A 53,712-nucleotide genomic window follows, 5' to 3' on the forward strand; every position below is an offset into this window, starting at 1 on the left:
CGCCCGGTTACATTCCGAACCCGGAAGCTAAGCCTTTCAGCGCCGATGGTACTGCAGGGGGGACCCTGTGGGAGAGTAGGACACCGCCGAACAATCATTGTGGGAAAGCCCCGCACCTCATGGTGCGGGGCTTTTCTGCGTTCACCCGCCTTTTCAGGCCGGCGCGACGAGCTGGGTGTCGTACGCCAGGATGACCGCCTGGACGCGGTCGCGGGCGCCCGTCTTGGCGAGGATGCGGCTCACGTGGGTCTTCACCGTGGATTCCGCGAGGTGGAGACGGGTGGCGATCTCGGTGTTCGTCCAGCCCCGGCCGATGACCGTGAGGATCTCGCGTTCCCGCTCGGTCAGGGCGGCGAGGCGGGGGTCCTCCGGGCCGCCGGGCGCCTCCGCGGGGGCCTCCCGCGGCAGGTGGTGGATGTAGGCGTCCAGGAGGCGGCGGGTGAGGCTCGGGGCGACGACCGCGTCGCCGGCGGCCACCGCGCGGATGCCGGCGAGGAGCTCCTCCGGCTGGGCGTCCTTCACCAGGAAGCCGCTGGCGCCGGCGCGCAGGCCGTCGTACGCGTACGCGTCCAGGTCGAAGGTGGTGACGATCAGGACGCGGGAGCGGGCTCCCGTGGCGATGATGCGGCGGGTCGCCTCGATGCCGTCCAGACCCGGCATCCTGATGTCCATCAGGACGACGTCGGGGCGGAGGGAGTCGACCAGGCGGATCGCCTCGGCGCCGTTCGACGCCTCGCCGACGACCGTCATGTCGTCCTGGCTCTCCAGCAGGATGCGGAAGCCGAAGCGCTGCATCGGCTGGTCGTCCGCGATGAGAACGGTCGTCACGAGGGGGATCTCCCGGGAGGCGGTGGGCGGTTGGGTCAGAGGGCGGTGCGCAGGGGGATGCGGAGCCGGACGGCCCAGCCGCCGGCCGGCAGCGGGCCGCAGTCGAGTGTGCCGTCGTAGAGGGCCGCGCGCTCGCGCATTCCGGTGAGGCCCTGGCCCTGGCCCCGGCCCCCGGGGGCGCGGGCGGCGCCCGTGCCCGTGTCCGTGACCTCCACCCGCACCTCCCCGGCGGCGTACGCGAGGAGCACGGTCGCCCTCGCTTCGGGGCCCGCGTGCCTGAGGGTGTTCGTCAGGGCCTCCTGCACCACCCGGTAGACCGTCAGCTGGACGCCCGGGGACAGGGCTCGGGCGGGTGGTTCGGCCCGGGTGTCGCACAGGACCGGCAGGCCCGCCTCGCGTACGCCGGTGAGCAGGGCGTCCAGGTCCGCCAGGGTCGGCTGGGGGTCCCGTACCGCCTCCTGCTCGTCGTCGCGCAGGACCCCCAGGAGACGGCGCAGGTCGGCGAGGGCCTCGCGGCTCGTCGTGCCGATCGCGTCGAGGGCCTGGGCGGCGCGCTCGGGGTTCTTGGCCGCCGCGTACCGGCCGCCGTCCGCGAGACCGGTGATGACCGAGAGGTTGTGGCCGATGATGTCGTGCATCTCGCGGGCGATGCGGGTCCGTTCGGCCGCCGCGGCGAGCCGGACCTCCTGGTCGCGCTCGGTCTCCAGGCGGCGGGCCCGGTCGACGAGGCCCGCCGTGTGGTCCCTGCGGGAGCGGACCGTGACGCCGAGGAGGGCGACGAGCGCGTACGCCCACAGGGCGGGGACGACCCGCTGGTCCCAGCTGCCCGGGGCGAAGCGGACGGCTCCCGTCACCAGCGGCGGCAGGAGCAGGGCGAGGGCCCACAGGAGCGCGCGGGGCGGGCGGAGCAGCGCGATGTGGAAGACCGGGAGCAGCTGGAGGTAGGAGGCCTGGAGGAAGGCGCCCGAGGCGTCGCTGACGAACGCCGCGCCCGCCATCGCGGCCAGGGCGGCCACGGGGTGGCGGCGGCGCCAGTACAGCGGCACGGTCAGGGCCAGGCCGAGGGCGGTCACGAACCAGGCCGGAAGGGTCGGGTCCGGGGCGGTGTTCCGCCAGCCGCCCGCCGCGTCCACGAGCGAGGCCACCGCCCAGCAGGACGTCACCGCCGTGTCCCACGGCCAGGGGTGGCGGGCGTCGAAGGCCCGCACGCGCGTGAGGAGGCGGTGGACGTGGCGGCTGAGGACCGTGTCCGTGGCTCCGCCCGGGCGTTCTTCCGTCTCCGTCGTCACGTCGTCATCTTCCTCGTACGTCCCGGCACTTGGGCAACGGGGCGGCGGTCCTTCCCTCGTACCGCTGGGTGGGTGCTCTGCCCGGGGCACGGCTTCGACGCTAGGAGGCGGGGAGGGGCGGGGCGTCGGACCGGGGTGGTGTGCGGGGGCCGGGCGTAGTACCGGGGTACGACGCGGGGGCGGGGCGTGCGGCTTCGGAAATGCCTTGCCGGACGCGTGCGTCCGTCGTCAGGATCGGGGCCATGGACTGTCTGATACGTGTCATCCGCGCCGACGAGTGGGAGAAGGCCCGCGAGATCCGTCTCGCCGCCCTCCGCGATCCGGTCGCGCACCTGGCGTTCCTCGATACGTACGGGGCGGCCGTCGAGCGGCCGGACTCCTTCTGGCGGGAGCGGGCGGAGGACTCGTCCGAGAGCGGTGCCGGGAAGGTGCGGCAGTTCGTGGCCGAGCGGCCGGACGGCTCCTGGGCGGGCACGATCACGCTGCTCGTGGAGCGGCCCTCGGACGAGGTGCGGTTCGGCGAGGCGGCGAAGGTCGACCAGACGCACGTCGTGGGGGTGTACGTGCGTCCCGAGGCGCGCGGGACCGGCGTGATCGACGCGCTGTTCCGGGCGGGCGTGGAGTGGTCCTGGTCGCTGGCGGATCCGGTGGTCGAGCGGGTGCGGCTGTACGTGCACGAGGAGAACGCGCGGGCGGCTGCCTTCTACCGGCGGTTCGGGTTCGCGCCGACGGGCGAGCGGGTGGCGGTGCCGGGGAGCGACTCGGCGGAAGAGGTGGAGTACGCGGTGGAGCGGCCCGTCTCCTGAACCGGCTCCCACCCCGCGGACCGGCTCTCGCCCCGTGGACCGGCTCTCATCTCGTGGACCGGCTCTCGCCCCGTGGACCGGTTCTCGCCCCGTGGGGAGCCGGCCTAACCCCGTGGCGTCAGGGCGTCGTTCGGCCAGCGGGACCTGGCCTGTTCGCGGGAGCGCATCAGGGCCAGGGTGGGCAGGCCCCGGACTTCGCCGTCGGCCAGGAGGGCCGGGAGCGCGGGGAACGGGGCGACGGCGGCGACGTCGTCGAGCACCAGGGTGAGTGGTGGGTCGAGCCGACCGTCGGATGACCGTGCGGCCATGCGGCGGCCGTGCTCGACCACGCTTGCGGCGAGCGCCGTCAGGAGCGGCATCGCGCCGGGGCGGGTGCGGGGGTCCTCGATCGATTCACCCACCACGTAGAGGGTGCCCCCTTCGGGGAGGAAAGATGCCAGGGCCAGCGAATCCGTTCGATTCGGTGTGCAGGCCTCCCTGATGTGGACCGTGGAGAACGCCGAGAACGCACGGGCCGTCAGCTCCTGTGCCAGGCGGCGGCTTTCGGGGTGCGCGGTCAGGGCGGATTCGAGCAGTCCGGCCAGACCGGACACGGCCCTGGGATGGCTGCGGAGGACCCGTACGGGCTCGTGGGCGTCGGAGCCCTGGGCCCAGCGGTGCACCTGCCGGAAGGGGCGCCCGCCGACGGCCGCCGCGTGCAGCCAGCAGCGCAGGAGCGTTTCCGCGGTGTCGGCGGTCGCCGCGTCGAGCCGGGAGTGCGGGCGGACCGGGGCGAGCAGGGCGGCGGCCCTGACCTGGGCGGTCTCCGCGTCCTCGCAGCCCTCGACGGGCGACCAGTGGAGCCGGCCCGGGGTGTCGCAGAGGTGGCCGGGGTCGTAGACGAGGACCGGGCCGAGCTTGCCGCGCGCGTCCTTGGTCTCCGACCAGACGGCGGGGTCGGAGGTGACGACGAGGACCGGGCCCTCGGCGTCCCGCACCGCCCGGACGGCGGCGGGCCGGCGGACCTCGGGCGGGCCGAAGAGCGTGCCGGACCCCGCGGGGGCCGCGTGGGCGGTCATGGGGTCGAGGGCGGGGCGGGGCTGCGGGGGGATCTGCGGTTCGGCCGGGGCGAGGAGCGGCCTCGGGGTCTCCCGTACGGGGCCCAGGGGTGTGGGGGCGGGTTCTCGGGTGTGCGGCTCGGGCGGGGCTGCGGGGGCCGCGCCTGCGGCGGCGGGGGTCCGGAAGGACGCCTCGACGGCTGTCGTGTCCGTGGGGGCCGGTGCGGCGAAGTGCGGTGCGGCGGGGGCCGGGTCGCTCGCCGGGCGGGAGTGGTCGTGGTGCCGCACGGGAGGGGGCGGGCCTTCGTCCCGTACGGGATGCGGGTGTTCGTCCCGTACCGGATGCGGTTCTCCGTTCCGTACGGCCCCGGGAGCGTCCCCCACCGGCTTCCGGAGGGTCCGTGCCGGCTTCCGTACGGGAGCGGCTGTCGGCGGCCCGTACGCGCCCGCCTTCCGGTGGGCGCGGACCGCGCGCCAGCGGGTCACCGTGCCCAGGACGAAGACCGCGAGGACGAGGAGGACCATCGCCTCGCCGATCAGGAGGCCCCAGAAGAGGCCGTACCCCGAGAGCTGGTCCGGCGGGGCGGCCGGCCAGGCCGCCGGGAGGTCCGTCGGGGCCGTCACCAGGGAGCGCAGGGCCGGCGGCGTGCCGGTGAGGGCGACGCCGTCGGGCCAGGACCCGTGGGCGAACAGGCCCGCCAGGCCGGTCGCCGTCCACACCAGGACCGTGAGGCAGAGGAGGAGGGGGAACAGGCTGAGCAGCAGCCCGTCCGAGATCCCCCCGCCGCCCTTCCGCGCCGCGTCCGTCCGACTCATCCGTCCCACCTGCCTCGTGCTTCGCCTCGCCGGGCCCCGCCCGTCCCGCCTACGCCACCGTCGACTGCGAGGAGCCGTTCATCTGCTGCTCGACGAGCAGGGCCCGCTGCTCCGTCTCCCACTCCAGTTCCGGGTCGGTGACCGAGGACTCGGTCATGGCGCGGTCGGTGTAGACGAGCGGGCGTTCCTTCTCGGTGATGAGGTGTTTGACCACCTGCACGTTGCCGTTGACGTCCCAGACCGCGATGCCGGGGGTGAGGGTCGGGATGATCTCGACCGCCCAGCGGGGCAGGCCGAGGACCCGTCCGGTGTTGCGGGCCTCGTCGGCCTTCTGGGCGTAGATGGTCCTGGTCGAGGCCATCTTGAGGATCGCCGCCGCCTCCTTCGCCGCCGCTCCGTCGACGACGTCGGAGAGGTGGTGGACGACCGCGACGAAGGACAGGCCGAGGCGTCGGCCGAACTTGAGGAGGCGCTGGAAGAGCTGGGCCACGAACGGGCTGTTGATGATGTGCCAGGCCTCCTCGACCAGGAAGATGCGCTTCTTCCGGTCGGGGCGGATCCAGGTGTGCTCCAGCCAGACGCCGACGATCGCCATGAGGATCGGCATGGCGATGGAGTTGCGGTCGATGTGGGAGAGGTCGAAGACGATCAGGGGCGCGTCGAGGTCGATGCCGACGGTCGTCGGGCCGTCGAACATGCCGCGCAGGTCGCCGTCGACCAGGCGGTCCAGGACGAGGGCGACGTCCAGGCCCCAGGCCCGTACGTCGTCTATGGCGACGTTCATCGCCTCGGCGGACTCGGCCTTGGGGTGGCGGAGCTGCTCGACGATGTCGGTGAGGATCGGCTGCCGGTCGGTGACGTGGTTGTTCACGTACGCGTGGGCGACCTTGAGGGCGAAGCCGGAGCGCTCGTCGAGGCCGTGGCCCATCGCCACCTCGATGATGGTGCGCAGCAGTGCGAGCTGGCCCGTGGTGGTGATCGACGGATCGAGCGGGTTGAGGCGGATCCCGGCGTCGTTGGCGACCATCGGGTCCAGGCGGATGGGGGTTATCCCCAGCTCCTGGGCGATCAGGTTCCACTCGCCGACGCCGTCCTCGCCCTGGGCGTCGAGGACGACGACCTGCCGGTCCCGGAAGCGGAGCTGGCGGAGCACGTACGTCTTCTCCAGGGCCGACTTGCCGTTGCCGGACTCGCCGAGCACCAGCCAGTGGGGGGCGGGGAGCTGCTGCCCGTAGAGCTGGAAGGGGTCGTAGATGTAGCCCTTACCGCTGTAGACCTCGCGGCCGATGATGACGCCGGAGTCGCCGAGGCCGGGGGCCGCGGTCGGCAGGTAGACGGCCTGGGCCTGTCCGGTGGAGGTGCGGACGGGCAGGCGGGTCGTCTCCACCTTCCCGAAGAGGAAGGAGGTGAAGGCGTCGGTGAGGACGGACAGCGGATCTCGCATGGGTCTGTGCCCCTTCGGCCCTAGCGGCGGATGCCGGTCGCGAACGGCAAGGTGTTCACAAAGGCCCGGTGGTGCTCGCGGTCGCACCACTCCAGCTTCAGGTACGACTTGCCGGCGGAGGCCCTGATCGTGCGCTTGTCCCGGGCGAGTGCCTCGGGGGAACGCGACGACACCGTGATGTACCCGACGAGGTTCACCCCGGCAGCGCCGCTGGCGAGATCTTCACCCCGCTGGTCGAGCCGGCCGTGGGCGGCGATGTCGCGCGGGTCGACCGTGCGGTTCATCTTGGCGGCGCGGCTGGCGTCGGCCTCGTCGTTGGTCTTCTCGGTGAGCATGCGCTCGATGGCGACCTCGGTGGGCTCCAGGTCCATGGTGACGGCGACCGTGCGGATGACGTCGGGGGTGTGGACGAGGAGCGGGGCGAGGAAGTTGACGCCGACGGGGGTCATCGGCCACTCCTTGACCCAGGCGGTGGCGTGGCACCAGGGGGCGCGGGTGGAGGACTCGCGGGTCTTGGCCTGGAGGTACGTCGGTTCCACCGCGTCCAGCTCGGCCGGCCAGGCGTTTCGTTTCGTCATGGCCTGGATGTGGTCGATGGGGTGGTCCGGGTCGTACATGGAGTGCACGAGGGACGCGAGCCGGGACTGGCCGAGGGGCTGGCGGACGCGGATGTCGGCCTCGGCGAGGCGGGCGCAGATGTCGGTGAGCTCGCGGGCCATGACGACGGCGAGGCCGGCGTCGCGGTCGAGGCGGCGGGCGCCGGAGGCGTGGCGGGCGGCGCGGGCCATGGCGTTGGCCTCGGCGGCGAGCTCGCGGGTGTAGTGCATGCAGGCGACGAGGTAGGCGCGGTGCTGCTCGCTGGAGGTGGAGACCATGGACTGGAGCTGGTCGTAGGACTCCATGAGCCACGCGGGCGCGTGCGGGTCGCCGCGCTGGCCGACGTCCTTGGCGTGCGCGTCGGGGTCGGCGGGGAGGGTGCGGGCCAGCATCTGGAGGCGGGTGACGAAGCCGTCGCCGTTGGCGACGTGCTTGAGGAGGGTGCCGAAGCGGTCGACCAGGGCCTCCTGGTCCTCGCTGTCGCGCAGGCCGACGCCGGGGCCCTCGATCTCGATGGCGGCGGTGACGGTGCGGCGGTCGGCGTGGAGGAGGACGGCGATCTCGTCGGGTCCGAAGGGGGCGGAGAGCCAGCCGACGCGGCCGATGCCGGGGGGCGGGCCGATCTCGACCTCGCGCCCGTCGAGGCGGGTGCCGGCCTCGACGACGGAGGAGCGGTAGGCGGTGCCGCGCTTGAGCATGCGCTTGTAGCTGCGGTTGATCTCGAACCACTTGTAGAACGTGCGGCCCTTGTACGGGAGGTACACGGCGGCGATCGCGAGCATGGGCAGGCCCGCGAGGAGCGCGATCCGCAGGGGGAGGAGGGGGACGAGGAGTCCGCTCATCATGCCGAGGAAGGCGCCGACGATGATCAGGGCGATCTCGCCGGTCTCGCGGTTCTTGCCGACGATCGCGTTGGGCCGGGCGCGGCCGACGAGATACGTGCGGCGGGGCGCGACCGGCTGGGACTGGGTCGTCAACGCCCTGCACCTCCAGAGTTCTTGCGGTTGCTGTGCGGGGTTCCGGCGGTGGGGCTGCTGCTGCGGGGGGCCGGGGGCGGCGTCGCGCCCCCGCCGCCGCGGCCGCTGTGGGCGGCCATGCCGCCGGAGAGCTGGTTGGCGGGGCGGGGGGCCGCGGAGGACTGGCCGCCGCCGTCGCCGCGGCTGCTGTGGGTCTTGATGCCCTGGGAGACGAGGGAGGCGGGGGAGGAGATGACGGCGGCGGCGGTGTTCTCGCCCGCGCGGTGGAGGCGGTTGTTGCGGGAGGCGGCGATCTCGTCGCCGAAGCCGGGGACGAAGCGGTAGATCATCGCGGAGGCGAAGATGGCCAGCAGGATGATCGCGAGGCCGGAGACGACGGCGGAGAAGGAGTCCGGGCCGGTGCCGGAGGAGAGGGCGCCGGCGAGGCCGAGGACGATGACGATGACCGGCTTGACCATGATGACCGCGATCATGATGCCGGCCCAGCGGCGGACGTGGCCCCACATGTTCTTGTCGACGAGGCCGGAGTAGACGACGACGCCGAGGAGGGCGCCGACGTACAGCATGACGGCGCGGAGGAACAGTTCCAGGTAGAGGACGCCGGCGGCGATCACGGTCACCAGGGACACGATGATCAGCATGATGGGGCCGCCGCCGATGCTGTCGCCCTTCTGGAGGGCCTGTTTGAAGCTGCCGAAGAAGACGTCGGTCTGCTGTCCGGTGCCGGAGGCGATGACCTCGGTGACGGCGTCGGTGGCGTTGACGACGGTGTAGAGGATCAGGGGGGTGAAGGCGGAGGCGAGGACCGTCAGCCAGAGGAAGCCGATGGCTTCGGAGAGCGCGGTGGTGAGGGGGACGCCGCGGATGGCGCGCTTGGCGACGGCGAGGAGCCAGAGGAGGAGGGTGAGGACGGTGGAGGCGGCGAAGACGACGGCGTAGCGGCCGAGGAACTCCATGTTGGTGAAGTCCACGTCGGCGGTCTCCTTGACGGCCTTGGAGAGGTAGTCGAGGGTGGCTACGGCGGCGTCGGCGAAGCCTCGGGAGAGTGAGGTGAGGGGGTCGAGGGCGGCGGTCGGGTCGGGGGCGGGGGCCGTGCCGGTCCCGGTGGACTGGCCCTTCTCGCACAGGTCCCGGGCCTCTCCCACGATGAGGGCGCACGGGTTGTCGCTCGCGCTGGGAGACGGCGTGGGCGACGGGGTCGGGGTGGGGGCCGCCTGGGCGCGGGACGCGAACAGGAACGGCGCGCCGAGGAGGGCGACGGTGAGCGCGGCCGTCGCGCGGCCCGCCAGGCTTCGACTAGCGGGCATAGGTGAACCCTCCGTATCCCTCGACCGCCTCGGCGATCTCGTCGGCGGTGGAGGCGCGGTTGTCGCCGTTGACCGGGGTGGGGCCGTCGCTCTGGCTGGAGGACTCCAGGCGCCAGTCCCCGCCGACCCAGGTGAGCTTCTCCGTGACGGTGAACCAGGTGGAGGTGACGGGCCTGGTCGAGTCCGCGCCGGCGAGGCCGCCCAGGTTGGCGCACCACACCTCGACCGTCGCCGTGTTCTCGGTGTACTCCCGGACCCTGGTGCCGATCGGCACCGTGCGGGACACCAGGGTCGTGCCGGTGGGAGCGACGCCGTTCGCGTCGAGTCCCGCGCTCTTCGCGAGGGCGGCCGAGTAGGTGGCGTCCAGCGTCTTCAGGACGCCGTCCACGACCGCCGGGGCGTAGACGGCGCGGACGATGTCGTGGCGGGACGCCTGCTGGAACATCGCCGCCGACCCCAGCGCCACCGCGTAGTTCGTCGCCGCGCTCTGCGCCCCCTGTTCGTCGTGGGCGTAGCCCGTGGGGACCGGGCCGTTCCCGCCCGTGACCGGGGGGACGCCCGTCGCCGTCGTGGGGGCCGTCCTGCCCGGGGTGCCCGCGCGGGGGGCCGACGGGTCCGCCGGGTCGCCCCCGCCGCGGTTGGCGAGGGCGATGGCGCCGATGAGGAGGACCACCACGCCCACGACCGTGACGAGGGAGCGGGAGGTGCGGACGGGGCGGCGCCCGGCGCCGTACACGTCGCCGCTGTTGCCCTCGGGCAGGCGGGTCCGGGTCTGGCCCGAGCCGCCCACGCCGCCGAAGCTGTCGTGCTCGTCACCGGGACTCATGCCGGGTACGCCCCCTCACTCGTTCGCGGGTACGGCCGTGCTTCAACAGGACTGGGCATCAGGTTCGGGTGGGCGGTTTCGGGGGACGGGTCCGACGGGACGTCAGACGGCCATCCCGTAGACGATGGTGAAGAGCGTCCCCAGCGAGCCGATGATGAAGACGCCGGTCAGGCCGGCCACGATCAGGCCCTTGCCCTGTTCCGCGCTGAACGTGTCGCGGAGGGCGGTCGCGCCGATGCGCTGCTTGGCCGCGCCCCAGATGGCGATGCCCAGGCAGAGCAGGATGGCCACGGCCATCACGACCTCGATCATCACCTTGGCTTCGTTGCCCAGGCTCCCGAAGGGCCCCCAGTTCGGGGCGATTCCACCGATAATGGTGGTGATGTCGCCCTTGTTGGCCGCCAGGTACATGTAACTCACCGCCCCTGTATGGGTTGTTGGCCGCCCCTCCCGGACGGCACGGGTCATCGCCCTATCTTCGCTGATGAAACCGCTCGCGTGTGACTGCTTGGCGGCTCTCTTTACCCGATCCCCGCACACTTGACCGGTCTGACCGCCTTGACCTGCGGTGGTGTGGCCGGTTTCCGCGTGAAGAAGCGTATGGTCACTCTGTGTATCACGGAGGGTGACTCCGGGCAATGATCGTCGTTGTTCCACTCTTGGGGCGTCCGACGGGCGGGCGCACGCGCGGCGCGCGTGACGAGGTCGTCGCGCACCGTCCCCAGGGAGCCCCTCGCCGCCTAGACTGACCCGTCGGGGCGTACTGCCATGGGCCGAGGGGTGGTTGACGGTGCGTAGGGCGGGCCGTAGGGCGGGCAGGGCGTGGCTGGTGGCCGGCGGGGCCTTCGGGGTCTGTCTGGCCTTCGTGGCCATGCTCGTCGTCGGCACGTACTCCGCGGCCTCGGGCCTCGCCGCCGGCGCGGGCAGCGGGAAGAACGGCACCGTGGGGCTCGCCAAGGGCGCCGTCCCGGCCCTCTACCAGGGGCTCGTGCAGCGGTGGGGGAACCTCTGCCCCGCCATCAACCCGGCGCTGCTCGCCGCGCAGCTCTACCAGGAGAGCGGCTGGAACCCGCGGGCCGTCTCCCCGGCCGACGCCCGGGGCATCGCCCAGTTCATCCCCGGCACCTGGGCCAGCCACGGCATCGACGGGGACGGCGACGGGGACCGGGACATCTGGGACCCGAAGGACGCGATCCCGTCGGCCGCCTCGTACGACTGCGAGCTCGCCAAGTACGTGAGGAACGTGCCCGGGGACCCGGCGAGCAACATGCTGGCCGCGTACAACGCGGGCGCGTACCGGGTGATCCGGCACGGCGGCGTGCCGCCCATCAGCGAGACCCGGAACTACGTCCGCATCATCAAGTCCCTGGAGAAGAGCTTCGCCCGGCCCCTCGGCCGCGTCGACCCGTCCCAGCAGGCCGCAGGGGCGATCCACTACGCGCAGCAGAAGCTCGGCACCCCCTACCTCTGGGGCGGTACGGGCACGGCCGCGCAGAACGGCCGGTTCGACTGCTCCGGGCTCACCCAGGCCGCGTACGACACCGTCGGCATCCGGCTCCCGCGCGTCGCCAACGACCAGTACAACGCCGGGCCGCACCCCTCGCGCGAGGAGCTGCTCCCCGGGGACCTGGTCTTCTTCTCGGACGACCTGACCGACTCGCGGGCCATCCGGCACGTCGGCGTCTACGTCGGCGGCGGCTACATGATCAACGCGCCGCGGACCGGGGCGGTGATCCGCTTCGACCGGATCGACACCCCGGACTACTTCGGCGCCACCCGGGTCACCCCGGAGGGCGCCGCCGCCCTGCCCACGCATCCGCCGCAGACGTAGGGAGGCGTTCGGGGCGTACGGGACATGGCCGGAACTCTCCGTCATGCACAGGCCCTGAGCTGCGGCGGGCCGTCACTCTTCGATAACGTCGTCATGATCCACCGGAGAGAGCGGAACGCACGCCTCGGGCGGTTCGTTCCCTGATCCGACCGCTCTGACCACGGGGGTTGGAAACCGCAGACAACGAGAGCAAGGGGCCGCAGCAGATGGCTGTACTCGCATCGGACGGTTCGAACCCCGATGTCAGCCTGCTCTACGACATCAACGGACTGGCCAAGGCCGCTCCGCCGTGGTTCGACCGCGTCATGGCGTACGTCGGCGAGTACGGGATCGTGCTCGCGATCGTCCTCACCGTGCTCGGGTGCTGGTGGAGCGTCCGCCGGCGCGGCACCCTCACCGACTCCGTCTCGGCCGTCGCCGGCCTCGTCTGGGCCCCGCTGGCCGCCGGGACCGCCCTCCTGGTGAACATCCCCATCCGGGGCTTCGTCGAGCGCCCCCGCCCCTTCGTGGACCACCGGGGCCTGGAGGTCCTCGTCGGGGGGAAGACCGACTTCTCCTTCGTCAGCGACCACGCCACCCTCGCGATGGCCCTCGCCGTCGGCCTCTTCGTCGCCCACCGGGGCTTCGGGCTCGCCGCGATCGGCCTCGCCCTCGCCGAGGGCTTCGCCCGGGTCTACATGGGCGTCCACTACCCGACCGACGTCATCGGCGGCCTCGCCCTCGGCACGGCGGTGGCGCTGCTCCTCGCCCCGCTCGCGCTCGCCCTGCTGACCCCGGTCGTCTCCGCCGTCGCCCGCTCGGGCCGCGGCGCCCGCCTCGTCCGCTCCCGGCGGGCCGGCACGGCGCGGTTTCCGGAGACGGTCGACATCCCCGAGCCCCTCGTCGGCGGAGCGTCCGCCGGGACCGGCCGCAAGGACCGCAAGGACCTGGCCGCCTGACGGCGGGTGAGGCGGCCCCGAGGGGTTTTTCCGGGTCCGTCGGCCCAAGGCCCTTCCGGGTCCGTCGCTAGGCCCCCTCCGGGTCCGTCCTGGAATCCCTCCGGGCCCGTCGTCTGGAACCCCTCCGGGTCCGTCGCTAGGACCCCTCCGGGTCCGTCGCCGTGCGGGAGTGGTCCGCCGCGTCCGTGCGCGCCCGGTCCCTCGATCTGCGGGCCGGGCCCGACCAGCCGCAGCTGCAGCGCGCCAGCGCGAACGAGCCGCGTTCCGTCGTGGTGGTGGTGTGGGGGGAAGCCTCCGCGTGCACGCGACCACCGTACTGCGCGTGACGGCTCGCCCGGACCGTCGTTATCCGGAACGGACGCCCCCGGGCCGGGGGCGAGGCGGTCCCGTACGGACAGCGGCGAGGCACGGGGGTTGGCAGACGATGGTGGTGCAGGAGCACGGGCGTCCGCAGGGCCGGGGGAGCGGGGCGTTCGCCGCCACCGTCGTCCTGGTCGGCTCCCTCGTCGGGTCCGCCGCGGCCTCCGGGTGCGCCGCGCCCCCGGACCCCAGGCCCGCGGCCGATCCCGCGCTCGCCGTGCGGGGCGCCGCCGACGCGCTGGCGAGGGCCGGCACCGCCAAGGCCAGCACCGCCATGGAGATGGCCTCGGGCGGGACCCGGGTCACCATCCGGGGCGAGGGCGGCTACGACTTCCGGCGCCGGACCGGCCACCTCCAGGTGGTGCTGCCCAGGGACCCGGCCGGCACGAGCGGCCACCGGCCGATCACCGAACTCCTCACCCCCGGCGCCCTCTACATGAAGAACCGCGGGGCCGGGGTGCCCGCCGACAAGTGGGTCCGCGTCGACACCACGGCCCTGGACGACGGGAACCTCGTCACGGGCGGCGCCACCGACCCGGCCGCCGCGGCCGAACTGCTGCGGGGGGTCCGGGAGGTCGCGTACGTCGGCGAGGTGGACCTCGCGGGGGTGAAGGTCGGCCACTACCGGGGGGTCGCCGACATCGCGCACGCGGCCCGGGCCGCGTCGCCGCAGCTGCGCGGGGCGCTCGCCGCGGCGGCGAAAGGGTTCTCCGACCGCGCGGTGCCCTTCGACGCGTACCTGGACGGGGAGGGGCGGCTGCGGAAGGTCCGCCACCGGTTCAGCTTCAGCAACCAGGGCCGCACGGTCGCCGTCGCGTCGACCACGCTCCTGTACGGCTTCGGGGTCCCCGTCCGGGTCGTGCTGCCGGACCGCCGGGACCTCTACGACGGGAAGGTCGAGACCTGAGGGGAGGGGCGGGCCGGGACCCCGTACGGGCGGAGGGCCCGCCCACCTCGGGCGACGGTGGCGCGGGCCATCGGCAAATGGTCCAGACGTGTCATGCGCGGTGCGTGGCACCGTCCCTACGCTGGGAGACCGCTGGGAGACCGACGCCGGCAGGAAGAGGTGGATGCGCGTGGCCCCGCCCGGTACCGCGACCGTGCCCGCAGACCAGGAGCGCGTCGCCCTCGCCGAGATAGAGCTGTGCGGCGAGCTCATCATCGCCGCCTCCGCCGCCGCCGACGGGGAGCGGCTCAGCGCCGACCGGATAGACGAGGTGCTCAGGGTGGCGGCGGAACCGACCGCGCGCGGCTGCTGAGCGAACGGCGATTTCCGGCCGACCCCCCGGCGCCTCAGGTGCGCAGCATGCGGGCGATCGCCTTCGTGGCCTCCTCGACCTTGGCGTCGACGTCGTCGCCGCCCTTGGCCGCCGCGTCCGCGACGCAGTGCCGCAGGTGCTCCTCCAGGAGCTGGAGCGCGAAGGACTGGAGCGCCTTCGTGGAGGCCGAGACCTGCGTGAGTATGTCGATGCAGTAGACGTCCTCGTCGACCATCCGCTGGAGGCCCCTGATCTGGCCCTCGATCCGCCGGAGCCGCTTGAGGTGCTCGTCCTTCTGCTTGTGGTAGCCGTGCACGCCGTGCTCGTGGCCGGCCGGCGCGGCGGTCCCGACGGCCTCGGCGGGCTCGGGGGTGACCTGGTCCGCCTCGGTGGTCGTCATCGCGTCCTCCCGTTGTCCAGAAAGGGGGTGTATACCCCTCGTGGGTATATGGTACCGATCCCCGCCGAACCGGGCGGGGGCCCGTGCAGATCACTGTGCCTGATGGGCGACACTGAGAGGACGCCGGTTAGCCGTGGCCGGATGATGCGCCTAGCATCAGCCTGACCCAACCCAGCACCCCGAGGACCTCACGTGCGATTTCGTCTGACCCCCAGGGAGACGAGCTTCTACGACATGTTCGCCGCGTCCGCGGACAACATCGTCACGGGCTCGAAGCTCCTGATGGAACTGCTCGGGGCGGAGCCTTCCGCCCGGGCCGAGATCGCGGAGCGGATGCGGGCAGCGGAACACGCCGGCGACGACGCCACCCACGCGATCTTCCACCAGCTCAACTCCTCCTTCATCACGCCGTTCGACCGCGAGGACATCTACTCCCTGGCCTCGTCCCTCGACGACATCATGGACTTCATGGAGGAGGCCGTCGACCTGGTCGTCCTCTACAACGTCGAGGAGCTCCCCAAGGGCGTCGAGCAGCAGATCGAGGTCCTGGCGCGGGCGGCGGAGCTGACCGCCGAGGCGATGCCGAACCTGCGGACGATGTCCAACCTCACCGAGTACTGGATCGAGGTCAACCGTCTGGAGAACCAGGCCGACCAGATCCACCGCAAGCTGCTCGCCCAGCTCTTCAACGGCAAGTACGACGCCATCGAGGTGCTGAAGCTCAAGCAGATCGTGGACGTCCTCGAAGAGGCGGCCGACGCGTTCGAGCACGTGGCCAACACGGTGGAGACCATCGCGGTCAAGGAGTCCTGAGGCTTCGTGGACACCTTCGCTCTGATCGTGACCATCGGTGTCGCGCTCGGCTTCACGTATACGAACGGATTCCACGACTCCGCCAACGCCATCGCCACCTCGGTGTCGACCCGGGCGCTGACGCCCCGGGCGGCCCTGGCGATGGCGGCGGTGATGAACCTCGCGGGCGCCTTCATGGGCCAGGGGGTCGCCAAGACCGTCAGTGAGGGGCTCATCGAGACCCCCACCGGCGACAAGGGGATGGGCATCCTCTTCGCCGCGCTCGTGGGCGCGATCATCTGGAACCTGGTGACCTGGTACTTCGGTCTGCCGTCCTCCTCCTCGCACGCCCTGTTCGGCGGCATGGTGGGCGCGGCGCTCGCCGGCGGCACCGAGGTGATCTGGGGCGGGGTGCTCGACAAGGTCGTCATCCCGATGTTCGTCTCGCCGGTGGTCGGCCTCGTGGCCGGTTACCTGGTGATGTGCGCGATCATGTGGATCTTCCGCAAGGCCAACCCGCACAAGGCGAAGCGCGGCTTCCGCATCGCGCAGACGGTGTCGGCGGCCGGCATGGCGCTCGGCCACGGCCTCCAGGACGCCCAGAAGACGATGGGCATCGTGGTGATGGCCCTGGTCATCGCCGACGTGCAGGAGGCCGGCGACGACATCCCGGTGTGGGTGAAGATCGCCTGTGCGGTGATGCTGTCGCTCGGCACGTACGCGGGCGGGTGGCGCATCATGCGGACCCTCGGCCGCAAGATCATCGAGCTGGACCCGCCGCAGGGCTTCGCGGCGGAGACCACGGGCGCGTCGATCATGTTCGGCTCGGCGTTCCTGTTCCACGCGCCGATCTCGACCACGCACGTCATCACCTCCGCGATCATGGGCGTGGGCGCGACGAAGCGCGTCAACGCGGTCCGCTGGGGCGTCGCCAAGAACATCATCCTGGGCTGGTTCATCACGATGCCGGCCGCGGCGGTGGTCGCCGCGCTGAGCTTCTACGTGGTGAGGATCTGCTTCGGGTAGTGCTTCCGTACGGAAACGGGCCCGGTTCCCCTTGTGGGGGAGCCGGGCCCTTCGTCGTGCGGTGGCACCGCCATGCAGCACCGCAGGACGCCACGCGGCGGAGCCGCATGGAACTGAGGGGGCTATCCGAAGCGGCCGGAGATGTAGTCCTCGGTCGCCTGGACGCTCGGGTTGGAGAAGATGCGCTCCGTGTCGTCCAGCTCGATCAGCTTGCCGGGCTGGCCGACGGCCGCCAGGTTGAAGAAGGCGGTGCGGTCGGAGACGCGGGCGGCCTGCTGCATGTTGTGCGTCACGATGACGATCGTGAAGCGCTCCTTCAGCTCGCCGATCAGGTCCTCGATCGCGAGGGTGGAGATCGGGTCGAGGGCCGAGCAGGGCTCGTCCATCAGCAGGACGTCGGGCTCGACCGCGATGGCGCGGGCGATGCACAGGCGCTGCTGCTGGCCGCCGGAGAGGCCGGAGCCCGGCTTGTTGAGGCGGTCCTTGACCTCGTTCCAGAGGTTGGCGCCCTTGAGGGACTTCTCCACGACGTCGCTGAGCTGCGACTTCTTGTAGCTGCCGTTGAGGCGCAGGCCCGCCGCCACGTTGTCGAAGATCGACATGGTGGGGAAGGGGTTCGGGCGCTGGAAGACCATGCCGACCGTGCGGCGCACCGCGACCGGGTCGACGTTCGCGCCGTACAGGTTCTCGTCGTCCAGCATCACCTTGCCCTCGACGCGGCCGCCGGGGGTGACCTCGTGCATGCGGTTCAGGGTGCGCAGGAAGGTGGACTTGCCGCAGCCGGAGGGGCCGATGAAGGCCGTCACGGAGCGGGGCTCGACGGTCATCGAGATGTCGTCGATCGCCTTGTGGGCGCCGTAGTAGGCGGAGAGGCCGCTGACGTCGATTCGCTTGGCCATGGGGATCACTTCCTTATTGCCGCCACGCGGCGTCAGCCGCATGTCAGATGCTTAGCGGCTGGTCTTCGGGGCCTTCCAGCGGGCGATGCCGCGGGCCACCAGGTTGAGGATCATGACGAAGGCGATCAGGACGAGCGCGGCGGCCCAGGCGCGGGCCACGGCGGCGTCGGTGCCGACCGCGTACTGCTCGTACACGTAGAGCGGCAGGGAGGACTGGGCGCCTTCGAAGGGGTTCGGATTGATGAGCTTCGTACCGAACACGAGGAGCAGGACGGGGGCCGTCTCGCCGGTGATGCGGGCGACCGCGAGCATGACGCCCGTGGTGATGCCGCCGATCGCGGTGGGCAGGACCACCTTCAGGATCGTGCGCCACTTGGGGATGCCGAGGGCGAGGGAGGCCTCGCGGAGCTCGTTCGGGACGAGCTTGAGCATCTCCTCGGTGGAGCGGACCACGACCGGCATCATCAGGATGGCGAGGGCCATCGCGCCGGCGAAACCGGAGGGGCCGAAGCCCAGCATCAGGTTCCAGGTGGCGAGGACGAAGAGGCCGGCGACGATCGACGGGATGCCGGTCATGACGTCGACGAAGAAGGTGACGGCCTGGGCGAGCTTCCCGCCGCCGTACTCGACGAGGTAGACCGCGGTCAGCAGGCCGATCGGCGCGGCGATCAGGGTCGCGATGCCGACCTGCTCGATGGTGCCGAGCAGCGCGTGGTAGACGCCGCCGCCGGCCTCGGCGTCGAGGACGCCGTTCATCGAGTGGGTCAGGAAGTAGCCGTCGAGGACGGCCATGCCCTTGCTGACCGTGACCCAGGCGAGGGAGAGCAGCGGGACGACGGCGAGGACGAAGCAGACCCAGACGAGGCTGGTGGCGACGCGGTCCTTGGCCTGGCGGCTGCCCTCGACCTTGCTGGTCAGGGCGTACGTGACGAGGACGAAGAGCAGGGCGGAGACCAGGCCCCACTGGACCTTGCTGTGCCAGCCGGCGGCGAGGCCGGTGCCGACGCCCACGAGGATCGAGCCGGCGGCGACGGCCGCCGGGGTCCAGCGGGGCAGCCGGGCGTGGGAGAGGGATCCGCGGCGCGGGGCCACCGAGAGCGGACGGTCCTGAATGGCGTGGCTCATGCCGCTGCCCCCGAGTACTCCTTGCGGCGGCCGATGATCCAGCGGGCCGCGCCGTTGACGAGCAGGGTGATGGCGAAGAGGACGAGACCGGACGCGATGAGGGCGTCCCGGCCGAACTCGTTGGCCTCGTTGAACTTGGCGGCGATGTTCTGGGCGAAGGTGCCGCCGCCCGGGTCGAGCAGGTGGCCCGAGATGAGGAAGCTGGGGGAGAGGACCACGGCGACGGCCATGGTCTCGCCGAGCGCGCGGCCGAGGCCCAGCATGGAGGCGGAGATGATGCCGGAGCGGCCGAAGGGCAGCACCGACATGCGGATGACCTCCCAGCGCGTGGCGCCGAGGGCGAGGGCGGCCTCCTCGTGCATCTTCGGGACCTGGAGGAAGACCTCGCGGGTCACGTTGGTGATGATCGGGAGGATCATGATCGCCAGGAGGATGCCCACGGTGAAGAGGTTGCGGGCGACGCCGTCCTGGGACTTGTCGAAGACGTAGGTCCAGCCGAGGTACTGGTCGAGCCACTCGTTCAGGCCGGCCAGGTACGGGACGAGGAAGATCGCGCCCCAGAGGCCGTAGATGATGCTGGGCACGGCGGCGAGCAGGTCGACGACGTACGCGAGCGGCTTGGCGAGCCTGCGCGGGGCGTAGTGCGAGATGAAGAGCGCGATGCCGATCGCGACCGGCACGGCCATCACCATCGCGACGACCGACGAGACGACGGTGCCGAAGGCGAGGACGGCGATGCCGAAGACCGGCGGGTCACCGGCCGGGTTCCACTCGAAGGTGGTGAAGAAGTTGGTGCTGTCCTTCGAGATGGCGAGGACGGCGCGGTAGCTGAGGAAGACCGCGATCGCGGCCATGATGACGAGGAGGGTGATGCCGGAGCCTCGGGAGAGTCCGCTGAAGACGCGGTCCCCGGGGCGGGAGGCGCTCTTGGCGCTCCGGCTCCTCTTGAGCTCTGGTGTGGTGGTGGCCATCTGCTTCTCCGGTCTGCGGGGCCGGTACGGGGTGTACGGGCTCCTGGCGGCGGTGCACCGGATGCCGGGCCGGCCCCTCCACGGGAGGTCAGGGGCCGGCCCGGCCGGGGGTCAGGACAGGGTGGGGACGATCGTGCGGACCTTGGCGGCGATCTCGGCCGGGAGCGGGGCGTAGCCGGCGTCGGCGAGGACCTTCTGGCCCTCCTCGCTCACGGTGTAGTTGAGGAAGGCCTTCAGGGTCGGCAGGGTCTCCGCCTTGTTGCCCTTGTCGCAGGCGATCTCGTACGTGACGAGGACGATCGGGTAGGCGCCCTCGGCCTTGGTGGCGTAGTCGAGGGAGAGGGCCAGGTCGCTGCCGGTGCCCTTGACCTTGGCGGCGGCGATGGCCTTGGAGGCGTTCTCCGAGGAGGCGGCGACCGGGGCGGCGGCACCGGTGTTGATGCTGACCGTGGAGATCTTGTTCGCGGTGGCGTACGAGAGCTCGAAGTAGCCGATGGAGCCCTCGGCGTCCTTGACGGCGGTCGCGACGCCGGAGGAGCCGTTGGCGGCCTGGCCGCCCTGGGCGGGCCACGACTTCGACTTCGGGTCGTGCTTCCAGTCGGCCGCGGCGGCGGTCGAGAGGTACTTGCCCAGGTTCTGGGTGGTGCCCGACTCGTCGGAGCGGTGGAAGGCCTGGATGGTGGAGCCGGGGAGCTTGGCGCCCGGGTTCAGCTTGGTGATCGCCTCGTCGTTCCACTTGGTGATCTTGTTGTCGAAGATCTTGGCGATGGTGGGGGCGTCCAGGACCAGGTTGTCCACGCCCTCCAGCTTGTAGCCGATGGCGATGGGGCCGCCGACCATGGGCAGGTTGACGCCCTTGCCGCCCTTGCAGATCTTCTGCGACTCGGTGACCTCCTCCTCCTTCAGCGCGGAGTCGGAGCCGGCGAAGGCGACCTGGCCCTGGTTGAACTTGGTGATGCCGCCGCCGGAACCGATGGCCTGGTAGTTGATCTCGACGCCGGAGCAGGCGGCCTGGAAGTTCTTGACCCACAGGTCCATCGCGTTCTTCTGCGCGCTGGAGCCGGCGGCCAGGAGCTGGCCCTTGGCGCCCTCGCAGGCGACGTTGGAAGCGGCGGCCGAGGACTTGGTGCCGTCGCCCTTGGCCGGGGTGTCCGCGTTGTTGTCCGAGCCACACGCCGAGAGGACCAGGGCGCCGGAGACGACGAGGGCACCGATCGCGGAGGCGCGAAGCCCGTTCTTGCGCGAAAGCTTCACTTTCGGGTGTTCCTTCCAGGAGCCGCCTTGTCGCGGACCGAGTGTCCTGAACGTTCTACGGCGGCGTGTGTCGGTTTGGCGGGTGCTTCGCTGTGCTCCGAGCACCTCGTAAGGCCGAAATTAGGCAGAACAGGTGAAGCCGCCGACGGGGGAGGGTGAACGGGAAGTGAACCGTGCCGGAAGGCCGGGTGCGGGGCCCTCGGGCGGGCGGCGGCGGGGTGGAGGCGCGGGGTGGCTGACCGCGGTCGGGGTGTTTCCGGCCTCCGGCCGGGAGGGTTTTCCCACCCGCACCGCCCGTGCGGGTGGGAGGGCAGAGGTGCGGGTCTTCCCGTGGGCGGTGCTCGCCGTCGGCGGCGGGACGGTCGCGTGGGGGTGTCACCCCGGGGTGGGCCGGTCGCGGGGTGGGGCCGCCTCGGGGGTGGGCCGGTCGCGGTCAGGGGCGCCTCGGGGGTGGGCCGGTCGCGGTCAGGGGCGCCTCGGGGGTGGGCCCGCCGTGTGGTGGGGCGTTTCAGAAGCGGGTCGTCGCCAACGCCTCGTCCAGGAGGTCGCGGTCCCTCGGCCGGGTCAGGCGGGGGCGGGCCCGGGGCGGGGGGAGCCAGAGGAGGGCGTCGACCTCGCGGGTCGGGGTGAAGTCGCCGTCGAGGGCGCGGGCCGACCAGTAGGAGACCTCCTTGGGGCGGCCCGCCACCGTGTAGCGGACCGTGGACAGGCGGGTGCCCAGCACGCAGTGGCGGCCCGTCTCCTCCAGGACCTCGCGCAGCGCGCACTCCTCCGCCGTCTCGCCGCGCTTCGGCTTGCCCTTCGGATGCGACCAGTCGTCGTACTTGGGCCGGTGGACCAGCGCGATCTCGATCCCCCGCCCCGAGGGCGACGGGCGCCACAGGACGCAGCCCGCCGCCAGGACCGGGGTCTCGTGGGAGTTCATGGGACCGGGGCCGTCGTTCTGCGCCAGGCGCGCTGGAAGGCGAAGCGGGCCGCCTCGACCTCGTGGCGCTGGTCGGCGTGGAGGACGCCGAGGGCGTAGGCGGTCGCCGGGGCGATCCGGGGGGTGCGGGCGGCGGTGGCGGCGGCCGACGCGGCCTCGGCGGCGTCGCGGTGCCGGTCCAGGGCGCGGGCCGCCTCGTACAGGACGGGGTCCGGTTCGCTCCGGGCGTGCCGGGCCTCGGTGGCGTACCGGTGCAGCCGCAGCAGCAGCCGGGTCTGGTGCCAGGGCGCGTCCTGGGTCTCGCCGGCGGCGAGGGCGAGGGCCTCGGCGTTGTACGGGTGGGCCGCCCGGGTCAGCGGCAGGGCGGCGACCGCGTCCAGGAGGCGTCTTTCGGCCACCGAGGCGGAGGCGTCCAGGACCTCGGCGGCGGGCGCGGCGGAGGCGGGTCCGAGCGGGACCTCCGAGGCGAGGAGGGCGACGGCGTCCGCGACCGCGTGGAAGCGGGCGGAGCCGAGGGCCTGGAGGGCGGCCGAGTGGGCGCGCGTACGGGCCAGGGTGAGCTGGCGCTCCAGGAGGGCGCCGGCCCGGGCCGCGCCGACCGAGAGTCCGGCGGACTCGCTGCCGCGGGCGGCGGGCACGGGCCCGCCGCCGTTCGACAGGCGGGACAGCGCGTCCACCAGGCGGACCAGGCGCGAGGTGCAGGCCTGTTCCACGGCCAGGGTGCCCGAGAGCCAGGCCAGCTCGGTGCGCAGTTCGTCGGCCCAGGGGCCGTCGAGCAGCGGCCGGAAGGTGTGGAGGGTGGCGCCGATCCGCCGGGCGGCGGCCCGCAGCGTGCGGGCCGCCTCCTCCGCGCCGGCGGTGTCGGAGCCGCTCTCGCCGTGCAGGCGCAGGCCGCGGAGGAAGTCCGCGGCCCGCGCGTGGAGGTACGGGGACAGGGCCTCGCCCGCCGTGACGTCCTGCGACTGGTCAGGGTTGTGCACGCCTGCGCCTCCGCGCGTCGATGAGCATCTCCTGGACGTGCCGCAGGGGCCGTCCCTCGGGATCGGTCGCGTGCCGCGTCCAGTTCCCGTCCGGGCCGAGGTGCCAGGAGGAGGTGGTGTCGGACATCCCGGTCTCCAGGAACCGGATGAGGGCCGCCCGGTGCGCCGGGTCGGAGACCCGCACGAGGGCCTCGATCCGGCGGTCCAGGTTGCGGTGCATCATGTCGGCGCTGCCGAACCACACCTCGGGCTCGCCGCCGTTGCAGAAGGCGAAGACCCGGGAGTGCTCCAGGAAGCGGCCGAGGACGGAGCGGACCCGGATGTTCTCGGAGAGCCCGGCGACCCCGGGCCGCACGGCGCAGATGCCGCGGACCCAGATGTCGACGGGGACGCCGGCCCGCGAGGCCCGGTAGCAGGCGTCGATGACGGCCTCGTCGACCATCGAGTTGACCTTGATCCGCACGTACGCGGGCCGTCCGGCGCGGTGGTGGGCGATCTCCTTGGTGATCCGGGAGACCAGGCCGTCCCGCAGCGACTTCGGGGCGGTCAGCAGGCGCCGGTAGGTCTCGCGCCGCGAGTAGCCGGAGAGCCGGTTGAACAGGTCGGAGAGGTCCGCGCCGACCTGCGGGTCGGCGGTGAGCAGGCCGAGGTCCTCGTAGAGCCGGGCCGTCTTGGGGTGGTAGTTGCCGGTGCCGACGTGCGAGTACCGGCGGAGGAGTTCGCCCTCCTGGCGCACCACCAGGGACAGCTTGCAGTGGGTCTTGAGGCCGACGAGGCCGTAGACGACGTGGCAGCCGGCCTCCTCCAGCTTGCGCGCCCACTTGATGTTGGCCTGCTCGTCGAAGCGGGCCTTGATCTCGACGAGGACGAGGACCTGCTTGCCGGACTCGGCGGCGTCGATGAGGGCGTCCACTATCGGGGAGTCGCCGGAGGTCCGGTACAGCGTCTGCTTGATCGCGAGGACGTCCGGGTCGGCCGCCGCCTGCTCCAGGAAGGCCTGGACGGAGGTGGAGAAGGAGTCGTACGGGTGGTGCAGGAGCACGTCCCGCTCGCGCAGCGCGGCGAAGACGTCCGGCGCGGACGCGGACTCGACCTCGGCGAGGTCCCGGTGGGTGCCGGCGACGAACGTCGGGTACTTCAGCTCGGGCCGGTCCTGTCCGGAGATCCCGAAGAGGCCGGTGAGGTCGAGCGGGCCGGGCAGCGGGTAGACCTCGGCGTCGGAGACCTTCAGCTCGCGCACGAGCAGGTCGAGGACGTACGGGTCGATGGACTCCTCGACCTCCAGGCGGACCGGCGGGCCGAAGCGGCGCCGCATGAGCTCCTTCTCCAGGGCCTGGAGCAGGTTCTCGGCGTCGTCCTCCTCGACCTCCAGGTCCTCGTTCCTGGTGACCCGGAACATGTGGTGCGCGAGCACCTCCATGCCGGGGAACAGCTCCTCCAGGTGCGCGGCGATGACGTCCTCCAGGGGGACGTACCGCTGCGGGGAGGCCTCCAGGAAGCGGGAGAGCAGCGGGGGCACCTTCACGCGCGCGAAGTGGCGGTGGCCGCTGACCGGATTGCGCACGACCACGGCGAGGTTGAGCGAGAGCCCCGAGATGTACGGGAAGGGGTGGGCGGGGTCGACGGCGAGCGGGGTGAGGACGGGGAAGATCTGCTGGCGGAAGAGGGTGAAGAGCCGGGCCTGCTCCTTCTCCGTGAGCTCGGGCCAGCGGATCAGGTGGATGCCCTCGTCGGCCAGGGCCGGGGCCACGTCCTGCTGGTAGCAGGCGGCGTGCCGGGCCATGAGCTCGCGCGAGCGGGTCCAGATCAGGTCGAGGACCTCGCGGGGCTGGAGGCCGGAGGCGGAGCGGGTGGCGACGCCGGTGGCGATGCGGCGCTTGAGTCCGGCGACCCGGACCATGAAGAACTCGTCGAGGTTCGAGGCGAAGATCGCGAGGAAGTTCGCCCGTTCGAGGAGGGGCGTCGCGGGGTCCTCGGCGAGTTCGAGGACGCGTTCGTTGAACGCGAGCCAGCTGCGCTCCCGGTCGAGGAACCGCCCCTGCGGCAGCTCGTCGCCGAGCGCGCCGTCGCTCTCGTGGGCGTCGGGATCGGTGACCGGACCGGAATCCGTGTCGGTGGCCGTCTGCGGGCGGTGCGCGGCTGTGGAACCGAGGGGGGCGGAGGACGACGGCGTGGCGGAGGACCGGACCGGGACCTCGGCGGGCTGCTGGCTCATGACCCCATTCTTCCGCGCGAGGGGCTGCTCGGGCGCGTCGGAGCGGGCCGCGGGGGAGGGGAGCCTCCCTTTGGGGAGGCCGGACACGGAGCGCTTCATTGCGTGAGCGTCGCAAGCGCTTCTGAATGGCCGGTAACGACGACATGTCGTACGGGAATCGGGGGCGGGGCCGTGTGCGGGCCCCGCGCCCCTCTTCCGTGTACGGAGGGTTACGGGTGCCGGGCGCGCAGGACGCGGAAGGCGGCGTAGCCGGCGAGGGCGGCGAGGGCGAGGAGGGTGGACTTGCCGGCGCCGTTGGGGCCGACGAGGGCGCAGATCCGTCCCCGGGGGAGGGCGAAGTCGCACTCCCGCAGGGCCCGGCCGCCTCTGCGTCCGCCGTACCTCATGCCCAGGAGGTCCGCTCTCAGGGCGGTGTCCTCGGTCATCGTTCGTCGTCCCCCTCGAAGTGTTCCTTCAGTACGGATGTGAAGAGCGCCGCCACGTCGTCCCGTTCGAGTCCCGCGGCCCGCGCCCGGCGTGCCCAGTCGGCGAGTTCGCCGCGCAGGGGCGAGTCGGCGGGGCCGGTGCCGAGGGTGGCGCGGACGAAGGTGCCGAGGCCGCGGCGGGCCTCGACGAGGCCTTCGCGTTCGAGTTCGCGGTAGGCCTTGAGGACCGTGTTGGGGTTGATGGCGGTCGCCTCGACGACCTCGCGCGCGGTGGGCAGCCGGTCGCCGGGTTCCAGGAGGCCCATGCGGAGGGCCTGTTTCGTCTGCTGGACGATCTGGAGGTAGGTGGCGACGCCGCTGCGCCGGTCGATGCGGTATTCGAGCACGTTCCCTTCCACCACCCTTTCACTAATCAAGTAGTGAAAGGGTGGTGGAGAGAAGGGGGCGGTGTCAACCGCCCCCCGGAAGCGAGTGCCTACGACTCCGTGCGGTACATCAGGTCCACCTCGTGCGTGGCGAAGCCGAGCCCCTCGTACACCCGCACCGCCGCCGAGTTGTCCCCGTCCACGTACAGCATCGCCGTCGGCAGCCCCTGCGCCGCCAGGTGCCGCAGGCCGATCGCGGTCAGCGCCTTGCCGAGGCCGCCGCCCTGGGCCTCGGGCAGGATGCCGACCACGTACACCTCGCCGAGCCGCTCCTCGGCGTGCGTCTTCGTCCAGTGGAAGCCGACGAGCCGCCCGTCCTTCTCCGCGAGGAAGAAGCCCTTCGGGTCGAACCACGGCTCGGCGGCCCGGTCGTCCAGGTCCCGCTGGGTGAGGGAGCCCTGCTCGGGGTGGTGGGCGAAGGCGGCGGCGTTGACGGCGAGCCAGGCCGCGTCGTCCTGGCCGGGGACGAAGGCGCGGACGGTGACGCCCTCGGGCAGCACCGGCTCGGGCAGGTCGAGCGGCACCAGGGACCGCCGCAGCTGGCGCAGTTCGCGGAAGAGGGTCAGGCCGAGGACCTGGGCGAGGTGCCGGGCGGCCGGCTTGCCGCCGTGCGCCCAGACGCGCAGCCGCTTGCCGGAGGCGTCGAGCAGGGCGGTGCCGAGCGCTCGGCCGTGCCCGAGCCCGCGCCGGTCGGGGTGGACGACCAACTCGGCGGCGGGGGCCTCGATCGGGTCGGTCTCCTCCAGCTGGGCGTAGCCGTAGAGCCGGGGGCCGACGGTCAGCAGGAAGTGCCGCACCCCCTCGCGCCGGCCGTTGCGCAGGTAGAGCCGCCCCTGCTCGGACACGGCGTGCATCCCGTCCGCCCGGTCGGCGGCCTCCAGGAGCTCTCCTACGTCCCGGACCTGCTCGGGCGTGAGCTCGTCGTACGTGTGGATCTGCCGTCCGGGTTCGAGGGCCGGCGCCGCGTCGGAAGTCATGGCACGAGCCTACGGCGGCCCGCCGCCGCCCGGCGGAAAGCGGGCGGCAACCGTCTTGTAATCCGCTACCCCCTGTTGTGCTACGCGCGTTGACCCTAGGCTGCACCGGCATACGGGAAGTGCGTCCCGTAGTGGTGCAGAAGGAACAGAGGGCAGATGGCAGCGACACCCAGGAAGAACAGGACGGCGCGGCGGATCCTCGCCGCGGGGGCCGGGCTCGTGACGGTCGGGGCGCTCGTCGCCGCGATGCCGTCGGCCGGCGCGGCCGGCGACCGGTTCGGCGGCGGACACGGCCACGGGCACGACAAGGGGAAGGGCCGCCTGGTCGACGTCCAGCTGCTCTCCTTCAACGACCTGCACGGCAACCTGGAGCCGCCGACCGGCTCGTCGGGCCGGCTCACCCGCCTGAAGCCGGACGGCACGTCCGAGACCGTCGAGGGCGTCGGCGGCGTCGAGTACCTCGCCACGCACCTGCGGCAGGCCCGCGAGGGCAACCCGTACTCGATCACCGCCGCCGCGGGCGACATGATCGGCGCCTCGCCGCTGGTCTCCGGCCTCTTCCACGACGAGCCGACCATCGAGGCGCTGAACGGGCTCGACCTCGACGTCACCTCGGTCGGCAACCACGAGTTCGACGAGGGCGCGCGCGAGCTGGCCCGCATCCAGAACGGCGGCTGTCACCCGACCGAGGGCTGTTTCGAGAAGGGCCGGAAGTTCCGCGGCGCGGACTTCCCCTACCTCGCGGCCAACGTGACGAACGAGAAGAGCGGCAGGCCGCTGCTCGACCCGTACTTCGTCTGGGAGCGCAACGGCGTCAAGATCGGCTTCATCGGCGTCACCCTCGAAGGCACGGCGAACATCGTGTCCGCCGAGGGCATCAAGGGCCTGAAGTTCGGCGACGAGGTCGAGACGATCAACAAGTACGCCAAGGTGCTGGAGCGCAAGGGCGTGAAGTCGATCGTCGCCCTGCTCCACGAGGGCGGCCTGCCCGCCTCGGGCGCGTACAACTACGACTGCGACAGCCCGGGCCCCGGCAACGGCATCTCCGGCCCGATCGTCGACATCGCCAAGAACGTCAGCCCGCAGGTCGACGCCCTGGTCACCGGCCACACCCACCAGGCGTACGCGTGCACGATCCCGGACCCGGCGGGCAAGCCGCGCACGGTCACCTCGGCGGCCTCCTTCGGCCGGCTCTACACCGACACGACGCTGACCTACGACCGGCGCACGAACGACATCGTCCGCACGGCCGTCGCCTCCGCCAACCACGTCGTCACCCGTGACGTGAAGCCGGCCCGCGACATGACCGGGCTGATCGACCGCTGGAAGACCCTGGCCGCGCCGATCGCCAACCGCCCCGTCGGCCACATAGCCGCCGACATCGAGAACCCGGCCGACGCGTACGAGAAGCCGCTGGGCGACCTGATCGCGGACGCGCAGCTGGAGGGCATGGCCCCGGCCGACAAGGGCGGCGCGCAGCTCGCCCTGATGAACCCGGGCGGCATCCGCGCGCCCCTGACCCACAAGGCGTCCGGCGCCGAGGGCGACGGGGTCGTGACCTACGGCGAGGCGTACACCGTCCAGCCGTTCACCAACATGATGACGGCGGTCGACCTGACCGGCGCCCAGCTCCTCACCACGCTCCAGCAGCAGGTCAGCGGCGCCAACCTGGCGTCCCCGAAGATCCTCCAGGTGTCGAAGGGCTTCACGTACACCCTGGACATGACGAAGGCCGGCGCCGACCGGGTCGTGGTCTCCTCGGTCCGGCTGAACGGCGAGCCGATCGACCCGGCGAAGACCTACCGGGTCGCGATGAACGAGTTCCTGTCCGGCGGCGGCGACGGCTTCGCCGTCCTGAAGGAGCACAGGAACAAGCTGGTCGGCGCGTCCGACCTGGACATGTTCACCGCCTACCTGGCGGCCCACTCCTCGGCCTCCGCACCGCTGCCGACGCCGGCGGCGGACCGCATCACGGTCGTCAAGTAGCGCGCACGGGGGGCGGCGGACCGTTTCGGCGGGCCGCCGCCCCTCCGCGCCCCCGGCCGTCGCCGCCCTCCGTCCCCGGCCGCCGCCCCTCCGCGTTTCCCCCGTGCCGCACCCTGGCGGTGTTTGAAGTGAACCTGTCATAGTGCGGTGCCATGGAGCGACGACGATTCCTCGTGGGCGCCGCGGCCGCCGGTGCCGCCCTGCTCGTCGGGGCGCCCCCCGCCTCGGCCGTGGACGTGCGGGCGTGGATGGCCGCGCACGGGGACGGCACCGAACTGACCCGGCTCACCATCCCCGGCACGCACGACTCCGGCGCCCGGTTCGGCGGGCCCTGGAGCGAGTGCCAGAACACCACGATCGCCCAGCAGTTGGACGGCGGCATCCGCTTCCTGGACGTGCGCTGCCGGGTGACCGGCGGCTCGTTCGCGATCCACCACGGCGCCTCGTACCAGAACATGATGTTCGGCGACGTGCTGATCGCCTGCCGGGACTTCCTCGCCGCCCACCCCTCCGAGACCGTCCTCATGCGGGTCAAGCAGGAGTACTCCGAGGAGTCCGACGCCGCCTTCCGGGCCGTCTTCGACGACTACCTCGACGGGCGCGGCTGGCGTCCCCTCTTCCGGATCGGCGACCGGCTGCCGCTCCTCGGCGAGGCCCGCGGGAAGGTCGTCCTCATCGCCGACAACGGCGGACTGCCCGGCCTGAAGTGGTGGGACGGGTCGCAGATCGCCCTCCAGGACGACTGGAACGCGCTGCCCGACGCCAAGTACCCGAAGGTCCAGGACCACTTCCGGGCCGCCGTGGCCCGGCCGGGACGGCTCCACGTCAACTTCGTCAGCACCTCCGCGTACCTCCCGCCCCGCTGGAACTCCGACCGGCTCAACCCCCGCGTCCACGGCTTCCTCGACGGCGCCGAACTGGCCGGCCGGACCGGGCTCGGGATCGTCCCCATGGACTTCCCGAACACCCGGTCAGGACTGGTCGAGGCCCTCCTCCGGCACAACTGAGGCCCCGCCCGGCGGCGGTGTCGGCGCCCCCGGCAGCCGGACCGTCGCCACCGTCCCGCCGCCCTCCGCCGGGGCCAGCGCGACCGTGCCGCCCGCCTGCCGGACCGTGCGCGCCACGATCGACAGGCCCAGGCCCGAACCCGGCAGGCTGCGGGCCGACGGCGAGCGCCAGAAGCGGTCGAAGACGTGCGGCAGCTCGTCCGCCGGGATGCCCGGACCGTGGTCCCGGACCGTCAGCTCGCCCCGCATCAGGGTCACCTCGACCGTGCCCCGGGGCGGCGAGAACTTCACCGCGTTGTCCAGGACGTTCACCAGGGCCCGTTCGAGCGCCGCCGGCTCCGCCCGCACGTACCAGGGCGCCAGGTCCGTCACGAAGGCCAGCTCCGGGCCGCGCAGCCGCGCCCGGTCCAGGGCCGCCCGCAGCACCGTGTGCAGCGGCACCACCCCGAGGGGGCCCGACCGCCCCGCGTCCGGCCTGGCCAGCTCCTGGAGGTCCCCGATCAGCGACGCCAGCTCCGTCATCTGCGCCTTCACCGAGGCCATCAGGGCCCGCCGGTCCTCCGGCGGGATCGCCCGGCCCGTCTCCTCGCTCCGCGCGAGGAGTTCGACGTTCGTGCGCAGCGAGGTCAGCGGCGTCCGCAGCTCGTGCCCCGCGTCCGCGATCAGCCGCGCCTGGAGGTCCCGGGAGGTCGCGAGCGCCGCCGTCATCGCGTTGAACGAGCGCGACAGACGGGCGATCTCGTCCTCGCCCTCCACCGGGATGCGGACCGTCAGGTCCTCGGTCGCCGCCACGTGCTCGACGGCGCCGGTCAGCCGGTTCACCGGCTCCAGACCGGTCCGCGCCACCCACAGCCCGGCCGCGCCCGCACCGACGACCCCGATCCCGGAGACCAGGAGCAGCACCCAGCGCAGCGTGGACATCGAGTTGTCGATCTCGGAGAGGGGCCGGGCGAGGGAGACCGCGAGACCGGGCTGTTCCCCCTGCGGATAGGTGTAGACGCGCATCTCGCGCCCGGCGTCGTCCCTCACCGTGTGCAGCGCGTTCTCCAGCCGGCCCCGCGCCACCGCGAGGTCGTCGCGTCCGACGGGGATGGCGGCCTCCCCCGAGGTGCACGCGCTCCCGTCGGCGAAGACCACCTGCACCGTGTACGAGCCCACCACCGGCAGCGGCGGGATGCCCTGGCGGCAGGACGACAGGATGTTCTGCACCCCGCCCGGCTCCACCCGGGTGGAGCTCAGCGAGGAGTCCAGCTCGGTCTCCAGCTGCTCCCGCGTCACGAACCAGCACGCCAGCGACACCGCCGCCACCGCGAGCGCCACCGCGACGGCGGTCAGCAGGGCGAGCCGGGAGCGCAGCGGCCGGGAGCGGAACCAGGCCAGCGGGCGGAAACGGGGTCCGGGCCGGGCGGCGGGCACGGGCGGAGGGGGCGCCGTCACTCCCCGCCCCCTCCGCGCAGCGCGTACCCCACGCCCCGCACCGTGTGGACCAGGCGCGGCTCGCCGCCCGCCTCCGTCTTGCGCCGCAGGTACATCACGTACACGTCGAGCGAGTTCGAGCTCGGCTCGAAGTCGAAGCCCCACACGGCCTTGAGGATCTGCTCGCGGGTCAGCACCTGGCGCGGGTGCGCCAGGAACATCTCCAGGAGCGTGAACTCGGTCCGCGTCAGCTCCACGGTCCGGCCGCCCCGGGTCACCTCGCGGGTGGCCAGGTTCATCCGCAGGTCCTCGAAGGAGAGGACGTCGTCGTCCGGCGCGGCGGACGCCGCCGTCGCGTATGAGCTGCGGCGCAGCAGGGCCCGGATGCGGGCGAACAGCTCGTCCAGCTCGAAGGGCTTCACCAGGTAGTCGTCCGCGCCCGCGTCGAGCCCGGTGACCCGGTCGCCGACGGTGTCGCGGGCGGTGAGCATCAGGATCGGCACGGTCGAGCCGGACGCCCGGATCCGCCGGGCCGCCGTCAGGCCGTCCATGCGGGGCATCTGCACGTCGAGGACGACGAGGTCGGGGGCGTACGACTCCACGGCGGCGAGCGCGTCGAGCCCGTCGACGGCCTCCCGCGTCGCGTACCCCTCGAAGGCGAGGCTGCGGCGCAGGGCCTCCCGTACGGCGGGCTCGTCGTCGACGACGAGGATCCGCTCGGCTTCGTTCTGCTGTCCCGTCTGCTGTCCCGTCATGGGGGCAGCGTCCCACGTGTTCAGTTGCCGCCGCCCGAGCGGAGTCCGTCCAGGTCGGCCTTCACGGTGTCGACCGGGATCGCGAATCCGAGTCCGACGCTCCCGGCCGTGGAGCCGTTCGAAGAACTGGGCGCGTACATGGCCGAATTGATTCCGATGATCTCGCCGTTCATATTGATCAGCGCACCGCCGGAATTCCCCGGATTGAGCGAGGCGTCGGTCTGGAGCGCCTTGTACGTGGTCTTCGACGAGCCCGTGTCGCCGTTGAACTGCTGTCCGCCGAACTCGAACGGCCACCCCTGCCGGGGGTCGTACTGCTGCCGCCCCTGCCCCTGCCCCTGGTCCTCGTCCTTGGCGACGGTCACGTCCCGGTCGAGGGCGGAGACGATGCCGCTGGTGACGGTCCCGGTCAGCCCCTCGGGGGAGCCGATGGCCACGACCTCGTCACCGACCTTCACGTCCTTCGAGCTGCCGAGCGAGGCGGCCTTGAGGCCGGAGGCGCCCTTCAGCTCGATCAGCGCCAGGTCCTTGTCGGGGTCCGTGCCGACGACCTCGGCCGGATAGGTGCTGCCGTCGGCCAGCCGCACGGTGATCTCGGAGGCGCCGGAGATCACGTGGTTGTTGGTGACGACCTCGCCGTCCGAGGTGATGATCACGCCCGAGCCGGTGGACCTGCCGGAGTTCGAGGCGGCGGAGATCTCCACGATGGAGGGGGAGACGGCGGCGGCGACCCCGGCGACCGTGCCGCTGCCGCGCGCCGCCACGTTCGTGCCGGCCACGGGGGCGGAGGCGGAGGACGCCGCCGGGTCGGCGGCGAGCCGCTGGACCAGCGTCGCCGTGCCGCCGCCGACCGCGGCGGCCGCGATGGCCACGGCCGCCACGAGCCCGACCCCGCGCCCGGCGCGGCGGCGGGGCCCCGGGACGGCGGCGGTGGCGGCGGGCGCCGGGTCCGCCGGCGGCGGGACGTGGCCGCCGTGGCCGCCGGACGGCCAGATCGTGGTGCCGTGCTCGGTGGTGAACGGCTCGTACGGGGCCCGGCCCGGCTCGTACGGCGGCCTCGGCGGGTAGTAGGGCTGCTGCGGCTGCTCCTGGTGATCCGTCATGGGAAGACTCTCGGAGCCGTACATGAGAGGCGTCTGAGGAGCGGCTGAGAAGCCCGACAGAAGCCCGTATGCCCGATGTAAAGGACCGTGCGGCGGCCGGGGGCTCAGCGCGGGGTCGAGAGCCGCGCCAGGTCCGGTCCGCCCCCGTCGCAGCCGCAGGAGCGGCGCACGATCAGGGTCGACGGGAAGAGCCTCACCCGCTCGCGGCGCGAGCCCGCCACCCGCAGCGAGTCGTCGAGGACCAGGTCGACGGCCGCCCGGGCCATCGCCGGGCGGTCCGAGTGCACCGTGGTCAGCGGCGGGTCGGTGAGCGCCGCCTCCTTCACGTCGTCGAAGCCCGCGACCGCCAGCTCGGTCGGCACCTCGATCCGCAGCTCGCGCGCCGCCCGCAGCACGCCGAAGGCCTGGTCGTCGGTGGAGCAGAAGATGGCCGGCGGCCTGTCCGGGCCCGCGAGCAGCTTCAGGGCCACCTGGTAGGCGTCGTAGCGGTTGTACGGCGCCTCGAAGAGCCGGCCCTCGGTGGAGCGGCCCGCCTCGGCCATGGCCCGCCGCCAGCCCTCGACGTGGTCGGCGACCGGGTCGCCCACGGCCGGGGTGTTCGGGACGCCGCCGAGGCACGCCACGTACGGGTGGCCGTGCTCCAGGAGGTGGCGGGTGACGAGCTGGGCGCCGCCGATGTCGTCGGTGACGACGGCCACGTCGTCGATCGCCTCGGGCCGCTCGTGCAGCAGCACCACGCGCGCGTCCCAGGCCTCGATCTCGCTCGCGGCCTGCTCGCTCATGCCCTGGCTGACCAGGATCAGACCGGAGACCCGCATCCCGAGGAAGGCGCGCAGGTAGTGGATCTCGCGCTCGGTCCGGTAGTCGGAGTTCCCGACCAGGACCATCTTGCCGCGCTCGGCGGCGGCCTGCTCGACCGCGTGCGCCATCTCCGCGAAGAAGGGCTGGCGCGCGTCCGGGACGATCATGCCTATGAGGTCGGTGCGCCGGGACGCCATCGCCTGGGCCACCCGGTCGGGGCGGTAGCCCAGCTCCTTGATGGCGGCGAGGACACGCTCGCGCGTGGCCGGGGCGACCGGCCTGGGTCCGTTGTTGATGACGTAGCTCACGACCGCGGTCGAAGTACCCGCCAGTCGAGCTACGTCATCCCGCGTCACCTTGGCCACGCGCGGCAGTCTACGCGGGGGGACCTACCTACCGGCAGGTCGCGCTGTGGCATCTGCCACGTTCCTGTCCCCCGGTGGGGTGGCGTCCTCCGCGGCGCCCTTGACGCGGGCGGCCGCGCGCGTGCCCTCCTTGGCGCGCGCCTCCTCCTTGGCACGGGCCTCCTCGGCCGCCCGCTCCACCTTCTCGGGGGTGACGAAGCGGTAGCCGACGTTGCGGACGGTGCCGATGAGGGACTCGTGTTCGGGGCCGAGCTTCGCCCGCAGCCGCCGCACGTGGACGTCGACCGTACGGGTGCCGCCGAAGTAGTCGTACCCCCACACCTCCTGGAGGAGCTGCGCGCGGGTGAAGACCCGGCCCGGGTGCTGGGCGAGGTACTTGAGCAGCTCGAACTCCTTGAAGGTCAGGTCCAGGACCCGGCCCTTGAGCTTCGCGCTGTACGTCGCCTCGTCGACCGACAGGTCGCCGTTGCGGATCTCCATCGGGGAGTCGTCGGAGACGATCTGCTGGCGGCCCATGGCGAGCCGCAGCCGGGCCTCGACCTCGGCCGGGCCCGCCGTGTCGAGGAGGACGTCGTCGATGCCCCAGTCGGCGGTGACGGCCGCGAGGCCGCCCTCGGTGACGACGAGGATCAGCGGGCAGCCGGGCCCGGTGGACCGCAGCAGCTGGCAGAGCGAGCGGACCTGCGGGAGGTCGCGCCGGCCGTCGACGAGGATCACGTCCGCGCCGGGGGTGTCCACGAGGGCCGGGCCCTCGGCCGGGGCCACCCGGACGTTGTGCAGCAGCAGGCCGAGTGCGGGCAGCACCTCGGTCGACGGCTGGAGGGCGTTGGTCAGGAGGAGCAGTGAACTCATCGCCCACCACCTGCCCCGGTCGTGGTCATGCGATCGTGCTCGGTTCGCTCGCCCATAAGGTCGGTTCCTCCTCGGTCCCTGCGAGGACGTGCACTGCTTCGTACGGATCACTGCCTGCTCTCGCGCCCTGAGAGCTTTTGTTCACCCGTCCGTAACAACGGTCGGAAAACGCAAAAGGACCCGGTGGCTGCGTCGCCCGGATCCTCTGCCCAGCAGAATAGCCCAGATGTCTTCCGGCGGAGAGGGCGGATTTCACATCGTGGATGTCTCTTCGCTCACTTCCCGCACCCGGACCGCCATGTCGCGCGGGGGCGGGGCGGCCGTGTCGGGGCGGTTCACCGGGACGGCGGTCACCGGTCCGGCCCACGCGCGCATGGCCCATCATGGGGAGCGGCGCGCACACGAACGAAGGGAGCGCCGCTATGGCAGCGGGAACCATCCGCTACTGGGCCGCGGCCAAGGCGGCCGCCGGTGTCGCCGAGGAGCCGTACGCCGCCGAGCACCTGGCCGAGGCCCTGGACGCGGTCCGGGCGAAGCACCCGGGAGAGCTGGTCCGGGTCCTCCGGCGGTGCTCGTTCCTGGTCGACGGCGACCCCGTCGGCACCCGGAGCCATGAGACCGTACGGCTTGCCGAGGGCGGCACGGTCGAGGTGCTCCCCCCGTTCGCAGGAGGGTGAACCCCAGAGCAATGAGCAACGACCAGCACCACGGCGGACAGCAGCCGGACCCGTACGCGGGCGGGCAGCAGCCGTACGACCCGTACGCGGGCGGGCAGCAGGGCCCCGACGTCACGCAGACGTGGGAGGGCCAGACCTGGGACACCCAGTACCAGCCGGCCGTCCAGCCCCGGCCGCAGACCCCCGACCCGTACGGGCAGCAGCAGCCGCCGCAGTCGTACGGGGACGGGGTGTACGAGGCGCAGGCGTACGGGCAGCCGTCGGCGTACGAGGCGCAGGCGCAGCAGTCGTACGGGTCGCAGCCGCAGCAGCAGCAGTCGTACGGATCGCAGTCGCAGCCGCAGCCGTCGGCGCACGAGGCGCAGGCGCAGCCATACCAGCAGCCGCACGCGTACGAGGCGCAGCCGCAGCCGCAGCCGTACCCGCAGGCGCAGGGGTACGGGGCGCAGCCGCAGTCGTACCCGCAGCCGCAGGCGTACGGGCAGCAGGCGCCGGAGGCGCACGCGGACGCGTACCGGCAGTCCCCGCCGCAGTCCCGGCAGGCGGCCCCGATGCCCGCCCCCGCCCCGGTCCACGCTCCGGCGCCGGCCGCCGGCCAGGCCCAGGCCCCGGCCCCGGCCCCCGCGGCCGACGGCGGGCCCGCCTACTCCTCGCCCACCACCTCCGGGAACACCCGGATCACCGACGCCCAGCGCGCCCGCGCCGAGGGCCGCTCGCCGATCATCGAGCCCGGCACGCAGCCCGCCGCCCTGACGGCGGTCCTCGGCCTGCTGCTCGCCGGCGGCGCCGCCCTCGGCCCCTACGGGCTGCTCCTCCCGCTCGTCCTGCTCCAGGGCCTCACCGCGGCCGGCTGGTTCCGGCTCAACGGCATGTGGCCGGCCCGGCAGGGCATCGCCCTCGCCTTCGCCGGCGGCCTGGTCGCCGACGGCGTCCTGCTCGCCGCCGGCCGGGAGAACGCGGCCCCCGCGATCCTGGGCACGCTCGGCGCCTGGGTGCTGCTCTGCCTCGTCCTCCAGCTCCGCAGCCACGCGGACCCGGACGAGCGGATGTACGGCCTGATGGCCACCGTCGCCTCGGCGGCGCTGACCGTGATCGCCACCGGGCACCTCGGCGCGGCCCCCGACGCCGTGGTGGTCGGCGGGGTCGCGGTCGCCGCCGCCGTCCTCGCGAAGGCGCTCCCGCTGCCCGGCCCGGTCTCCGCGGTCGCCGCGCTGCTCGCCTCGGCGGGCGCCGGGATCGCGGCCGGCGGCCTCACCGACCTGGGCGCGTCCGGCGCGCTGCTCGGCCTCGGCGCCGGGGTCTGCGCCCTGGTCGGCCTGCGGGCGGCCAGTTACGACTACCCGTCGCGGTTCGTCCACATGACCGCGGGCGTCGCGCTGCCGCTGACCGCCGCCGCGCCCGCCGTGTACCTGCTGGGCCGCGCGCTGGGCTGAGCGGCACCCCGACGCGCCCCGGAGACCGTCCGGGCGCGGGAACCAACCGGACCCCCGGCACGTCGATCTCCGTGTCGGGGGCCGAACACTTTCACGGGGGGACGCACAGCCCATGCGAGCACTGCGGATTCTGCTCATCCTGGCCGTCGTCCTCGGCGGGATCCTCGTGGGGGTCGACCGCCTCGCCGCGGCGTACACGGAGTCGGAGGCGGCGGACCGGACGCGGCTCTCCGGCGTCCGGAGCGAGTCGATCGAGGTCGACATCAAGGGCTTCCCCTTCCTCACCCAGGTCGCGGCCGACCGGTTCGACCGGGTCGACGTGCGGGCGACCGGCATCCAGGCGCGGGCGGGCGACCGGCAGATCCGGGTCGGCGAGCTGGACATGGTCCTGCGGGACGTGACCGTGGCCGGCGGCTGGACGGGCGCGAAGGCGGGCTCCGCGACCGGCACGGCCCTCATCTCCTACGCGGACCTCGCCGCCGCCTCCGAGCGCGAGGCCACCGTCGCCTACGGCGGCGAGGGCAAGGTGAAGGTCACCGGCGGGGTCGAGATCCTGGGCCGCACGCTGACCCGCACGGTCGTCTCGACGGTGTCCGTGGTGAACGGCGACACGATCCGGTTCCGCGCCGACGAGGTGCCCGGCGAGGGCATCCCGGGCGTGGAGGACCTGGTCCGGGCCCGCACCGACTTCGAGCGCCCGCTCCACGTGCTCGCCGGGGTGAGGGTGGAGAAGGTCGAGCCGCGCCCGGAGGGCCTGGTGGTCGCGCTCTCGGGCAAGGACATGGCCCTGACGGGCTGAGCCCGGGACCGCCGGGGGCCTCGCCCCTACCGGCTGGTCACATACTGAGACGGCGCCGTCCGATCCGCAGAAGGGAAACCGGACGCCTCGGTACGGAGGCGCCCGGAGCCGCCCCGTACCGTGATCACGTCTCGCATCTCGGACGATCGCGTCTCAAAATGCGACACGCCGGTGACACGGCCGCCTGTCCGTCCCTACGATCGTGGCCATGAAGCGACAGGCGGATCTCACGAAGCGGCGGGCAGTGGACCTGTGCCGCGTCGCCGCCATGCTCTGTCGCTCCGTCTGAGCGGGACGTCCGACCCCGCCCTCCCTCACGGCCCGCCGACCGAAGTCGGGGCCACATCCCGCGCAGCCGTACGCCGTCGTGCACACGCTTTCCGACGCGTACCCGCACCACCCCGCACCACACCGCCGCACACTGCCCCGGAGGAGAACAGCATGGCTCGCAGCGACGTCCTGGTCGACGCGGACTGGGTCGAGGCCAACCTCGACAACCCGCAGGTCGTCCTCGTCGAGGTCGACGAGGACACCTCGGCCTACGAGAAGAACCACATCCGCAACGCCGTCCGCATCGACTGGACCCAGGACCTCCAGGACCCGGTCCGCCGCGACTTCATCGACCAGGAGGGCTTCGAGAAGCTCCTCTCGGCCAAGGGCATCGCGAACGACACCACGGTCGTGCTCTACGGCGGCAACAACAACTGGTTCGCCTCCTACGCCTACTGGTACTTCAAGCTCTACGGCCACCAGGACGTCAAGCTCCTCGACGGCGGCCGCAAGAAGTGGGAGCTCGACTCCCGCGACCTGGTCGACGGCTCCGAGGTCCCGAACCGCCCGGCCACCACGTACAAGGCCAAGGCCCAGGACGCCTCGATCCGCGCCTTCCGCGACGACGTCGTGGCCGCGATCGGCGCCCAGAACCTGGTCGACGTCCGCTCGCCCGACGAGTTCTCCGGCAAGCTGCTCGCCCCGGCGCACCTCCCGCAGGAGCAGTCGCAGCGCCCCGGCCACGTGCCGAGCGCCCGCAACATCCCGTGGTCGAAGAATGCCAACGACGACGGCACGTTCAAGTCGGACGACGAGCTCAAGGCCCTCTACGAGGACGAGCGGGTCGACCTGGCGAAGGACACCATCGCCTACTGCCGCATCGGCGAGCGCTCCGCGCTCACGTGGTTCGTCCTGCACGAGCTCCTCGAGGTCCCGAACGTCAAGAACTACGACGGCTCGTGGACCGAGTACGGCTCCCTCGTCGGCGTGCCGATCGAGCTCGGCGCCGCCAAGTAACCCCTCCGGACCTCCCCTTCCTCCGGACCCCTCGACCGTAAGGACAGAACAGCATGTGTGGAGCGCAGCCCGGCGGCCCCGACGCCTCGACGATCAAGCCCGGTGAGACCACCATCCAGGGCTTCGTGACCAAGGACGGCGAGCCGGTCACCGGTTACGTCCGCCTCCTGGACTCGACCGGCGAGTTCACGGCCGAGGTCCCGACCTCCGCCACCGGACAGTTCCGCTTCTACGCGGCCGAGGGCACCTGGACCGTCCGCGCCCTGGTGCCGGGCGGCACCGCCGACCGCAAGGTCGTGGCGCAGAAGGGCGGTCTCGCGGAGGTCGCCATCGCGGTCTGATCCGCGACGCCTTACCGGCCGAAGGGCCGTGCCTCCTGGGGGTTGGACGCCATTCCGGGACTTGGGGCACGGCCCTTCGGTCTGTCCGGACGTAGGCTGAAGGGGTGTACGCACGCCGTCGCCGCGTCTACTTCTGGATGATGGGCGCCTGCCTCGTGCTCTTCGTGGGCGCCTGGGCCGTCGTGCGCCTCTTCTCGACGCCGGCCGCCGTCGCCCTGTGCGTCGTCGCCATGGTCATCCCCCCGGTCGCCGCGATGGTCGCGAACCGCCGGGGCCCGGAGGACCGCTGGTGGGACGACCCGTCGGGCGACCCGAAGTCGGACGAGTGGTGGGACGAGCTGGACGGGAAGGGGCGCGGGGGGCGGTAGGACCCGTGCGGCGGGCCGGGCCTCGGGGACGCCGCCCGGGAGCCGTCGGACGGGAAGGGGCGCGGGAGGCGCTGAGGTCCGTCAGTAGACGAGGGCCTGCACGCCGTCCGCCGTCGCCTCCTGGACGAAGACCTGCGCGCCGGCGATGCGGACGCCGTCCAGGACGTCCTTCTCCGTGATCTCGCGACGGGCCGCGCACTGCGTGCAGAGCGTCACGCGCCCGCCCGCCAGGAGCGAGTCGAGCAGGTCCGGCAGCGGTGCGGCGTGCGGGAGTTCGAACTCCGCGGCCCGGCCCGGGAGGGCGAACCAGGCGGACTCGCCGGTCAGCCAGAGCGACACCTCGACCCCGCTGGCGACGGCCACGGCGGCCACCGTGAAGGCCTGCGAGCAGCGTTCGGGGGAGTCGGCCCCGGCGGTCACCTTGATCACGAGCTTCTTCGCCATACACCGAACTGTAATGCGGACCACCGCAACCCCCTGCACCCCTCACGGGTCAGGAGGGTGCGCGGATTGTGGAATCCGTGCTTCAGGTCTCGTGGGGGGACTCTTGAACGACGAAACGACCGTCCCCGACCGGGGAACGGCGCCACCGCCGCTGAAACCGGACGCTCCGGCCGGCACCGCGCCCGCGCCGGAGGCCGGGACGAGCGCCGCGCCCGCGTCCGACACCGCGCCCGAGGCCGAGCCGGACACCGCGCCCGCGACCGCCGCGCGGCCCCGCCGCCGCGTCCTCCGTACCGCCGGGCTGATCGCCGTCGCCGCCGTCGTCGGCCTCGTCGGCGGCACCGCCGTCGGCTACGGCGTCCAGGCCCAGCGCGAACCGACCGCCCTTCCGCCGCTGAACCAGCCGGGCCTCGTCCAGCCGAAGCCGCTCCCGAAGGGGCAGAAGGCGAAGCCGCTCCCGGCGTCGGAGGACCTCCGGGCGAAGGCCCGGGGCGACCTGCGGAAGCTGCTGCTGCCGAAGCCCGCCGGCGCGAGGAACGCCGAGTTCGCCGACGCCGACGGCTGGATGGACCTGTCCGCGTTCACCTCGATGTTCACCAGGCCGGCCGGGGCCCTCGACGACCAGCTGGACCTGGGCCTCCGGCGGATCGCGGTCGCCTCCTGGACGACGGGCGAGCACCGCGGGGTCGACGTCCGGCTGATCCAGTACCGCGCGAACGACGTCCTCGGAGCGAAGGAGCACGTCGAGAACCAGCAGGACTACATGTCCGACGAGGACTACGCCCGGAACGAGGGCCGGGAGCTCAAGGGCTCGACCAACGGCCGCTACTACGTCTTCCCCGTGAGGCGGAAGGCCGGCCACCTCGACTCGTACCAGGCCAGGGCCTACTTCCACCGCGGTGACATCGCGGTCGAGATCTTCGTCACGGACACGAAGAAGATCTCCGAGAACGACATCCGTTCGCTGGCCGAGCGACAGCTGGGGCGCCTGTGAGTGAGGACCGCAACGACGTGACCGAACCCGTGACCGAAGCGGCGGAGGACCGGCAGCCGTCGGCGGGGGCCCCGGGGCGGAAGGGCGTCCGCCGGGCCCTCCTCGGCGTCGTCCTGCCCTCCGTGCTCGTCCTCGGCCTGATCGGCGGCGGCGTCACGTACACCGCCCTGACCGTCTCCTCCGCCGACCGCACCGCGCCGACGCAGGTGTGGGCCGCGCCGGAGAAGACCGCGCGGGACGAGGACCCGGCCGCCGCCCTGGCGCGCGGCAGGGCCGGGACCCCGCTGAGCGGGCTCCTCCTCCCGCTGCCGGAGGGGTACGAGTTCGGCCCCGACGAGGAGCTGTACGGGAACGACGGCGAACTCGGCGCCGCGGAGGCCACCGCGCTGGTGAAGCAGGAGGGCAAGGGGCTCTCCGGGAAGAAGCGCCGGGAGTTCGAGAAGCGGGTCGACAAGCTCGGCATCGGGGGCATCGCGGTCCGCACCTTCGCCGACCCCGACCGCGACGTCGTCGTCTCCTTCCAGATCGCGCGGATGAAGGACAGGAAGCGGGTCGAGGAGAGCTACCGGCTGCGCAAGGAGGTCATGGACTTCCTGGAGTTCCCGAAGGGACCCGGGGTCAAGGACCACCGCGACGCCGTCTGCCACACCGCGCCCGACAACGACGAGCTGGGGAAGAAGGAGCAGGCCCTGGCGCTGGAGGAGATGATCTGCCTCGCGTACGACTCCGAGGTCATGGTCACCCTCAGGGCGGTGGGCGCCAAGCCGTTCGACGGGGCGCGCGTGGCGGACCTCCTGAAGCAGCAGCTCGACCACATCGCGTCCCCGGGGGAGTACGTATGACCGAGCAGGCCCTGACGCCGGCGCCGCCCGCGCCGCCCGTCCCCGCATCCGCGCCCGCGACGGAACCCGCGCCCGCGACAGAGCCCGTTCCCGCGACGGAGCCCGCGCCCGGCCCCGCCCCCGAGGCGGGCACCGCCCCCGCGCCGAAGAAGTCACGGCGGCCCCTCCTGTGGGGCGTCGCCCGCTGGACCGCCGCCGTGCTCGTCTGCGGCGGCGTCGGCGCCGGTACGGCCCTGGGCATCACCGCCCTGGAGCGCACCGACGTGCCCGGTCTCGCGACCGCGTCCGACGGCCGCTGGGACTATCCGGAGCTCACCCTCCCGGCGCTGCCCGAGGACGCCCCGCGCCCGTGGACCGAGGGCAACGACGGCGAGATCCACCACGCCGACCTGCGGAAGCTCCTGCTGCCCGCCCCGGCGGGCGCCACCGTCGACCCGAAGTCGAACGGCGGCTGGACCGGCCTCGACCCCTACCTCGCGCTCCTTCCCGAGAAGGACCGGGCCGGGGTGGGGGCGTACGTGGCGGACTCGGCGCTCCGGCACGTCACCGCCCGCGGCTGGACCACGCCGGACGGCACGACCACCCGGGTGCACCTGCTGCGGTTCGCGTCGGTGGCGTTCGCGGAGGACTTCAAGGACGAGACCATGGAGGGGGTCTCCAAGAGCACCAGGATGCCCCTCGGCGTCGAGGCCGCGGAGATCGACGCGTCCGTCCAGAAGGTCGAGGTGCCCCACCTCTCCCTCTACTCCTACGCGGAGACGGAGCCGTACGGCCCCGAGCAGACCCGGTGGGCCTACATCCAGGCCGGGGACACGGTCGGGGTGGTCACCCAGACCCGGAAGGGCGGCGTCCCGACCGTCCCCTTCCAGCAGACCGTCGCCCTCCAGGCGCAGCTCCTCGGCTGACCGCGCCCCGCGCGGGACCCGCGCCGAGACCCACCTCACCGAGTGGGCCGGACCCCAGGCCACTAAGCTGGGCTCCGGCCCGTTCCGCCTTCACACCTCAGTCGAGGAGCACCCCGTGATCTTTTTCTTCGAAACTCTGCTGGTCCTGGTCTGCGTGGGCGTGCTCGCCTTCACGGGCCTGGCAGTGAAGAAGCTGTACCAGGGCCAGCGGTAATCCACCTCTAGAGAACGCCAGAGCTGCTCATGATCGAGATTCCGTCCGACCTCAACCCGGACCTCGTCCCCCTCGCGTTCCTGCTCGGCACGTGGGAGGGCGCGGGCGTCTCCGACTTCCCCGGCGCCGAGAAGTGCAACTTCGGCCAGTCCGTGACCTTCGCCCACGACGGCCGGGACTTCCTGGAGTACCAGTCGCACTCCTGGGTCCTGGACGACGAGGGCAACAAGGTCCGTCCGCTGGAGAGCGAGAGCGGTTACTGGCGGATCGACAAGGACCGCAAGGTCGAGGTCGTCATGGTCCGCGACCAGGGCGTCGTCGAGATCTGGTACGGCGAGCTCGCCGACCAGAAGCCGCAGATCGACCTGGCGACGGACGCCGTCGCCCGTACGGCCGCCTCGGGCCCGTACAGCGGCGGCAAGCGCCTGTACGGCTACGTCAAGAGCGACCTGATGTGGGTGGGCGAGAAGGCGACCCCCGAGGTCCCGCTGCGTCCGTACATGTCGGCGCACCTGAAGAAGGTCGTCACCCCGGAGGAGGTCGCGGAGATGGCCCGCAACCTGCCCGACATGCCGGACGACGGCATCGCCTTCTTCCGCTGAGCGGACCCTTCCGTCCGGCGAAGGCCTGGGGTCGCGCGCCGCGCCCTCCTACACTGGGGGGCGTGGTGAGCACCGACTGGAAGAGCGACCTGCGGCAGCGCGGCTACCGGCTGACGCCGCAGCGCCAGCTTGTCCTGGAGGCCGTCGACGCGCTGGAGCACGCGACGCCCGACGACATCCTCTGCGAGGTCCGCAGGACGGCCTCCGGAGTGAACATCTCCACCGTGTACCGGACCCTGGAGCTCCTGGAGGAGCTCGGGCTCGTCAGCCACGCGCACCTGGGGCACGGGGCCCCGACGTACCACCTCGCCGACCGGCACCACCACCTCCACCTGGTCTGCCGGGACTGCTCCGGGGTGATCGAGGCGGACGTCGAGGTGGCGGCCGAGTTCACCGGGAAGCTCCGCGAGACCTTCGGCTTCGAGACGGACATGAAGCACTTCGCGATCTTCGGACGGTGCGGGGACTGCGCCGCGAAGAAGCGCGAGGAGGTCCCGGCGGGCGAGTAGGACCCCTCGTGCGCCCCGGGCCCGGCACCCCCTGGACACGGAGTCGTAGGCTTTCCCCCATGCAGCGACATTCCACGACCAGCCCCCTGCTGTCCCTGCCCGGCGCCGTCGCCGCGGAAGGACGCGACGAGGGCGTCGCCGCGCACTACGGCGACCTGTTCCGCGAGCAGCGCGCCCTCTCCGCGGGCGAGGGCTTCGTCGACCTCTCGCACCGCGGCGTCGTCGCCGTCTCCGGCGACGACCGGCTGAGCTGGCTGCACCTGCTGCTCACCCAGCACATGACCGACCTGCCGGCCGGACGGGCCACCGAGGCGCTGGTCCTCTCCGCGAACGGGCACATCGAGCACGCCCTCTACCTCGTCGACGACGGCGAGACGGTGTGGGCGCACGTCGAGCCGGACACGCGGGACGAGCTGATCGCCTATCTGGAGTCGATGAAGTTCTTCTACCGGGTGGAGGTCGCCGACCGCACCGGGGACACCGCGGTCGTCCACCTCCCGGCCGGCTCCATCGCCGAGGTGCCCGAGGGGGCCGTCGTACGGGAGACCCCGCACGGCCGCGACCTCTTCCTGCCCCGCGCGGACCTGGAGTCCTTCGCCGCCTCCCACGGACCGGCGGCCGGGATCCTCGCGTACGAGGCGCTGCGGGTCGAGGCCCACCGGCCGCGGCTCGGCTTCGAGACCGACCACCGGACCATCCCGCACGAGATCGGCCTCATCGGCAGCGCCGTCCACCTCCAGAAGGGCTGCTACCGGGGGCAGGAGACCGTCGCCCGGGTGCAGAACCTGGGCAAGCCGCCGCGCCGCCTGGTCTTCCTGCACCTGGACGGCAGCGAGGTGCTCCTGCCGGGCCACGGCACCCCCGTCCGGCTCGCCTCCGACGGCGAGGAGGGGCGCCAGCTCGGCTTCGTGACCACCGCCGTCCGCCACCACGAGCTGGGTCCGATCGCCCTGGCCCTGGTGAAGCGAAACGTTCCCGTGGACGCGCCCCTGGTCGCCGGGACGACGGCGGCGGCCCAGGAGGTCGTCGTCGAGCCGTAGGGACCGGCCGGGGTCAGACCTCGACGATCACCGTGAACGGGCCGTGGTTCGTGAGCGAGACGCGCATGTCCGCTCCGAAGCGGCCCGTCTCCACGTGCGCGCCCAGCTCGCGCAGCCGGTGCACGACCTCGTCCACGAGGGGCTCGGCGACCGGGCCGGGCGCGGCCGCGTTCCAGGTGGGCCGGCGGCCCTTGCGGGCGTCTCCGTAGAGGGTGAACTGGGAGATCACGAGCAGCGGCGCGTTCACGTCGGAGCACGACTTCTCGTCGTCCAGCACCCGGACGGACCAGAGCTTTCTGGCCAATTGGGCGGCCTTCTCCGGGGTGTCGTCATGGGTCACCCCGACCAGGACGCACAGCCCCTCGCCCTCGATCTCACCGACGGTCTCCCCTGCGACGACGACGCGCGCGCCGTCGACCCTCTGCACCACTGCTCGCATGCGCACCAACCTACCCACCCGAACGCGGGAGGGGCCGAACGGGTGCAGAGCGCCTGCACGTGCACGGGTGGGAGTGGCACCATGCCTGTCAGGCGGTGCGGCTCCGCACCGGTCGAGGGGACGAAACTCATGAGTGCACCTGGCACCGGGCCCACGCCGCCCGGTCCCGTACCGCTGACGCGGGCCGGCGGCTCCTCCGTGACGCGGCCGCCCGCGCAGCGGACCTCCGAGCCCGCCCTGCCGGACCGGGCGCAGCCGGACCTCGGCACGCTGAGGCTGCCCGAGCTGCGCGCGCTGCGCCGGGACGCCCGGAGCGACGAGGCCGACCTGAGCTACGTGCGGCGGATGCTCCAGGGCCGGATCGACATCCTGCGGGCCGAGCTGGCGCGCCGGACCGACCCGGAGGCGCCGGTCCTCGACCGGCTCTCGGAGATCCTCGCCGACGTGCCCTCCCGGCACCGCAGTTCGGCCCGGCACGTGACGCTGTCGACGCCGCGCGGGGAGGAGTACCGGCGGCTCGCGGCCGAGATGCTGTCCGAGGTCGAGCTCTCGGACCTGACGGCCCGCACGGACGACGAACTGCACGCGGGGATGGGCCGGCTCGCGGGCTACGAGCAGCAGGTCTCCCGGCGCCGGCAGCAGCTCCAGCGGACGGCCGACGACTGCGGGGCGGAGATCGCCCGCCGGTACCGGGAGGGCGAGGCGCAGGTCGACGACCTGCTGGCCTGAGGCCTTCCGGGGCGGTTCGGCGCCTTGTCCGAGGCGCTTCGGGGGCGCTTCCGGGGCGCTTCCGGGGCGCCCGAAAACCCGGTGCGGGCCCGTCGGGGGCCTGCGTAGGGTCGGAGGATGACTGTCGACGTACGCGCGGTGACGGAATCCGAGTTCCCTGACTGGCTGCGGGGCCTGCGCACCGGTTTCCTCCGTCCGCCCGACGTGCCCGACGGGGACGTGGCCGACCGGCTGCCGCACACGGACCTGGCGCGGACCCTGGGGGCGTTCGACCGGGGCCGGATCGTCGCCACCTTCCGCTCGTTCCGGCAGGAGGTCAGCACGCCCGGCGGGGGCGGTCTCGCCGCCGACGCGATCACGCAGGTGACCGTCTCGCCGACGCACCGGCGCCAGGGCCTGCTGAGCCGCATGATGGCCGCCGACCTGGCCGTCGCGAAGGAGCGGGGCGACGCGATCGCGACCCTGATCGCCGCCGAGTACCCGATCTACGGCCGCTTCGGCTTCGGCCCGGCGAGCTGGACCACCGAGTGGAGCGTGGACCTGCGGCGGGCCGGGTTCGACCCGCGCCGCTCGGGCCGCCCGGAGGACGGCGGCCGCGTCGACCTGAGCGACGGCGACGAGATCCGCAAGATCGGGCCCGCGCTGCACCGCCGGCTCGCCGGGGTCAGGGCCGGGGTCACCGACCGGACCGGGCGCAACTGGGCGCAGGGCACCGGCCTCGGCTTCCAGCTCGACCCGTGGACGGAGCCGTACTACGCGGTGTACCGGTCGGCGTCCGGCGAGCCCGAGGGGTTCGTGTCGTACCGCACCGACGACAAGTGGGACGACACCAAGCAGCCGCTGAACACCGCGACCGTGCGGGACCTGGTCGCCGTCACCCCGGCCGCCGAGCGCGCCCTGTGGCTCTACCTCTGCTCGCTCGACTGGGTGACCACCGTCCGCTCCGGTTACCGCGCGCCCGACGACCCGCTGCCGGAGCTCCTGCCGGACCCGCGCGCGGCGCGGACGGTGTCCCACGCGGACATGCTGTGGGTGCGGGTCCTGGACGTGGTCCGGCTCCTGGAGGGCCGCGCGTACCCGGTGGCGGACTCGCTCGTCCTGGAGGTGCGGGACGCGGACGGTCCGGCGGGCGGGCGCTTCCGCCTCGACGCCTCGCCGGAGGGCGCCTCCTGCGTCCGTACGGACGCGTCCGCCGACCTCGTCCTCGGCGTCGCCGAGCTGGGGACGCTGGCGTTCGGCGACCGGTCGGCGGTGCGGCTGGCCCGGCTCGGGCGCGTCGAGGAGGCGACGGCCGGCGCGGCGGCCCGCGCCGACCTGCTGTTCCGCACCGCGCTGCGGCCGTTCTCGCCCGACATCTTCTGAGCCGTTCCCGGGGACGTCAGCGGGTCCGGAGGCGGAAGAGGAAGCCGGAGGCGGCGAGCGCCAGGGCCAGCAGGCCCGCGCACCAGCCCAGCGCGATCCACGGCGCGTCACCGGCCGGCCGGTCGAGCAGCAGGCCGCGCATCGACTCGATGAGCGGGGTCACCGGCTGGTGCTCGGCGAAGCCGTGCAGCCAGCTCGGCATGGTCTCGATGGGGACGAACGCGCTGCTCGGGTACGGCAGGAACATCATGAAGAAGGTGACGGCGCCGGCCGCCTCCGCCGTCTTCGTGAGGAGTCCGAGCGCCGCCGACAGCCAGGAGACGGCGGTGATCCAGGCGAGCAGCAGTCCGATCGCCGCGAGCCAGCCGGCGGCGGTCCCGGCCGGGCGGAAGCCGATGGCGAAGGCCGCGCCGAGCACGAGGGTGGTGGAGAGCGCGTTGCGGGTGACGGTGGCGGCGACGTGTCCGGCGAGGAACGGCGTGCCGCCGACGTCGAGCGTGCGGAAGCGGTCGACGACCCCGAGCCGCATGTCCTCGCTGACGCCGACGGCGGTGCTCGCCGCGCCGAACCCGGCGCAGAGGACGAGGACGCCGGGGACGACGTAGGTCACGTACCGGGTGCCGGTGTCGATGGCTCCGCCGAAGAAGTAGACGAAGACCAGCATCAGCATGATCGGCAGCATCATCGAGGTGATGACGGCGTCGAGGTTGCGGCGGCTGATCCGGATGCCGCGGCCGGCGAGGACGCTCGCGGCGGAGAGGGCGTCAGACACGGCTGGGCTCCTTGTCGTACGGGGGGAGGGCGGTGGTGTCGGTGAGGGCGAGGAAGACGTCGTCGAGCGTGGCCGCGTGGAGGGAGAAGCGGGCGATGTCCCGGCGCTCCGGGTCGAGGACGTCGAGGAGTGCGCGGACGTGGGCGGCGCTGCCGTCGGTGGGGACGCCGAGGGCGAGCGCCTCGGGGTCGGTCGTGACGGGGGCCGCGGCGGACGTGAGGCGCAGATGGGCCTCCCGGTCCCGGGCGACGAGGTCGAGCCGGTGCCCGGCGTAGCGCGACTTGAGTTCGGCGGCGGTGCCGGTGGCCAGGGTGCGGCCCGAGCCGAGGACGGTGATCAGGTCGGCGAGCCGGTCGGCCTCCTCCAGGTACTGGGTGGTGAGGAAGACGGTCGTGCCGGCGGCGGAGAGCTCGCGGACGGCCTCCCACAGCTCCTGGCGGCTGCGCGGGTCGAGGCCGGTGGTGGGTTCGTCGAGGAACATCACCCGGGTGGTGCCGGGGTCGCGGACGAGGCCGGCGGCGAGGTCGAGGCGGCGGCGCATGCCGCCGGAGTAGGTCCTGGTGAGGCGGTCGCCGGCCTCGGTGAGCCGGAAGCGTTCGAGGAGTTCGGCGGTGCGGCGGGCGGCGGCGGGGCGGGAGAGCCCGGAGAGCCGGGCCGCGGTCCGCAGGTTCTCGGCGCCGGTCTGGGTCTCGTCGACGGCGGCGTACTGGCCGGTGAGGCTGATCGCGCGGCGGACCAGGGAGCGCTCGGTGACGATGTCGTGCCCGGCCACGCGCGCGTGGCCGGCGTCGGGCCGGGCGAGGGTGGCGAGGATGCGGACGGTGGTGGTCTTCCCGGCGCCGTTGGGGCCGAGGAGGGCGAAGACGCTGCCCTCGGCGACCCGCAGGTCGAGGGCGTCGAGGACGCGGACGGTGCCGTGGCTCTTGGTCAGGCCGGTGGCTTCGATGGCCGGAGGCATGGCGTGCTCCCTGGGCTCGTGGAGGGCACGGCGGAACACCGCGCCGGTACTGCGTATGCCTTACGCGTTACTGTGTAAGGGTTACGCATTACTAGGATGGACGTCAAGCGCGGGGCCCTGCGGGCGGCGGGCGCGGTGCGTGTCGTACGGGTCGTACGGGTGGTGTGGGCCGTGCGCGTCGTAGGGGCGGAGCGGGCCGTGCGCGTCGTGCGGGCCGTGCGCGTCCTGCGGGACGGGGTCCACGAGGTGCGGAGGCGGAAGGTCATGGCGGACGGCGGAAGCGGCCGGGGCGACGGGCGGACGGGAGCCGGGACGGCCGGCCGGCCGGGGGCCCGCGCGGACGGGGGGCCGGGCGGCCGGGCGGATTCCCGTGCGGGCGGTCCGTCGGGCGGCCGGGCGGATTCCCGCGCGGGCGCTCCGGCGGGCGGCGGGTCCTTCCTGCCGCCCGCGATCGAGGCGGCCTGGGGGGTGCGGGAGCGGCCCTCCAAGGGGCCCAGGCCCAGCCTGACCCTGGACCGGATCGTCGGCGCGGCCGTCTCCCTCGCCTCGGCCGAGGGGCTCGACGCCGTCTCCATGGGCCGGGTCGCCAAGGAGCTGGGCGTCTCCACCATGTCGCTCTACCGGTACGTCTCGGCCAAGAGCGAGCTGTACGTCCTCATGCAGGAGGCCGCGACGGGCACCCCGCCCGACCGCCTTCCCCCGCCCGGCGCCGACTGGCGCGAGGCGCTGGCGGCCTGGGCCTGGGCGATGCGGGAGGTCTACCACCGCAACCTCTGGCTGCTGCGGGTCCCCGTCGCCGGTCCGCCCGCGACCCCGAACATGGTCGCCTGGTGGGAGAAGGCCCTCGTCGCCCTGGAGGGGACGGGCCTGGACGAGGGCGCCGTGCTCTCGGTGACCCTGCTCGTGTCCGGCTACGTGAAGAACGAGGCCGTCCTGACGGCCGACCTCGCCGCCGTGGTCGCCGCGAGCGACGACCCGCCGGAGCAGGTCATGGCCCGGTACTCCCGCACCCTGCGGCGGCTCGCGGACCCGGAGGAGTACCCGGCGGTGACGCGGGTCCTCGACTCGGGCGTCCTGGACGTCGCCGACGAGCCGGAGGACGAGTTCCGCTTCGGCCTGGAGCGGATCCTGGACGGGGTCGCGGTCCTGGTGGCGGCCGGGGGGACCGCGTCGTGACGGGGGAGCCGGCCGCTCCCCGGCCCCCGCGCTCGTACCGCACGGCCCGCCGGACCGCAGCCGGCCTCGTCCTCCTCGACGGGCCCGCGGGCCTCGTCGAGCCCCCCGGGGGCTACGGCCACGTCGTCCTGGACGGGGCCCGGGACCTCTCGCCCCCGCAGTGCCGGGCCGTCGCCCGCCGCACCGCGTTCGGCTCGCTCACCGTCCTCGGGGACCTGGCCCGGGGCACCACGCCCCGGGCCGCCCGCGACTGGCGCGCGCAACCCGCCCACCTGGGGGAAGCCGGAGGCGCGGGTGGTGCCCCTGACCCTCGGCCACCGGGTCCCGGCGGCGATCGCGGACCTCGCCGACCGGCTCCCGCCGCACCTGGGCGCGGACGTCCCGGCGGGCCGGCCGGCCCGCGCGGACGGCGAGGCGACCGTCCACCGGACGGCGGACCTCCCGGCCGGGGCCCGCACGGCGGTGCGGGCCGCGCGCGCGGAGGAGCTCCCGGAGTGCCTGCGGGAGCCGGTTCCCCCCACCGCGCGGTGAGTTCGGCTCCGGTCCGGGCTCCGTGCGCGGCTACGGCCTCCCGCGGCCCAGCCGGTTCAGCGTCTCCACCGCGACCCGGGCGCGTGCGTCCGCGTGCGGGGGTGCGGCGAGGGTGACGCCCGCGCCGGTGAGGATGCCGAGGTCGAGCTCCCAGTCGTGCCGGGAGCGGTGGTCCCAGACCTCGAAGGCGATCTCCACGTGCTCGCGCGCCCGCGCCTCGTCCATCCCCGTGACCTTCCGCAGGTGGGCGAGGGCCCGGTCCTGGAGGCCGCGCACCTGGGCGAGGCCGAAGTGCGTGACGGTGTGGCAGTCGGTGCACAGGCAGATGAGCCGCTTGAGGGTCTGGACGCGGGCGGCCTCGTCGAAGGTCCAGCGCTCGTGGGCCTCCAGCCACCGCCGGGCCGTACGGTCCTCGCCCGCCCCGCAGGCCTCGCAGCGCCGCCCGGCCCGGCGGGTGATCATCCGGCGCAGCCGCTCCCAGTCGGCGGGCGCGACGCAGGAGCGCACGTTGGTGAACCAGCAGGTCCGGGGCACGAGGTCGACGAACAGGCCGCTGCCGAGGCTCCGGTCCTCCCCGGGGAGCAGCTCGGGCACGTCGGCGGCGGCGGCCCAGCGGGCGAGCTCCGCCATCCCCGGCCGGGGCGCGAACCACCGCCTGGCCACCGGGTCCCAGCAGGCGCCGCCGCGCTTCGCCCCGTCCTTCTCGGCGTACGGAACGTCCAGCCAGATCCGCTCGACCGTCATGCCCGCCCTCCCCGTCGGCCCCGGCCCATGCTGCCACGGGCCGGGCGCCGGGGCGAGGGTCAGCCGGTACGGCGCCGGGCGAAGCGGATCATGTTCCCGGCCGGGTCGCGGAAGGCGCAGTCGCGGACGCCGTACGGCTGGTCGAACGGTTCCTGGAGGACCTCGGCGCCGGACTCCCGGATGCGCTCGAAGGTGGCGTCGACGTCGTCGGTGGAGAAGATCACGCCGCGCAGCAGGCCCTTGGCGAGCAGTTCCGCGACGGCCTGCCGGTCGGCGGGGGAGGCGCCCGGGTCGGCGAGCGGCGGTTCGAGGACGATCTCCACGCCGGGCTGCGCGGGCGAGCCGAGGGTCACCCAGCGCATCCCCTCGAAACCGACGTCGTTGCGCACGTCGAGCCCGAGGGCGTCGCGGTAGAAGGAGAGCGCCTTGTCGTGGTCGTCGACGGCGATGAAGCACTGCGAGAGCGTGATGTCCATGGGATCGACGCTACGGCGGGGACCCGGGCCCCCGCTTCTCCGATCCTGACCGTTCGCCCACCGGCCGTTCCCGACGGGTCCGGCCTCCGGCTCCCACCGGCTCTCGACCCGGGCCCCGGCCCCCGGTCCCCACCGGCTCCCGGCTCCGGCCCCCGGGCCCCGGCTCCCGGTCCCCACCGGCTCTCGACCCCGTCCCCGGCCCCCACAGGCCCCGTGCCCCGTCCCCTCCGCTAGCCGTTCCTGACCGGCCGGGTGAGGACCTTGGCGACGCACGCGGGGATCTCGGCGCCCTCCGCGTGGTCGCGGGCCCGGTAGGCGCTCGGCGTCTCCCCGACCAGCTCGGTGAAGCGCGAGCTGAACGACCCGAGCGAGGTGCACCCCACCTCGAAGCAGACCTCGGTGACGCTCAGGTCACCCCGCCGCAGCAGCGCCTTGGCCCGCTCGACGCGACGGGTCATCAGGTAGCTGTAGGGCGTCTCACCGAAGGCGGCGCGGAAGCTCCGCGCGAAGTGCCCGGTCGACATCAGGGCCACCTTCGCCAGGGCCGGGACGTCCAGGGGCGACGCGTAGTCGCGGTCCATCGTGTCGCGTGCCCGCCGCAGCCGTGCCAGGTCCTCCAGGTTCACCTCTCCAGGATGGCACGGCAGGGGGGCCGGGACCGGGGGCACGGCCGTTCCGGCCCGGTGGGTGAGGGCCTCCCGGCCGCGTACGGTGGGGACGTGTCCCCGCGCCGGCCGGCCCTCCGGGGCAACCCCTCGGCCCTTCCCCTCCTCTTCCTGGACGTCGACGGCCCTCTCATCCCCTTCGGAGGGCCGTCGACGCGGTACCCCGCGGGCTGTGCGACGTACCTTCCGCCCGCCGGAGGCCCGGACGACGGCATGAACCCGCTCCTCGCGCGGGTCGATCCCGGGCTCGGTCCGCGTCTGGCGGCGACGGGGTGCGAGCTGGTGTGGGCGACGACGTGGATGGACGACGCGAACGCGTACGTCGCGCCCTGGCTGGGCCTGCCGGACCTTCCGGTGGTGCTCTGGCCGGACGAGACCGACGAGGACGTGG

General features: G+C 73.1%; 57 protein-coding genes, 1 rRNA gene and 2 pseudogenes (1 of these 60 only partly in view). 28 read left to right on the forward strand and 32 right to left on the reverse strand.

Features of this window, described 5'->3' with window-relative positions; genetic code table 11:
* Positions 1–92: ribosomal RNA gene (rrf, locus tag ACIQKA_RS26800) — 5S ribosomal RNA — on the forward strand; the annotation flags it as partial.
* Between the two features lie 61 nt (positions 93–153).
* On the opposite strand, the gene ACIQKA_RS26805 is transcribed toward rrf, so the two are convergent.
* Both ACIQKA_RS26805 and ACIQKA_RS26810 read right to left on the reverse strand, forming a co-directional pair.
* Positions 154–828: a response regulator gene (locus ACIQKA_RS26805; RefSeq protein WP_383431455.1), complete on the reverse strand. Its 675-nt coding sequence runs from the start codon at positions 826–828 to the stop codon at positions 154–156.
* Positions 829–863: 35 nt separating this feature from the next.
* On the reverse strand, positions 864–2,117 hold the full coding sequence (locus ACIQKA_RS26810) for a sensor histidine kinase (protein WP_402542646.1): 1,254 nt from the start codon (positions 2,115–2,117) through the stop codon (positions 864–866).
* A gap of 242 nt (positions 2,118–2,359) precedes the next feature.
* Between ACIQKA_RS26810 and ACIQKA_RS26815 the strand changes: the two genes are divergently transcribed.
* Positions 2,360–2,923 (forward strand): GNAT family N-acetyltransferase, encoded by a 564-nt coding sequence (locus ACIQKA_RS26815; RefSeq protein WP_390110459.1) that lies wholly within the window; start codon positions 2,360–2,362, stop codon positions 2,921–2,923.
* A 104-nt stretch (positions 2,924–3,027) separates the two neighbouring features.
* On the opposite strand, the gene ACIQKA_RS26820 is transcribed toward ACIQKA_RS26815, so the two are convergent.
* The 6 genes from ACIQKA_RS26820 to ACIQKA_RS26845 all read right to left on the reverse strand — a co-directional run bounded on the left by ACIQKA_RS26820 (position 3,028) and on the right by ACIQKA_RS26845 (position 10,338).
* Positions 3,028–4,776, reverse strand: coding sequence for a type VI secretion protein (locus tag ACIQKA_RS26820; RefSeq protein ID WP_402542648.1), 1,749 nt, complete (start codon positions 4,774–4,776; stop codon positions 3,028–3,030).
* 49 nt (positions 4,777–4,825) lie between these two features.
* On the reverse strand, positions 4,826–6,220 hold the full coding sequence (locus ACIQKA_RS26825; protein ID WP_383151808.1) for an ATP-binding protein: 1,395 nt from the start codon (positions 6,218–6,220) through the stop codon (positions 4,826–4,828).
* Positions 6,221–6,240: 20 nt separating this feature from the next.
* Positions 6,241–7,794, reverse strand: coding sequence for an SCO6880 family protein (locus ACIQKA_RS26830; RefSeq protein WP_383151807.1), 1,554 nt, complete (start codon positions 7,792–7,794; stop codon positions 6,241–6,243).
* On the reverse strand, positions 7,791–9,101 hold the full coding sequence (locus tag ACIQKA_RS26835; protein WP_383431447.1) for a hypothetical protein: 1,311 nt from the start codon (positions 9,099–9,101) through the stop codon (positions 7,791–7,793). Before ACIQKA_RS26835 ends, ACIQKA_RS26830 begins: the two co-directional genes overlap by 4 nt.
* Positions 9,091–9,927: a hypothetical protein gene (locus ACIQKA_RS26840; protein ID WP_383151805.1), complete on the reverse strand. Its 837-nt coding sequence runs from the start codon at positions 9,925–9,927 to the stop codon at positions 9,091–9,093. Before ACIQKA_RS26840 ends, ACIQKA_RS26835 begins: the two co-directional genes overlap by 11 nt.
* A gap of 102 nt (positions 9,928–10,029) precedes the next feature.
* A complete protein-coding gene (locus tag ACIQKA_RS26845) occupies positions 10,030–10,338 on the reverse strand; it encodes a hypothetical protein (protein WP_351972632.1) in 309 nt (102 codons plus the stop codon).
* A 460-nt stretch (positions 10,339–10,798) separates the two neighbouring features.
* Here ACIQKA_RS26845 and ACIQKA_RS26850 point away from each other — a divergent pair, with 460 nt between their 5' ends.
* A complete protein-coding gene (locus tag ACIQKA_RS26850; RefSeq protein ID WP_383151817.1) occupies positions 10,799–11,758 on the forward strand; it encodes an NlpC/P60 family protein in 960 nt (319 codons plus the stop codon).
* Between the two features lie 206 nt (positions 11,759–11,964).
* Positions 11,965–12,696, forward strand: coding sequence for a phosphatase PAP2 family protein (locus tag ACIQKA_RS26855; RefSeq protein WP_383443956.1), 732 nt, complete (start codon positions 11,965–11,967; stop codon positions 12,694–12,696).
* Between the two features lie 136 nt (positions 12,697–12,832).
* Here the strand turns inward: ACIQKA_RS26855 and ACIQKA_RS26860 are convergent, their stop codons facing one another.
* On the reverse strand, positions 12,833–13,000 hold the full coding sequence (locus ACIQKA_RS26860; RefSeq protein ID WP_383151802.1) for a hypothetical protein: 168 nt from the start codon (positions 12,998–13,000) through the stop codon (positions 12,833–12,835).
* Between the two features lie 120 nt (positions 13,001–13,120).
* Here ACIQKA_RS26860 and ACIQKA_RS26865 point away from each other — a divergent pair, with 120 nt between their 5' ends.
* Together ACIQKA_RS26865 and ACIQKA_RS26870 are read left to right on the forward strand one after the other, a co-directional pair.
* Positions 13,121–13,963 (forward strand): hypothetical protein, encoded by an 843-nt coding sequence (locus tag ACIQKA_RS26865; protein ID WP_383151801.1) that lies wholly within the window; start codon positions 13,121–13,123, stop codon positions 13,961–13,963.
* A gap of 163 nt (positions 13,964–14,126) precedes the next feature.
* Positions 14,127–14,315 (forward strand): hypothetical protein, encoded by a 189-nt coding sequence (locus tag ACIQKA_RS26870; RefSeq protein WP_383151800.1) that lies wholly within the window; start codon positions 14,127–14,129, stop codon positions 14,313–14,315.
* 34 nt (positions 14,316–14,349) lie between these two features.
* Here ACIQKA_RS26870 and ACIQKA_RS26875 read toward each other — a convergent pair whose 3' ends face one another.
* Positions 14,350–14,715, reverse strand: a complete 366-nt coding sequence (locus ACIQKA_RS26875; RefSeq protein WP_383151799.1) for a metal-sensitive transcriptional regulator — start codon at positions 14,713–14,715, stop codon at positions 14,350–14,352.
* Between the two features lie 192 nt (positions 14,716–14,907).
* Here ACIQKA_RS26875 and ACIQKA_RS26880 point away from each other — a divergent pair, with 192 nt between their 5' ends.
* Both ACIQKA_RS26880 and ACIQKA_RS26885 read left to right on the forward strand, forming a co-directional pair.
* Positions 14,908–15,528, forward strand: coding sequence for a DUF47 family protein (locus tag ACIQKA_RS26880; RefSeq protein WP_365548667.1), 621 nt, complete (start codon positions 14,908–14,910; stop codon positions 15,526–15,528).
* Between the two features lie 6 nt (positions 15,529–15,534).
* Positions 15,535–16,533 (forward strand): anion permease, encoded by a 999-nt coding sequence (locus tag ACIQKA_RS26885; protein ID WP_383151798.1) that lies wholly within the window; start codon positions 15,535–15,537, stop codon positions 16,531–16,533.
* Between the two features lie 122 nt (positions 16,534–16,655).
* Here the strand turns inward: ACIQKA_RS26885 and pstB are convergent, their stop codons facing one another.
* From pstB to mshD, 10 genes and pseudogenes are all read right to left on the reverse strand, one after another.
* Positions 16,656–17,432, reverse strand: coding sequence for a phosphate ABC transporter ATP-binding protein PstB (pstB, locus tag ACIQKA_RS26890; protein ID WP_383151797.1), 777 nt, complete (start codon positions 17,430–17,432; stop codon positions 16,656–16,658).
* A 51-nt stretch (positions 17,433–17,483) separates the two neighbouring features.
* Positions 17,484–18,557: a phosphate ABC transporter permease PstA gene (gene pstA, locus ACIQKA_RS26895; RefSeq protein WP_383151796.1), complete on the reverse strand. Its 1,074-nt coding sequence runs from the start codon at positions 18,555–18,557 to the stop codon at positions 17,484–17,486.
* Positions 18,554–19,528 carry a phosphate ABC transporter permease subunit PstC gene (gene pstC, locus ACIQKA_RS26900; RefSeq protein ID WP_383151795.1) on the reverse strand — a complete coding sequence of 325 codons (975 nt, stop codon included), beginning with the start codon at positions 19,526–19,528 and terminating at the stop codon, positions 18,554–18,556. The genes pstA and pstC overlap by 4 nt, the downstream gene beginning before the upstream one ends.
* Before the next feature lie 111 nt (positions 19,529–19,639).
* On the reverse strand, positions 19,640–20,782 hold the full coding sequence (pstS, locus tag ACIQKA_RS26905) for a phosphate ABC transporter substrate-binding protein PstS (protein ID WP_383151794.1): 1,143 nt from the start codon (positions 20,780–20,782) through the stop codon (positions 19,640–19,642).
* A gap of 508 nt (positions 20,783–21,290) precedes the next feature.
* Positions 21,291–21,707, reverse strand: a complete 417-nt coding sequence (locus ACIQKA_RS26910; RefSeq protein WP_402542652.1) for an NUDIX hydrolase — start codon at positions 21,705–21,707, stop codon at positions 21,291–21,293.
* Positions 21,704–22,687, reverse strand: a complete 984-nt coding sequence (locus ACIQKA_RS26915) for a CHAD domain-containing protein (protein ID WP_383151792.1) — start codon at positions 22,685–22,687, stop codon at positions 21,704–21,706. Before ACIQKA_RS26915 ends, ACIQKA_RS26910 begins: the two co-directional genes overlap by 4 nt.
* Positions 22,674–24,902, reverse strand: coding sequence for an RNA degradosome polyphosphate kinase (locus ACIQKA_RS26920; protein ID WP_383151791.1), 2,229 nt, complete (start codon positions 24,900–24,902; stop codon positions 22,674–22,676). The genes ACIQKA_RS26915 and ACIQKA_RS26920 overlap by 14 nt, the downstream gene beginning before the upstream one ends.
* A gap of 257 nt (positions 24,903–25,159) precedes the next feature.
* Positions 25,160–25,366 (reverse strand): annotated as a pseudogene (locus tag ACIQKA_RS26925) (ATP-binding cassette domain-containing protein); the annotation flags it as partial.
* Entirely contained in the window at positions 25,324–25,713 is a 390-nt protein-coding gene (locus ACIQKA_RS26930; RefSeq protein ID WP_383431433.1) for a GntR family transcriptional regulator, read from the reverse strand. The pseudogene ACIQKA_RS26925 and the gene ACIQKA_RS26930, both read right to left, overlap by 43 nt.
* A gap of 89 nt (positions 25,714–25,802) precedes the next feature.
* On the reverse strand, positions 25,803–26,729 hold the full coding sequence (gene mshD, locus ACIQKA_RS26935) for a mycothiol synthase (protein ID WP_391094255.1): 927 nt from the start codon (positions 26,727–26,729) through the stop codon (positions 25,803–25,805).
* 156 nt (positions 26,730–26,885) lie between these two features.
* Between mshD and ACIQKA_RS26940 the strand changes: the two genes are divergently transcribed.
* Positions 26,886–28,715, forward strand: a complete 1,830-nt coding sequence (locus tag ACIQKA_RS26940) for a bifunctional metallophosphatase/5'-nucleotidase (RefSeq protein WP_383151786.1) — start codon at positions 26,886–26,888, stop codon at positions 28,713–28,715.
* Positions 28,716–28,867: 152 nt separating this feature from the next.
* On the forward strand, positions 28,868–29,722 hold the full coding sequence (locus tag ACIQKA_RS26945; RefSeq protein ID WP_383151785.1) for a phosphatidylinositol-specific phospholipase C: 855 nt from the start codon (positions 28,868–28,870) through the stop codon (positions 29,720–29,722).
* Here the strand turns inward: ACIQKA_RS26945 and ACIQKA_RS26950 are convergent.
* The 5 genes from ACIQKA_RS26950 to ACIQKA_RS26970 form a co-directional block, all read right to left on the reverse strand.
* Positions 29,687–31,138 (reverse strand): ATP-binding protein, encoded by a 1,452-nt coding sequence (locus ACIQKA_RS26950; protein ID WP_383431461.1) that lies wholly within the window; start codon positions 31,136–31,138, stop codon positions 29,687–29,689. The genes ACIQKA_RS26945 and ACIQKA_RS26950 overlap by 36 nt on opposite strands.
* 17 nt (positions 31,139–31,155) lie before the next feature.
* Positions 31,156–31,893 carry a response regulator transcription factor gene (locus ACIQKA_RS26955; RefSeq protein WP_383431427.1) on the reverse strand — a complete coding sequence of 246 codons (738 nt, stop codon included), beginning with the start codon at positions 31,891–31,893 and terminating at the stop codon, positions 31,156–31,158.
* 20 nt (positions 31,894–31,913) lie between these two features.
* Entirely contained in the window at positions 31,914–32,996 is a 1,083-nt protein-coding gene (locus ACIQKA_RS26960; protein WP_383151783.1) for a S1C family serine protease, read from the reverse strand.
* 104 nt (positions 32,997–33,100) lie between these two features.
* Positions 33,101–34,162: a LacI family DNA-binding transcriptional regulator gene (locus ACIQKA_RS26965; protein ID WP_383151782.1), complete on the reverse strand. Its 1,062-nt coding sequence runs from the start codon at positions 34,160–34,162 to the stop codon at positions 33,101–33,103.
* Between the two features lie 24 nt (positions 34,163–34,186).
* Positions 34,187–35,014, reverse strand: coding sequence for a response regulator transcription factor (locus ACIQKA_RS26970; protein WP_383431423.1), 828 nt, complete (start codon positions 35,012–35,014; stop codon positions 34,187–34,189).
* Between the two features lie 422 nt (positions 35,015–35,436).
* On the opposite strand from ACIQKA_RS26970, the gene ACIQKA_RS26975 reads away from it, so the two are divergent.
* From ACIQKA_RS26975 to ACIQKA_RS27005, 7 genes are all read left to right on the forward strand, one after another.
* The gene (locus tag ACIQKA_RS26975) at positions 35,437–35,691 is read left to right on the forward strand and encodes a MoaD/ThiS family protein (protein ID WP_030220964.1); all 255 of its coding nucleotides are present in this window, start codon (positions 35,437–35,439) and stop codon (positions 35,689–35,691) included.
* A gap of 11 nt (positions 35,692–35,702) precedes the next feature.
* Positions 35,703–37,124 carry a hypothetical protein gene (locus tag ACIQKA_RS26980; protein WP_402542657.1) on the forward strand — a complete coding sequence of 474 codons (1,422 nt, stop codon included), beginning with the start codon at positions 35,703–35,705 and terminating at the stop codon, positions 37,122–37,124.
* A gap of 112 nt (positions 37,125–37,236) precedes the next feature.
* Positions 37,237–37,923, forward strand: coding sequence for a DUF2993 domain-containing protein (locus ACIQKA_RS26985; protein WP_383151779.1), 687 nt, complete (start codon positions 37,237–37,239; stop codon positions 37,921–37,923).
* A 208-nt stretch (positions 37,924–38,131) separates the two neighbouring features.
* Positions 38,132–38,212, forward strand: a complete 81-nt coding sequence (locus ACIQKA_RS26990; protein ID WP_350497993.1) for a putative leader peptide — start codon at positions 38,132–38,134, stop codon at positions 38,210–38,212.
* Between the two features lie 152 nt (positions 38,213–38,364).
* Positions 38,365–39,210, forward strand: a complete 846-nt coding sequence (locus ACIQKA_RS26995) for a sulfurtransferase (RefSeq protein ID WP_383151778.1) — start codon at positions 38,365–38,367, stop codon at positions 39,208–39,210.
* Between the two features lie 53 nt (positions 39,211–39,263).
* Positions 39,264–39,551 carry a DUF1416 domain-containing protein gene (locus ACIQKA_RS27000; RefSeq protein WP_030220952.1) on the forward strand — a complete coding sequence of 96 codons (288 nt, stop codon included), beginning with the start codon at positions 39,264–39,266 and terminating at the stop codon, positions 39,549–39,551.
* A 104-nt stretch (positions 39,552–39,655) separates the two neighbouring features.
* A complete protein-coding gene (locus tag ACIQKA_RS27005) occupies positions 39,656–39,919 on the forward strand; it encodes a DUF3099 domain-containing protein (RefSeq protein WP_383151776.1) in 264 nt (87 codons plus the stop codon).
* 81 nt (positions 39,920–40,000) lie between these two features.
* Here ACIQKA_RS27005 and ACIQKA_RS27010 read toward each other — a convergent pair whose 3' ends face one another.
* Positions 40,001–40,363 (reverse strand): DsrE family protein, encoded by a 363-nt coding sequence (locus ACIQKA_RS27010; RefSeq protein ID WP_383151775.1) that lies wholly within the window; start codon positions 40,361–40,363, stop codon positions 40,001–40,003.
* Between the two features lie 103 nt (positions 40,364–40,466).
* Between ACIQKA_RS27010 and ACIQKA_RS27015 the strand changes: the two genes are divergently transcribed.
* From ACIQKA_RS27015 to ACIQKA_RS27040, 6 genes are all read left to right on the forward strand, one after another.
* Positions 40,467–41,357 (forward strand): hypothetical protein, encoded by an 891-nt coding sequence (locus ACIQKA_RS27015; RefSeq protein WP_402542659.1) that lies wholly within the window; start codon positions 40,467–40,469, stop codon positions 41,355–41,357.
* Between the two features lie 17 nt (positions 41,358–41,374).
* Positions 41,375–42,199 carry a hypothetical protein gene (locus tag ACIQKA_RS27020; protein ID WP_402542661.1) on the forward strand — a complete coding sequence of 275 codons (825 nt, stop codon included), beginning with the start codon at positions 41,375–41,377 and terminating at the stop codon, positions 42,197–42,199.
* Positions 42,196–43,104 carry a hypothetical protein gene (locus ACIQKA_RS27025; RefSeq protein WP_391094263.1) on the forward strand — a complete coding sequence of 303 codons (909 nt, stop codon included), beginning with the start codon at positions 42,196–42,198 and terminating at the stop codon, positions 43,102–43,104. The genes ACIQKA_RS27020 and ACIQKA_RS27025 overlap by 4 nt, the downstream gene beginning before the upstream one ends.
* 243 nt (positions 43,105–43,347) lie before the next feature.
* On the forward strand, positions 43,348–43,920 hold the full coding sequence (locus ACIQKA_RS27030) for an FABP family protein (protein ID WP_383151771.1): 573 nt from the start codon (positions 43,348–43,350) through the stop codon (positions 43,918–43,920).
* A gap of 62 nt (positions 43,921–43,982) precedes the next feature.
* Positions 43,983–44,429: a Fur family transcriptional regulator gene (locus ACIQKA_RS27035; protein WP_383431411.1), complete on the forward strand. Its 447-nt coding sequence runs from the start codon at positions 43,983–43,985 to the stop codon at positions 44,427–44,429.
* A gap of 59 nt (positions 44,430–44,488) precedes the next feature.
* Positions 44,489–45,469, forward strand: coding sequence for a YgfZ/GcvT domain-containing protein (locus ACIQKA_RS27040; protein ID WP_383151770.1), 981 nt, complete (start codon positions 44,489–44,491; stop codon positions 45,467–45,469).
* Positions 45,470–45,482: 13 nt separating this feature from the next.
* Here the strand turns inward: ACIQKA_RS27040 and dtd are convergent, their stop codons facing one another.
* Positions 45,483–45,908 (reverse strand): D-aminoacyl-tRNA deacylase, encoded by a 426-nt coding sequence (gene dtd, locus ACIQKA_RS27045; RefSeq protein ID WP_383151769.1) that lies wholly within the window; start codon positions 45,906–45,908, stop codon positions 45,483–45,485.
* Between the two features lie 129 nt (positions 45,909–46,037).
* On the opposite strand from dtd, the gene ACIQKA_RS27050 reads away from it, so the two are divergent.
* Both ACIQKA_RS27050 and ACIQKA_RS27055 read left to right on the forward strand, forming a co-directional pair.
* Positions 46,038–46,637 carry an ABC transporter substrate-binding protein gene (locus ACIQKA_RS27050; RefSeq protein ID WP_383151768.1) on the forward strand — a complete coding sequence of 200 codons (600 nt, stop codon included), beginning with the start codon at positions 46,038–46,040 and terminating at the stop codon, positions 46,635–46,637.
* A 117-nt stretch (positions 46,638–46,754) separates the two neighbouring features.
* A complete protein-coding gene (locus ACIQKA_RS27055) occupies positions 46,755–47,999 on the forward strand; it encodes a GNAT family N-acetyltransferase (protein WP_383431408.1) in 1,245 nt (414 codons plus the stop codon).
* Positions 48,000–48,015: 16 nt separating this feature from the next.
* On the opposite strand, the gene ACIQKA_RS27060 is transcribed toward ACIQKA_RS27055, so the two are convergent.
* Positions 48,016–48,771: an ABC transporter permease gene (locus ACIQKA_RS27060; RefSeq protein WP_383151766.1), complete on the reverse strand. Its 756-nt coding sequence runs from the start codon at positions 48,769–48,771 to the stop codon at positions 48,016–48,018.
* Complete coding sequence (locus ACIQKA_RS27065) at positions 48,764–49,729, reverse strand: ATP-binding cassette domain-containing protein (protein ID WP_383151765.1); 966 nt, start codon at positions 49,727–49,729, stop codon at positions 48,764–48,766. Before ACIQKA_RS27065 ends, ACIQKA_RS27060 begins: the two co-directional genes overlap by 8 nt.
* Before the next feature lie 438 nt (positions 49,730–50,167).
* Between ACIQKA_RS27065 and ACIQKA_RS27070 the strand changes: the two genes are divergently transcribed.
* On the forward strand, positions 50,168–50,905 hold the full coding sequence (locus tag ACIQKA_RS27070) for a TetR/AcrR family transcriptional regulator (protein ID WP_383444096.1): 738 nt from the start codon (positions 50,168–50,170) through the stop codon (positions 50,903–50,905).
* Between the two features lie 20 nt (positions 50,906–50,925).
* Positions 50,926–51,391 (forward strand): annotated as a pseudogene (locus tag ACIQKA_RS27075) (AAA family ATPase); the annotation flags it as partial.
* Between the two features lie 75 nt (positions 51,392–51,466).
* Here the strand turns inward: ACIQKA_RS27075 and ACIQKA_RS27080 are convergent.
* From ACIQKA_RS27080 to ACIQKA_RS27090, 3 genes are all read right to left on the reverse strand, one after another.
* Positions 51,467–52,180 (reverse strand): DUF5710 domain-containing protein, encoded by a 714-nt coding sequence (locus tag ACIQKA_RS27080; RefSeq protein WP_391094269.1) that lies wholly within the window; start codon positions 52,178–52,180, stop codon positions 51,467–51,469.
* 59 nt (positions 52,181–52,239) lie between these two features.
* Positions 52,240–52,656 (reverse strand): VOC family protein, encoded by a 417-nt coding sequence (locus ACIQKA_RS27085; RefSeq protein WP_376237068.1) that lies wholly within the window; start codon positions 52,654–52,656, stop codon positions 52,240–52,242.
* 230 nt (positions 52,657–52,886) lie between these two features.
* Positions 52,887–53,282: a helix-turn-helix domain-containing protein gene (locus ACIQKA_RS27090; RefSeq protein WP_383151760.1), complete on the reverse strand. Its 396-nt coding sequence runs from the start codon at positions 53,280–53,282 to the stop codon at positions 52,887–52,889.
* 93 nt (positions 53,283–53,375) lie between these two features.
* On the opposite strand from ACIQKA_RS27090, the gene ACIQKA_RS27095 reads away from it, so the two are divergent.
* Positions 53,376–53,712, forward strand: the 5' portion of a protein-coding gene (locus tag ACIQKA_RS27095; protein WP_383151759.1) for an HAD domain-containing protein. Its footprint extends 227 nt past the window's final position; only the first 337 of its 564 coding nucleotides appear in the window; its start codon is at positions 53,376–53,378; the stop codon falls past the right edge of the window.

This window comes from Streptomyces sp. NPDC092045, from assembly GCF_044756005.1.
In the GTDB taxonomy this organism is placed as follows: Bacteria; Actinomycetota; Actinomycetes; order Streptomycetales; family Streptomycetaceae; genus Streptomyces.

What these genes read in the sequence shown, in the direction of transcription:
- ACIQKA_RS26815 (WP_390110459.1), top strand. Translation starts at nt 2,360, where the DNA reads ATGGACTGTCTGATACGTGTCATCCGCGCCGACGAGTGGGAGAAGGCC.
- ACIQKA_RS26820 (WP_402542648.1), bottom strand. Translation starts at nt 4,776, where the DNA reads ATGAGTCGGACGGACGCGGCGCGGAAGGGCGGCGGGGGGATCTCGGAC.
- ACIQKA_RS26825 (WP_383151808.1), bottom strand. Translation starts at nt 6,220, where the DNA reads ATGCGAGATCCGCTGTCCGTCCTCACCGACGCCTTCACCTCCTTCCTC.
- ACIQKA_RS26835 (WP_383431447.1), bottom strand. Translation starts at nt 9,101, where the DNA reads ATGCCCGCTAGTCGAAGCCTGGCGGGCCGCGCGACGGCCGCGCTCACC.
- ACIQKA_RS26840 (WP_383151805.1), bottom strand. Translation starts at nt 9,927, where the DNA reads ATGAGTCCCGGTGACGAGCACGACAGCTTCGGCGGCGTGGGCGGCTCG.
- ACIQKA_RS26845 (WP_351972632.1), bottom strand. Translation starts at nt 10,338, where the DNA reads ATGTACCTGGCGGCCAACAAGGGCGACATCACCACCATTATCGGTGGA.
- ACIQKA_RS26850 (WP_383151817.1), top strand. Translation starts at nt 10,799, where the DNA reads ATGCTCGTCGTCGGCACGTACTCCGCGGCCTCGGGCCTCGCCGCCGGC.
- ACIQKA_RS26855 (WP_383443956.1), top strand. Translation starts at nt 11,965, where the DNA reads ATGGCTGTACTCGCATCGGACGGTTCGAACCCCGATGTCAGCCTGCTC.
- ACIQKA_RS26865 (WP_383151801.1), top strand. Translation starts at nt 13,121, where the DNA reads ATGGTGGTGCAGGAGCACGGGCGTCCGCAGGGCCGGGGGAGCGGGGCG.
- ACIQKA_RS26870 (WP_383151800.1), top strand. Translation starts at nt 14,127, where the DNA reads ATGCGCGTGGCCCCGCCCGGTACCGCGACCGTGCCCGCAGACCAGGAG.
- ACIQKA_RS26875 (WP_383151799.1), bottom strand. Translation starts at nt 14,715, where the DNA reads ATGACGACCACCGAGGCGGACCAGGTCACCCCCGAGCCCGCCGAGGCC.
- pstB (WP_383151797.1), bottom strand. Translation starts at nt 17,432, where the DNA reads ATGGCCAAGCGAATCGACGTCAGCGGCCTCTCCGCCTACTACGGCGCC.
- pstA (WP_383151796.1), bottom strand. Translation starts at nt 18,557, where the DNA reads ATGAGCCACGCCATTCAGGACCGTCCGCTCTCGGTGGCCCCGCGCCGC.
- pstC (WP_383151795.1), bottom strand. Translation starts at nt 19,528, where the DNA reads ATGGCCACCACCACACCAGAGCTCAAGAGGAGCCGGAGCGCCAAGAGC.
- ACIQKA_RS26910 (WP_402542652.1), bottom strand. Translation starts at nt 21,707, where the DNA reads ATGAACTCCCACGAGACCCCGGTCCTGGCGGCGGGCTGCGTCCTGTGG.
- ACIQKA_RS26920 (WP_383151791.1), bottom strand. Translation starts at nt 24,902, where the DNA reads ATGAGCCAGCAGCCCGCCGAGGTCCCGGTCCGGTCCTCCGCCACGCCG.
- mshD (WP_391094255.1), bottom strand. Translation starts at nt 26,729, where the DNA reads ATGACTTCCGACGCGGCGCCGGCCCTCGAACCCGGACGGCAGATCCAC.
- ACIQKA_RS26940 (WP_383151786.1), top strand. Translation starts at nt 26,886, where the DNA reads ATGGCAGCGACACCCAGGAAGAACAGGACGGCGCGGCGGATCCTCGCC.
- ACIQKA_RS26945 (WP_383151785.1), top strand. Translation starts at nt 28,868, where the DNA reads ATGGAGCGACGACGATTCCTCGTGGGCGCCGCGGCCGCCGGTGCCGCC.
- ACIQKA_RS26955 (WP_383431427.1), bottom strand. Translation starts at nt 31,893, where the DNA reads ATGACGGGACAGCAGACGGGACAGCAGAACGAAGCCGAGCGGATCCTC.
- ACIQKA_RS26960 (WP_383151783.1), bottom strand. Translation starts at nt 32,996, where the DNA reads ATGACGGATCACCAGGAGCAGCCGCAGCAGCCCTACTACCCGCCGAGG.
- ACIQKA_RS26970 (WP_383431423.1), bottom strand. Translation starts at nt 35,014, where the DNA reads ATGAGTTCACTGCTCCTCCTGACCAACGCCCTCCAGCCGTCGACCGAG.
- ACIQKA_RS26975 (WP_030220964.1), top strand. Translation starts at nt 35,437, where the DNA reads ATGGCAGCGGGAACCATCCGCTACTGGGCCGCGGCCAAGGCGGCCGCC.
- ACIQKA_RS26980 (WP_402542657.1), top strand. Translation starts at nt 35,703, where the DNA reads ATGAGCAACGACCAGCACCACGGCGGACAGCAGCCGGACCCGTACGCG.
- ACIQKA_RS26985 (WP_383151779.1), top strand. Translation starts at nt 37,237, where the DNA reads ATGCGAGCACTGCGGATTCTGCTCATCCTGGCCGTCGTCCTCGGCGGG.
- ACIQKA_RS26990 (WP_350497993.1), top strand. Translation starts at nt 38,132, where the DNA reads ATGAAGCGACAGGCGGATCTCACGAAGCGGCGGGCAGTGGACCTGTGC.
- ACIQKA_RS26995 (WP_383151778.1), top strand. Translation starts at nt 38,365, where the DNA reads ATGGCTCGCAGCGACGTCCTGGTCGACGCGGACTGGGTCGAGGCCAAC.
- ACIQKA_RS27000 (WP_030220952.1), top strand. Translation starts at nt 39,264, where the DNA reads ATGTGTGGAGCGCAGCCCGGCGGCCCCGACGCCTCGACGATCAAGCCC.
- ACIQKA_RS27010 (WP_383151775.1), bottom strand. Translation starts at nt 40,363, where the DNA reads ATGGCGAAGAAGCTCGTGATCAAGGTGACCGCCGGGGCCGACTCCCCC.
- ACIQKA_RS27025 (WP_391094263.1), top strand. Translation starts at nt 42,196, where the DNA reads ATGACCGAGCAGGCCCTGACGCCGGCGCCGCCCGCGCCGCCCGTCCCC.
- ACIQKA_RS27030 (WP_383151771.1), top strand. Translation starts at nt 43,348, where the DNA reads ATGATCGAGATTCCGTCCGACCTCAACCCGGACCTCGTCCCCCTCGCG.
- ACIQKA_RS27040 (WP_383151770.1), top strand. Translation starts at nt 44,489, where the DNA reads ATGCAGCGACATTCCACGACCAGCCCCCTGCTGTCCCTGCCCGGCGCC.
- dtd (WP_383151769.1), bottom strand. Translation starts at nt 45,908, where the DNA reads ATGCGAGCAGTGGTGCAGAGGGTCGACGGCGCGCGCGTCGTCGTCGCA.
- ACIQKA_RS27050 (WP_383151768.1), top strand. Translation starts at nt 46,038, where the DNA reads ATGAGTGCACCTGGCACCGGGCCCACGCCGCCCGGTCCCGTACCGCTG.
- ACIQKA_RS27055 (WP_383431408.1), top strand. Translation starts at nt 46,755, where the DNA reads ATGACTGTCGACGTACGCGCGGTGACGGAATCCGAGTTCCCTGACTGG.
- ACIQKA_RS27065 (WP_383151765.1), bottom strand. Translation starts at nt 49,729, where the DNA reads ATGCCTCCGGCCATCGAAGCCACCGGCCTGACCAAGAGCCACGGCACC.
- ACIQKA_RS27080 (WP_391094269.1), bottom strand. Translation starts at nt 52,180, where the DNA reads ATGACGGTCGAGCGGATCTGGCTGGACGTTCCGTACGCCGAGAAGGAC.
- ACIQKA_RS27085 (WP_376237068.1), bottom strand. Translation starts at nt 52,656, where the DNA reads ATGGACATCACGCTCTCGCAGTGCTTCATCGCCGTCGACGACCACGAC.